The sequence below is a fragment of the Catellatospora sp. NPDC049111 genome, assembly GCF_040648615.1.
GTDB classification, from domain to species: domain Bacteria; phylum Actinomycetota; class Actinomycetes; order Mycobacteriales; family Micromonosporaceae; genus Catellatospora; species Catellatospora aurea.
Window position 1 is genome coordinate 112,399 of record NZ_JBEZEB010000007.1, and the last position, 56,322, is coordinate 168,720.

Annotated in this window: 57 protein-coding genes (2 of these 57 cut by a window edge); 24 read left to right on the top strand and 33 right to left on the bottom strand. The window is 71.7% G+C overall.

The window, feature by feature from the left end; translation table 11 throughout:
* Positions 1-952: the 3' portion of a helix-turn-helix domain-containing protein gene (locus tag AB0B66_RS12885; RefSeq protein ID WP_360527535.1), read on the top strand. Its footprint begins 2 nt before the window's first position; only the last 952 of its 954 coding nucleotides appear in the window; its start codon straddles the left edge of the window (only 1 of its three bases is visible, at position 1); the stop codon is at positions 950-952.
* A gap of 10 nt (positions 953-962) precedes the next feature.
* Here AB0B66_RS12885 and AB0B66_RS12890 read toward each other — a convergent pair whose 3' ends face one another.
* Genes AB0B66_RS12890 through AB0B66_RS12915 form a run of 6 tightly spaced genes read right to left on the bottom strand, consistent with a single transcriptional unit; the run spans position 963 to position 7,658 of the window.
* The gene (locus tag AB0B66_RS12890; RefSeq protein ID WP_360527538.1) at positions 963-2,351 is read right to left on the bottom strand and encodes an FAD-binding oxidoreductase; all 1,389 of its coding nucleotides are present in this window, start codon (positions 2,349-2,351) and stop codon (positions 963-965) included.
* 4 nt (positions 2,352-2,355) lie between these two features.
* Positions 2,356-3,531 carry a hypothetical protein gene (locus AB0B66_RS12895; RefSeq protein ID WP_360527541.1) on the bottom strand — a complete coding sequence of 392 codons (1,176 nt, stop codon included), beginning with the start codon at positions 3,529-3,531 and terminating at the stop codon, positions 2,356-2,358.
* Between the two features lie 32 nt (positions 3,532-3,563).
* Positions 3,564-4,385, bottom strand: coding sequence for an ABC transporter permease (locus AB0B66_RS12900; protein WP_360527544.1), 822 nt, complete (start codon positions 4,383-4,385; stop codon positions 3,564-3,566).
* Complete coding sequence (locus AB0B66_RS12905; protein WP_360527547.1) at positions 4,382-5,149, bottom strand: ABC transporter ATP-binding protein; 768 nt, start codon at positions 5,147-5,149, stop codon at positions 4,382-4,384. The genes AB0B66_RS12900 and AB0B66_RS12905 overlap by 4 nt, the downstream gene beginning before the upstream one ends.
* Positions 5,146-6,420, bottom strand: a complete 1,275-nt coding sequence (locus AB0B66_RS12910) for an amidohydrolase family protein (RefSeq protein ID WP_360527550.1) — start codon at positions 6,418-6,420, stop codon at positions 5,146-5,148. Before AB0B66_RS12910 ends, AB0B66_RS12905 begins: the two co-directional genes overlap by 4 nt.
* A complete protein-coding gene (locus AB0B66_RS12915) occupies positions 6,417-7,658 on the bottom strand; it encodes an ABC transporter substrate-binding protein (RefSeq protein ID WP_360527553.1) in 1,242 nt (413 codons plus the stop codon). The genes AB0B66_RS12910 and AB0B66_RS12915 overlap by 4 nt, the downstream gene beginning before the upstream one ends.
* Before the next feature lie 303 nt (positions 7,659-7,961).
* Between AB0B66_RS12915 and AB0B66_RS12920 the strand changes: the two genes are divergently transcribed.
* Both AB0B66_RS12920 and AB0B66_RS12925 read left to right on the top strand, forming a co-directional pair.
* Complete coding sequence (locus AB0B66_RS12920; protein WP_360527556.1) at positions 7,962-10,376, top strand: nitrate- and nitrite sensing domain-containing protein; 2,415 nt, start codon at positions 7,962-7,964, stop codon at positions 10,374-10,376.
* 23 nt (positions 10,377-10,399) lie between these two features.
* Complete coding sequence (locus tag AB0B66_RS12925; RefSeq protein WP_360528243.1) at positions 10,400-10,828, top strand: roadblock/LC7 domain-containing protein; 429 nt, start codon at positions 10,400-10,402, stop codon at positions 10,826-10,828.
* Here the strand turns inward: AB0B66_RS12925 and AB0B66_RS12930 are convergent.
* Positions 10,825-11,511: a hypothetical protein gene (locus tag AB0B66_RS12930; RefSeq protein WP_360527559.1), complete on the bottom strand. Its 687-nt coding sequence runs from the start codon at positions 11,509-11,511 to the stop codon at positions 10,825-10,827. The two genes, AB0B66_RS12925 and AB0B66_RS12930, sit on opposite strands and share 4 nt — an antisense overlap.
* A 178-nt stretch (positions 11,512-11,689) precedes the next feature.
* Here AB0B66_RS12930 and AB0B66_RS12935 point away from each other — a divergent pair, with 178 nt between their 5' ends.
* A complete protein-coding gene (locus AB0B66_RS12935) occupies positions 11,690-11,884 on the top strand; it encodes a hypothetical protein (RefSeq protein ID WP_360527562.1) in 195 nt (64 codons plus the stop codon).
* 21 nt (positions 11,885-11,905) lie between these two features.
* Entirely contained in the window at positions 11,906-12,211 is a 306-nt protein-coding gene (locus tag AB0B66_RS12940; RefSeq protein WP_360527565.1) for a hypothetical protein, read from the top strand.
* Positions 12,212-12,231: 20 nt separating this feature from the next.
* Here the strand turns inward: AB0B66_RS12940 and AB0B66_RS12945 are convergent, their stop codons facing one another.
* Positions 12,232-13,809 carry a sugar ABC transporter permease gene (locus tag AB0B66_RS12945; protein ID WP_360527568.1) on the bottom strand — a complete coding sequence of 526 codons (1,578 nt, stop codon included), beginning with the start codon at positions 13,807-13,809 and terminating at the stop codon, positions 12,232-12,234.
* 140 nt (positions 13,810-13,949) lie between these two features.
* Here AB0B66_RS12945 and AB0B66_RS12950 point away from each other — a divergent pair, with 140 nt between their 5' ends.
* Positions 13,950-14,492: an SMI1/KNR4 family protein gene (locus AB0B66_RS12950; protein ID WP_360527571.1), complete on the top strand. Its 543-nt coding sequence runs from the start codon at positions 13,950-13,952 to the stop codon at positions 14,490-14,492.
* A gap of 9 nt (positions 14,493-14,501) precedes the next feature.
* Here AB0B66_RS12950 and AB0B66_RS12955 read toward each other — a convergent pair whose 3' ends face one another.
* Entirely contained in the window at positions 14,502-15,605 is a 1,104-nt protein-coding gene (locus AB0B66_RS12955; RefSeq protein WP_360527574.1) for a hypothetical protein, read from the bottom strand.
* 12 nt (positions 15,606-15,617) lie between these two features.
* Positions 15,618-18,464: a hypothetical protein gene (locus tag AB0B66_RS12960; protein ID WP_360527577.1), complete on the bottom strand. Its 2,847-nt coding sequence runs from the start codon at positions 18,462-18,464 to the stop codon at positions 15,618-15,620.
* A 194-nt stretch (positions 18,465-18,658) separates the two neighbouring features.
* On the opposite strand from AB0B66_RS12960, the gene AB0B66_RS12965 reads away from it, so the two are divergent.
* A complete protein-coding gene (locus tag AB0B66_RS12965) occupies positions 18,659-20,596 on the top strand; it encodes a PrsW family glutamic-type intramembrane protease (RefSeq protein ID WP_360527580.1) in 1,938 nt (645 codons plus the stop codon).
* A 98-nt stretch (positions 20,597-20,694) separates the two neighbouring features.
* On the opposite strand, the gene AB0B66_RS12970 is transcribed toward AB0B66_RS12965, so the two are convergent.
* Entirely contained in the window at positions 20,695-22,116 is a 1,422-nt protein-coding gene (locus AB0B66_RS12970) for an aldehyde dehydrogenase family protein (RefSeq protein ID WP_360527583.1), read from the bottom strand.
* 166 nt (positions 22,117-22,282) lie between these two features.
* Between AB0B66_RS12970 and AB0B66_RS12975 the strand changes: the two genes are divergently transcribed.
* Together AB0B66_RS12975 and AB0B66_RS12980 are read left to right on the top strand one after the other, a co-directional pair.
* Positions 22,283-23,116, top strand: coding sequence for a helix-turn-helix transcriptional regulator (locus AB0B66_RS12975; RefSeq protein ID WP_360527586.1), 834 nt, complete (start codon positions 22,283-22,285; stop codon positions 23,114-23,116).
* Between the two features lie 288 nt (positions 23,117-23,404).
* On the top strand, positions 23,405-24,319 hold the full coding sequence (locus tag AB0B66_RS12980) for a helix-turn-helix transcriptional regulator (RefSeq protein WP_360527589.1): 915 nt from the start codon (positions 23,405-23,407) through the stop codon (positions 24,317-24,319).
* A 70-nt stretch (positions 24,320-24,389) separates the two neighbouring features.
* Here AB0B66_RS12980 and AB0B66_RS12985 read toward each other — a convergent pair whose 3' ends face one another.
* The 5 genes from AB0B66_RS12985 to AB0B66_RS13005 are packed head-to-tail and all read right to left on the bottom strand — an operon-like array spanning position 24,390 to position 28,959.
* Positions 24,390-25,265: an alpha/beta fold hydrolase gene (locus tag AB0B66_RS12985; RefSeq protein ID WP_360527592.1), complete on the bottom strand. Its 876-nt coding sequence runs from the start codon at positions 25,263-25,265 to the stop codon at positions 24,390-24,392.
* Between the two features lie 2 nt (positions 25,266-25,267).
* A complete protein-coding gene (locus tag AB0B66_RS12990) occupies positions 25,268-26,488 on the bottom strand; it encodes an acyl-CoA dehydrogenase family protein (RefSeq protein WP_360527595.1) in 1,221 nt (406 codons plus the stop codon).
* Positions 26,489-26,492: 4 nt separating this feature from the next.
* A complete protein-coding gene (locus AB0B66_RS12995) occupies positions 26,493-27,518 on the bottom strand; it encodes a phosphotransferase family protein (protein ID WP_360527597.1) in 1,026 nt (341 codons plus the stop codon).
* Positions 27,515-28,510 carry an NADPH:quinone oxidoreductase family protein gene (locus tag AB0B66_RS13000; protein WP_360527600.1) on the bottom strand — a complete coding sequence of 332 codons (996 nt, stop codon included), beginning with the start codon at positions 28,508-28,510 and terminating at the stop codon, positions 27,515-27,517. Before AB0B66_RS13000 ends, AB0B66_RS12995 begins: the two co-directional genes overlap by 4 nt.
* On the bottom strand, positions 28,510-28,959 hold the full coding sequence (locus AB0B66_RS13005) for a MaoC family dehydratase (protein WP_360527603.1): 450 nt from the start codon (positions 28,957-28,959) through the stop codon (positions 28,510-28,512). Before AB0B66_RS13005 ends, AB0B66_RS13000 begins: the two co-directional genes overlap by 1 nt.
* A gap of 108 nt (positions 28,960-29,067) precedes the next feature.
* Between AB0B66_RS13005 and AB0B66_RS13010 the strand changes: the two genes are divergently transcribed.
* Entirely contained in the window at positions 29,068-29,700 is a 633-nt protein-coding gene (locus AB0B66_RS13010; RefSeq protein WP_360527606.1) for a TetR/AcrR family transcriptional regulator, read from the top strand.
* Positions 29,701-29,808: 108 nt separating this feature from the next.
* Complete coding sequence (locus AB0B66_RS13015; protein WP_360527609.1) at positions 29,809-30,078, top strand: GlsB/YeaQ/YmgE family stress response membrane protein; 270 nt, start codon at positions 29,809-29,811, stop codon at positions 30,076-30,078.
* 86 nt (positions 30,079-30,164) lie between these two features.
* On the opposite strand, the gene AB0B66_RS13020 is transcribed toward AB0B66_RS13015, so the two are convergent.
* From AB0B66_RS13020 to AB0B66_RS13030, 3 genes are all read right to left on the bottom strand, one after another.
* On the bottom strand, positions 30,165-30,362 hold the full coding sequence (locus AB0B66_RS13020; RefSeq protein WP_360527612.1) for a hypothetical protein: 198 nt from the start codon (positions 30,360-30,362) through the stop codon (positions 30,165-30,167).
* A 154-nt stretch (positions 30,363-30,516) separates the two neighbouring features.
* A complete protein-coding gene (locus AB0B66_RS13025; protein WP_360527615.1) occupies positions 30,517-31,035 on the bottom strand; it encodes a GNAT family N-acetyltransferase in 519 nt (172 codons plus the stop codon).
* Between the two features lie 34 nt (positions 31,036-31,069).
* Entirely contained in the window at positions 31,070-31,495 is a 426-nt protein-coding gene (locus tag AB0B66_RS13030; RefSeq protein ID WP_360527617.1) for an MmcQ/YjbR family DNA-binding protein, read from the bottom strand.
* 66 nt (positions 31,496-31,561) lie between these two features.
* On the opposite strand from AB0B66_RS13030, the gene AB0B66_RS13035 reads away from it, so the two are divergent.
* On the top strand, positions 31,562-31,945 hold the full coding sequence (locus AB0B66_RS13035) for a VOC family protein (RefSeq protein WP_360527620.1): 384 nt from the start codon (positions 31,562-31,564) through the stop codon (positions 31,943-31,945).
* 65 nt (positions 31,946-32,010) lie between these two features.
* Here AB0B66_RS13035 and AB0B66_RS13040 read toward each other — a convergent pair whose 3' ends face one another.
* From AB0B66_RS13040 to AB0B66_RS13050, 3 genes are all read right to left on the bottom strand, one after another.
* Positions 32,011-32,583 (bottom strand): hypothetical protein, encoded by a 573-nt coding sequence (locus AB0B66_RS13040; RefSeq protein ID WP_360527623.1) that lies wholly within the window; start codon positions 32,581-32,583, stop codon positions 32,011-32,013.
* Between the two features lie 55 nt (positions 32,584-32,638).
* Positions 32,639-33,391, bottom strand: a complete 753-nt coding sequence (locus tag AB0B66_RS13045) for an NAD(P)H-binding protein (RefSeq protein ID WP_360527626.1) — start codon at positions 33,389-33,391, stop codon at positions 32,639-32,641.
* 150 nt (positions 33,392-33,541) lie between these two features.
* Positions 33,542-35,890 carry a family 20 glycosylhydrolase gene (locus AB0B66_RS13050; protein ID WP_360527629.1) on the bottom strand — a complete coding sequence of 783 codons (2,349 nt, stop codon included), beginning with the start codon at positions 35,888-35,890 and terminating at the stop codon, positions 33,542-33,544.
* Between the two features lie 218 nt (positions 35,891-36,108).
* Here AB0B66_RS13050 and AB0B66_RS13055 point away from each other — a divergent pair, with 218 nt between their 5' ends.
* A complete protein-coding gene (locus AB0B66_RS13055; protein WP_360527632.1) occupies positions 36,109-36,306 on the top strand; it encodes a hypothetical protein in 198 nt (65 codons plus the stop codon).
* Positions 36,307-36,313: 7 nt separating this feature from the next.
* Here AB0B66_RS13055 and AB0B66_RS13060 read toward each other — a convergent pair whose 3' ends face one another.
* Both AB0B66_RS13060 and AB0B66_RS13065 read right to left on the bottom strand, forming a co-directional pair.
* A complete protein-coding gene (locus AB0B66_RS13060) occupies positions 36,314-37,057 on the bottom strand; it encodes an arylmalonate decarboxylase (protein ID WP_360527635.1) in 744 nt (247 codons plus the stop codon).
* The gene (locus AB0B66_RS13065) at positions 37,054-37,599 is read right to left on the bottom strand and encodes a TetR/AcrR family transcriptional regulator (protein WP_360527638.1); all 546 of its coding nucleotides are present in this window, start codon (positions 37,597-37,599) and stop codon (positions 37,054-37,056) included. Before AB0B66_RS13065 ends, AB0B66_RS13060 begins: the two co-directional genes overlap by 4 nt.
* A gap of 80 nt (positions 37,600-37,679) precedes the next feature.
* On the opposite strand from AB0B66_RS13065, the gene AB0B66_RS13070 reads away from it, so the two are divergent.
* The 8 genes from AB0B66_RS13070 (at position 37,680) to AB0B66_RS13105 (ending at position 45,915) form a co-directional block, all read left to right on the top strand.
* Positions 37,680-38,573 carry a DUF4437 domain-containing protein gene (locus AB0B66_RS13070; protein WP_360527641.1) on the top strand — a complete coding sequence of 298 codons (894 nt, stop codon included), beginning with the start codon at positions 37,680-37,682 and terminating at the stop codon, positions 38,571-38,573.
* A 96-nt stretch (positions 38,574-38,669) separates the two neighbouring features.
* Positions 38,670-39,326 carry an HAD family hydrolase gene (locus tag AB0B66_RS13075; protein ID WP_360527644.1) on the top strand — a complete coding sequence of 219 codons (657 nt, stop codon included), beginning with the start codon at positions 38,670-38,672 and terminating at the stop codon, positions 39,324-39,326.
* Between the two features lie 102 nt (positions 39,327-39,428).
* On the top strand, positions 39,429-40,175 hold the full coding sequence (locus AB0B66_RS13080; RefSeq protein WP_360527647.1) for a hypothetical protein: 747 nt from the start codon (positions 39,429-39,431) through the stop codon (positions 40,173-40,175).
* Between the two features lie 85 nt (positions 40,176-40,260).
* Positions 40,261-40,719: a hypothetical protein gene (locus AB0B66_RS13085; protein ID WP_360527650.1), complete on the top strand. Its 459-nt coding sequence runs from the start codon at positions 40,261-40,263 to the stop codon at positions 40,717-40,719.
* Between the two features lie 256 nt (positions 40,720-40,975).
* The gene (locus AB0B66_RS13090; RefSeq protein WP_360527653.1) at positions 40,976-42,328 is read left to right on the top strand and encodes a metallophosphoesterase; all 1,353 of its coding nucleotides are present in this window, start codon (positions 40,976-40,978) and stop codon (positions 42,326-42,328) included.
* Positions 42,329-42,424: 96 nt separating this feature from the next.
* Positions 42,425-43,666 carry a sulfite exporter TauE/SafE family protein gene (locus AB0B66_RS13095; RefSeq protein ID WP_360527656.1) on the top strand — a complete coding sequence of 414 codons (1,242 nt, stop codon included), beginning with the start codon at positions 42,425-42,427 and terminating at the stop codon, positions 43,664-43,666.
* Positions 43,667-43,848: 182 nt separating this feature from the next.
* Positions 43,849-44,310 (top strand): hypothetical protein, encoded by a 462-nt coding sequence (locus AB0B66_RS13100; protein WP_360527659.1) that lies wholly within the window; start codon positions 43,849-43,851, stop codon positions 44,308-44,310.
* Between the two features lie 57 nt (positions 44,311-44,367).
* On the top strand, positions 44,368-45,915 hold the full coding sequence (locus AB0B66_RS13105; RefSeq protein ID WP_360527662.1) for a phosphodiester glycosidase family protein: 1,548 nt from the start codon (positions 44,368-44,370) through the stop codon (positions 45,913-45,915).
* A 9-nt stretch (positions 45,916-45,924) separates the two neighbouring features.
* Here the strand turns inward: AB0B66_RS13105 and AB0B66_RS13110 are convergent, their stop codons facing one another.
* Genes AB0B66_RS13110 through AB0B66_RS13125 form a run of 4 tightly spaced genes read right to left on the bottom strand, consistent with a single transcriptional unit; the run spans position 45,925 to position 48,386 of the window.
* A complete protein-coding gene (locus tag AB0B66_RS13110) occupies positions 45,925-46,260 on the bottom strand; it encodes a hypothetical protein (RefSeq protein WP_360527665.1) in 336 nt (111 codons plus the stop codon).
* A complete protein-coding gene (locus tag AB0B66_RS13115; protein WP_360527668.1) occupies positions 46,257-47,486 on the bottom strand; it encodes a DUF6596 domain-containing protein in 1,230 nt (409 codons plus the stop codon). Before AB0B66_RS13115 ends, AB0B66_RS13110 begins: the two co-directional genes overlap by 4 nt.
* Complete coding sequence (locus tag AB0B66_RS13120; RefSeq protein ID WP_360527671.1) at positions 47,483-47,815, bottom strand: YciI family protein; 333 nt, start codon at positions 47,813-47,815, stop codon at positions 47,483-47,485. The genes AB0B66_RS13115 and AB0B66_RS13120 overlap by 4 nt, the downstream gene beginning before the upstream one ends.
* A 55-nt stretch (positions 47,816-47,870) precedes the next feature.
* Complete coding sequence (locus AB0B66_RS13125) at positions 47,871-48,386, bottom strand: hypothetical protein (protein ID WP_360527674.1); 516 nt, start codon at positions 48,384-48,386, stop codon at positions 47,871-47,873.
* Between the two features lie 134 nt (positions 48,387-48,520).
* On the opposite strand from AB0B66_RS13125, the gene AB0B66_RS13130 reads away from it, so the two are divergent.
* Positions 48,521-48,880 (top strand): hypothetical protein, encoded by a 360-nt coding sequence (locus tag AB0B66_RS13130; protein WP_360527677.1) that lies wholly within the window; start codon positions 48,521-48,523, stop codon positions 48,878-48,880.
* An 11-nt stretch (positions 48,881-48,891) separates the two neighbouring features.
* Here AB0B66_RS13130 and AB0B66_RS13135 read toward each other — a convergent pair whose 3' ends face one another.
* A complete protein-coding gene (locus AB0B66_RS13135; protein ID WP_360527680.1) occupies positions 48,892-49,872 on the bottom strand; it encodes a DUF5937 family protein in 981 nt (326 codons plus the stop codon).
* Positions 49,873-49,937: 65 nt separating this feature from the next.
* Here AB0B66_RS13135 and AB0B66_RS13140 point away from each other — a divergent pair, with 65 nt between their 5' ends.
* Positions 49,938-51,128 (top strand): MFS transporter, encoded by a 1,191-nt coding sequence (locus tag AB0B66_RS13140; RefSeq protein WP_360527683.1) that lies wholly within the window; start codon positions 49,938-49,940, stop codon positions 51,126-51,128.
* A gap of 52 nt (positions 51,129-51,180) precedes the next feature.
* Here the strand turns inward: AB0B66_RS13140 and AB0B66_RS13145 are convergent, their stop codons facing one another.
* From AB0B66_RS13145 to AB0B66_RS13160, 4 genes are all read right to left on the bottom strand, one after another.
* Positions 51,181-51,843: a DUF2306 domain-containing protein gene (locus tag AB0B66_RS13145; protein WP_360527685.1), complete on the bottom strand. Its 663-nt coding sequence runs from the start codon at positions 51,841-51,843 to the stop codon at positions 51,181-51,183.
* Positions 51,844-51,909: 66 nt separating this feature from the next.
* On the bottom strand, positions 51,910-52,578 hold the full coding sequence (locus AB0B66_RS13150; protein ID WP_360527688.1) for a response regulator transcription factor: 669 nt from the start codon (positions 52,576-52,578) through the stop codon (positions 51,910-51,912).
* On the bottom strand, positions 52,575-53,684 hold the full coding sequence (locus AB0B66_RS13155) for a histidine kinase (protein ID WP_360527690.1): 1,110 nt from the start codon (positions 53,682-53,684) through the stop codon (positions 52,575-52,577). Before AB0B66_RS13155 ends, AB0B66_RS13150 begins: the two co-directional genes overlap by 4 nt.
* Before the next feature lie 62 nt (positions 53,685-53,746).
* Positions 53,747-54,961, bottom strand: coding sequence for a calcium-binding protein (locus AB0B66_RS13160; RefSeq protein ID WP_360527693.1), 1,215 nt, complete (start codon positions 54,959-54,961; stop codon positions 53,747-53,749).
* 138 nt (positions 54,962-55,099) lie between these two features.
* Between AB0B66_RS13160 and AB0B66_RS13165 the strand changes: the two genes are divergently transcribed.
* Positions 55,100-56,322, top strand: the 5' portion of a protein-coding gene (locus AB0B66_RS13165) for an acyltransferase (RefSeq protein ID WP_360527696.1). It continues 394 nt past the right edge of the window; 1,223 of the gene's 1,617 nt are visible here — the first part of the coding sequence; its start codon is at positions 55,100-55,102; its stop codon lies off the right edge, out of view.

Below are 56,322 nucleotides of genomic sequence, written 5' to 3' on the forward strand. Positions count from 1 at the left end.
GCACATCGTGGCGGTGCTCGCCCTCGACCAGGTCATCCCGTTCGACCTGGCCACGCCCATTGAGGTGTTCTCCCGGACGCGCCTGCCCGACGGCCGGGTTCCCTACCGGGTGCGGGTCTGCGGCCTGACGCCCACCGTCGACGCGGGCGCGTTCGTCCTGCAGCCGCCGTGGGGGCTCGACGCCCTCGCCACCGCGGACACGATCATCCTGCCGGGCAGCGCGGACCTCGACCGCGTACCCGATGAGGTGCTGGACGCCCTGCGGGCCGCGGCCGCCCGAGGAGCCCGGATCGCCTCGATCTGTTCGGGTGCGTTCATCCTCGCCGCGACCGGGCTGCTCGACGGCCTGCGCGCCACCACCCACTGGGTCGCCGCCGGGCTGCTGGCCCGGCGCCACCCGCAGATCGACGTCGATCCCGACGTGCTCTACGTCGACAACGGGCAGCTGCTCACCTCGGCGGGTGCGGCCGCGGGGCTGGACCTGTGCCTGCACCTGATCCGCCGCGACCACGGCTCCGCGGTGGCCGCGGACGCGGCCCGGCTGTCGGTCATGCCGCTGGAACGCGAGGGCGGCCAGGCGCAGTTCGTCGTCCACGACCAGCCGCCCACACCGCGCGGCTCCCGGTTTGAGCCGGTCCTCACCTGGATGGAGGACAACTGCGCCGACGACCTCAGCCTCGACGACATCGCCGCCCGAGCCGGGATGAGCGCCCGGTCGCTCAACCGCCGCTTCCGCGAGCAGACCGGGACGACGCCGTTGCAGTGGCTGCTGCGTGCCCGCATTCGCCGCGCGCAGCACCTGCTCGAAGCCACCACTGCGCCCGTCGACCGGATCGCGGCCCAGGTCGGCTTCGGATCGTCCACCGCGTTCCGCGACAGGTTCAAACGGATCGTCGGCACCAGCCCGCAGCAGTACCGCAGAACCTTCCGGCACGGTCAGACACCGGTCTGACCGTGCCGGGTCAGGCGTCCTGCTCCAGCGCGAACCTGCCGGGATTGAGCAGGCCCTGCGGATCGTTGACGGCCGCGGCGGCGCGGATGCCGGGCAGGGCAGGGCCCTCCAGCAGCCAGGTGTGCGGGTCGACGACGTGCACACCCAGTTCGCGCAGCCGCTGGACGCCGGCGTACAGCGCCGCCGCGTCGTGGAACGGGGCCAGCAGCAGGCCGCCGAAGCCGCGTCCGCGCGTCGGGTCGTTCGGGTCGAGGAACGGCCGCATGCCGTCCAGGTGCAGCATCGCGCCGGGCAGTGCCGCGCGGACCTTGTCCGGGTCGGTGACCAGCGGTGCGCCGCCGACCTGCAGGTGGCACAGCTCGGGTCGGGCCTTCTTGGCCCGCAGGGTGACGTGGTTGAACGACAGCGTCGACACGTAACCCACCGCGTCGGCATCGACCTTGTCGACCCGCCCGCCGTGTGCGGCGACGAGCGCCGCGACAGCGTCCACGAGCGAGGCGTCCACCACGGACCGCAGGCTGTGCCGCCCCTCGGGCAATGCCGGGTCGGTGGGGTACGTGGCGGTCAGCGCCGGCTCGTCCAGCGACACCATCCGTGGTGCCGGGTCGAGGCGCAGCAGGCCGAGCCCGGCCTGGGTGGCGGCCGCGCCGTCGGGGAACGAGGCGAGCACCGCGGTCCAGTCCCGAGCCGGGGCGAGCTTGACGGTGGCGGTGGCGATGATCCCGGTGACACCGTACGCGTGCAGGTAGGGCAGGCACTGCGCGCCGTACACCCGGCGGGGTTGGTCCTGCGGCGGGCAGTCGACCACCTCCAGGGCCTGCACGAAACCGTCCCAGAGCCAGCCGTGCTCGATCGAGCCGAGCCCGCCCGCGCCGCCGCCGAGGAAACCGCCGATGGTGCTGCCGACGGTGGTCGGCATCATCGCGATCTCCTGACCGGTGCGCCGCGCCGCGGCCTCCAGCGCGACGAACGTCGCCCCGGCCTGGGCCTGGATCCAGCCGTTGCCGGTTTCGAGGACGCGGTCGGCGTCGCTGAGGTCCACGACCAGCCCGCCCGCGAGCGGCACGGCCTGGCCGTAGTTGCCGGTGCCCCGGCCGCGGGGCACGACCGGGATGCCGTGGGCGTGCGCGAGCCGCACCGCGGTCTGGAGCTGCTCGGTGGAGTGCGGGCGCACCACGACATCGGCGAGGCGGTCGGGCAGCACGGCCGACAGCAGCGGCGACAGGTAGGCCCCGTCGCGGGAGGCGGCCTGGCGCGCCGACTCCAGGGTGGAGACGCGGTCGGCCGGCATGGCCGCGGCGAGCGCGTCGAGGAAGGCGGCGAGAGCCGCCGGGCTGGGGGCCCGGCGGCTCGCCCGCTGCGCGACGTGCGCCAGCGGTGGTGGTTCGATGGTGCTCACGAGGTCAGCTCAGCCCGATCGCCGGGTCGATGAACTCGTTGGTCACCAGGTCCTGGGCGGTCAGGCCCGCCTTGACCTCCTTGCGCTGGCCCGCGTAGATCGGGCCGACGATGCCGATGACCTGCTTGACCCGGTCGACGTCGAAGTCGCCCAGGGTGGCGTTGCCGCCGTTGCCGACGATCTTCAGCTTGAGCTGCTGCTCGACGCTGAACGCCGCCTGCTCCTTGCTGTACGGGAAACCCTTGTACGCGTCGTTCAGCTTGATGATCAGGTCGTTGGTGGCGGCGAAGTCCTTCACGTACTCCACCTGCGAGCGCTGGATGATCGGGACCAGGCGCTTGAGGCACGCGGCGTGCTCGGCCTTCTTGTCCGCGCGCACCACGACGGCCTCAGGGTAGATCGGGTAGCCGGTGTCGTGGATGAGCTGGAACTTGACCGGCTTCTTCCACTGCGGAAGGGCCTTCTCGTAGATGAACGGCTCGTTGGTGGCGAAGCCCTGCTGGGCGATCTTGCCCTTCTCCGCGAGGAAGCGGGTCGGGCTGCCGTCGTACGCGCCGTCGACCTGCCCACGGCGCAGGGTGCCCGAGCCGGTCAGGTAGTCCATGTAGGTCGCGCCGTTGAAGAACAGCACCTTGGTGTCGGTCTTGCCGATGTCGACGATCGAGTTGAAGCCCGGGTTCGCCGCGGGGTCCCACATGATCATGTAGGGGGCGATGTCGAACGGGGCGACGACCGCGACGACGGGCTGCTTGGCCGACAGGCCGATGGCGTCGTCGGTGGCCACCTGGCCCAGCATGATCGACGGGTCGGCGTACATCTGTGCGCCGGCGTTCTGGAAACCGATCGCCGGGCCGCCCGCGCGGATCTCGATGTTCACGCCGGTGCTCTGCCCACCCGCCATCAGCGGGCCGGTGACCTTCTTCGCCGCGGCGTCGATGGTCGGCGTGGGGCCGAGCAGATGGTAGAGCGCGCCGTGCTCGGCCTCGGGCGTCCACGCCGCCTGGACCACCACGGTCGCGGGGCACACCGCGGCGAGGTCGGTGGAGCCGCTGCCCGCGCTGGGCGCGGGCGGCGTGGCGGGGTCGGCCGACTGGCAGCCCCCGGCGAGCAGCATCGCGACCAGCGCGGTCGCCGCACCGGCCCGGTGCAGCGGCCTTCGCGAGGCGGGAAGGGCGTTCATATATCTCCTTTGTGGGGGGTGAGGGGAGCGGGTCAGTGGGCCGCGCCGCCGGTGTCGGGCCGGCGCTGCTGCGAGGAGTGCCAGGCGGTGGCCCGGCGGGCCAGCACGCCGAACAGCCAGAAGACGGCGACGCCGAACGCCGAGGCCAGGAACACCGCGGCGAAGAGCATCTCGGACTGCAGCCGCCGCGGGTACACGTAGATGAGCTGGCCGAGGCCGGGTTCGCCCTGCTGGAAGAAGAAGTCGCCGACGACCGCGCCGATCACCGCGGCCCCGGCCGAGATGCGCAGCCCGGTGAGGATCGCGGGCAGTGCCGCGGGAAGCTGCAGCTTGACCAGCCGGGTCAGCCGCCCGGCGCGGTGCAGGGTGAACAGGTCGTGCAGCGCGGGGTCCACCGAGCGCAGGCCGAACAGCGAGTTCGCCACGATCGGGAACAGCGCGATCAGCACACAGGTCAGCACCCGACTCGGGAACCCGAACCCGAACCAGAACCCGAACAGCGGCACCAGGGCCAGGATCGGCACGGTCTGCAGCGCCACCGCGTACGGATACAGCGAGCGCTCCACCCAGCGGGCCTGGCTCATCAGGATCGCCAGCGCCAGGCCGAGCACCGCCGCGCAGATCAGTCCGGTCACCGCGACCTCGGCCGACAGCCGCAGCCCGGCCAGCAGTTCGGCGAGGTTGACGGGGTCCAGGAAGCCGACCTTGACGACCTCGTGCGGTGCGGGCAGCAGGAAGCGCCGGTCGGCGTCGATCAGCACGTAGCTGCCGAAGTACCAGGCGGCCAGCACGATGGCGGCCACCGCCATGGGTGGCACGAGCCGCCGAGACTGCCGGGTCAGAGCACGGGTCATGCGGCGACCTCGATCCGGTCGGCGGCGCCGCCCTGCAGCAGGGCGGTCACCTGCGAGGTCAGCTCGGTGAAGGCGGGGGAGAAGCGCACCTCGGGCAGGCGGGGGTACGGCAGCGGCACCGCCACCTCGCCGACCAGCCGACCCGGGCGGTCGGCCATCACCAGCACCCGCTGCGACAGGTAGACGGCCTCGGCGACGGAGTGGGTGACCAGCAGGCCCGCGAACGCGTCAGCGGCGAACAGCTCCTGCAGGTCGTCGCCGAGCCGGCCGCGGGTGATCTCGTCGACCGAGCCGAACGGCTCGTCGAACAGCATCAGGTCGGGCCGGCCGGTCAGGGTGCGGGCCAGCGAGACCCGCATCCGCATGCCGCCGGACAGGGTGCCGGGCAGCGCTTCGGCGACGTGCGACAGCCCGACTCGGCGCAACGCGTCCTCGGCTCGTTCGCGGCGCTCGCCCGCGGGCACACCGGTCAGTTCACCGGCCAGTTCGACGTTGCGCCGTACGCTGCGCCAGGGCAGCAGGGTCGGGTCCTGGAACACGAAGCCGAGCCGCTCGCTGGCGCGGGCGACCGTGCCCGTGGTCGGTGCGAGTAGCCCGGCGGCCAGCCGCAGCAGGGTGCTCTTGCCGCAGCCGGAGGGCCCGACCACGGCGGTGAACTCGCCGGCGGCCAGGTGCAGGGTCACCCCGTCGAGGGCGAGGGTGCCGCCGGGATATCGCACGCCGACCGCCTCCATCGTCAGGGCGGGGATGCCGTCGTCGGTCACGCGGTACGTCCTATCTGTGCAGGGCTTATCTGTGCCTCGTGGTCGTCCGGGTGGTGCCGGGTGACCGTGGTGCGGGCGACGATCCGCCCGCCGTGGACCACCAGCCGGTGGGCGGTGGTGGTGGCCAGCGCTTCGCGCAGCGAACCCGCGCGGACGGCCAGCAGTTCGGCCGGCGAACCCGGGGCGACGGCGACGGGAGGCAGCCCGGCGGCGCGCCGGGCCTGGGCGCTGACCGCGTCGTACGCGGTCTCGGGGGTGTCGTGGCCGGCCAGCACCAGCAGCGCTGCCGTCTCCAGGGGGTCGCCGCGGCCGAGGATCTGGAACGGGTCCTGCAGGTTGTCGCCGCCCGCGGCGACCGTCACGCCCGCGGCGCGCAGCGTGCGCAGCGCGGTCAGCCCGCGCGGCACGGCCCGGTCGTGGTCGCGTCCCTGCAGGTACAGGTTGGTCTGCGGGAGGCAGGCCACGGCGATCCCGGCGCGGGCGACCTTGTCGGCGAGCGGCCCGGCGCGCTCGGGGTCCATCATGCCGAGGCTGACGCAGTGCCCGGCGAGCACACCGTGTGGGAAACCGGTCGCGATGACCGCGTCGGCCAGCAGTTCCAGCGAGCACGGCTCGGGGTGCAGCCACTCGTCGATGTGCAGGTCCAGCGGGACTCCGTGCCGGGCCGCCAGGTCGAGGCAGATCGCGATGCAGCCGGCCGGGTCGGGGTCGAGCCCCGGGCACGCCCCGACCCCGTCCGCGCCCGCCGCCAGCGCCTCGGCCAGCAGTGCGCGGTTGGCGGCCCCGGCCTCGCCGGTCAGCGGCACGGCCGCGAACGCGGTTACCTGCACGGCGCAGCGCCCGGCGGCCGCGTCCCGCACCGCGAGCACCGCCTGCAGCGCCCGCAGTCCGATTCCTTCGCCGAGGTCGGCGTGGGTGCGCACGGCGGTCGCGCCGTGACCGAGGTAGCAGTCCAGGGCCGCGCGGGACGAGCGCTCGACCTGCTCACGGGTCAGTGACGGCCGGTACGCCAGCCACGCGGTGACCGCGCCGAACAGGTCCCCGGCCGGGTTGGGCACGGCGTCGGTGCTCAGCGCCTTGTCCAGGTGGGCGTGGATCTCCATCGGGGCGGGCAGCAGCAGCTGACCATCCAGCTCGACGACCCGCGCGCCGGCGGTGTCGACGGTCCCGGCGGGCTCGACCCGCTCGATCGTCGCGCCGTGGATCCGCACGTCGACGCGGCGTCCGTCGGCGAGCAACGCGTCCCGCAGCAGCAGGGGCAGGCCGGTCACGGCTTCGGCTCCGGGCTGCTCCACCGGGGCCGGGTCGAGGCCAGCTCGATCGGGTACACCAGCCGGTAGGCGCGGTCCTGCCACTGCTCGACGACGGCGGCGGCGAACTGGTTCTGGCCGTCGTCGCCGAAGCGCACCCCGTCCCACGGCATGATCAGCTGCACGGCGGACAGCGACGTGCGGCGCAGTGCGGTCCGGATCGCGGCCGGGTCGGCCGAACCGGCCGCGTCCACCGCCGAGGCCAGGGCCATCGTCGCGGTGAACGCGTCGGCGGCGACCGCGCTCATGGGTTTGCCGTTACGGCGCTCGTACAGCTCGGCGACGAGCCGGGCGGTCGGGTCGCGCTGGGCGAGGTCGGCCGACCACGGCACCGCCCGCAGCAGCGCGGCTCCGCTGTCGGGCCGTTCCAGGAACCGGAAGCCCTGGCCGAGGCCGACCAGCGTCGGACGCCCCTTGGTCTCGCCGACGGCGTCGGCGACGGCGCGCGCCCCGGCCGCGGTCTGCGTCCACGCGACGACCGTGTTCTCGGGTTTCTCGGCGAGCGGGTCCCGCAGCCGCTCCGCGTCGGTCGCGCCTTCCTTGATCGTCAGCGAAGCGGTGACCGGGACACCCGCGCGGCGGGCCAGCTCCCGCAGGCTCGTCACGGCCGCCGAGGAGCCGCCCCGCCCGGACTCGGTGATCAGGGTGATCCCGCCCGATCCGGCCCCGCGCCGGGCCAGCAGCGCGAACGCGGCCTCGGTGAGCCGGCTGTCACTCGGACCGATCCGGAAGTACCAGTCGATGCCGAGTTCGGTGAGGTAGTCGTCGCTGCTGCGCGCGTCGAGCAGCGGCACCCGCAGGCGCTGCGCCTGGCTGGCCGCGGACTCGGCGATGACGGCGGACTCCGCCAGCACCAGCCCCGCCACGTGTTCCTGCTCGGCGAGCACGGTCATCGCCGCGGACATGGTCTCGGCATGCCCGGCGGTGTCCCGGGCGGCCAGGCTCAGCCGCGCGCCGCGCCGGCCCGGCACGCCGGTGCCCGCCGCCAGCGGCAGTGGCAGGTCGGGGTGGGCGTCGTTGACGATGTCGACGGCCAGCCGCGCCCCGTTCACGGCGTCGACGCCCCAGCCCGCGTCGGGGCCGCTGAGCGGCGCCAGCACGCCGATGGCCAGCGGATGCGGAGTGTCCGGGGTGGACGTGCACCCGGCGATCAGCAGGGCGACCGAGGCCAGGCAGCACGCCAGGCGCAGCGGATTCATGGAAACACGCTCCGATGTGGAAACCAGCCGGTGCCGATGATCGTGGACCGGGGTATCTTTTCGTGCGCGCCTGAGAGTTTCAAGCCCTGGCGTCGTATGTGTTCCGTTAAATAAGTTCATCCCGGATCCTCTTGCTGCGGCGTCACAGCCGACGGTTAGATGTACGCAGCAAGACCTAGATCACTCTGATGTGGACTGAGCAAAGTGTACGGAGGTCGTCCGGTGACGGATCAAGGGCGTCGCAGCGGGCGGGCGACCGGGGCGCATCGCCGCTCATCGCCGCTGCGTACGCGGCTTTGGCGGGTGCCGACCAAGCTCGCCGCGGTGCTCACCGTGCCGCTGCTGGGCTTCCTGGTGGTCGCCGGTGTGCAGATCTCCGACTCCGTACGCACCGCCACGGACCTCGACGCCTTCTCCCGCCAGGTCTCCCTCGGCGACGAGGTCACCACCCTGGTCCACGAGCTGCAGAACGAACGCGACCGCACCGTCGGCATGCTGGTCTCGCTGTCGGCGGGCGGCGCCCCGGCCCGGGACGTCGCCGGGCTGGCCCCCGAGCGCACCGCCGTGGACCGCGCCGCGGCGCGCTGGCGATCGGCTGCCGCGGAACTGGCCGCCGAAGCCGCGCTGGCCGTGCCCTACCGGGCCGCCCAGGACCGGCTCGACGAGGTCGCCCGGCTGCGCGCCGGGGTCGCCGGTGGCTGGCTGCGCGCCCAGGCCGCCTTCGACGCCTACTCCGGCGTCATCGCCTCACTGCACGCGCTGCTGCCGACCCCCGCCGACGTCGGCGGTGACGCCGCGCTGGGCCGCCTGGTGCGCGGCTTCAGCAACCTCGCCCTCGCCAAGGAACTCACCGCGCAGATCCGCGGCCGGTTGTACATGCTCTGCTACGGCGCTGCCTTCGAGTCCGCGCCCGGCACCCGCATCGCGCAGGCCCGCGCCCAGCGGCAGGCCGCGCTGGCGGCCTTCCGCGCCGACGCCGACCCCGCGCAGGTCGCCCGGTTCGAAGACGTCGTCGCCGGCCAGGCCGTGCGCAATGCCAACCGCCTCGCCGAGACGATCGTCGCCGCCGACCCCGAAGCCGGTGTCGACCCGCAGCAGTGGTGGTCGGCCAGCACCACCGAACTCGAACAGCTGCGCACCGTCGAGCAGGACCTGCTGGCCGGCGCGTCAGAAGCGGTCGCCGCGGCCAGCGGCAGCCAGTGGCTGACCACCCTGTTCGGTTCGCTGGTCACCATCGTGCTGCTGCTCGCGGCACTGCTCATGTCCATCGTGATCGGCCGCAACATGGCCTCGACACTGCGCTCGCTGCGGGCCCAGGCCCTGGTCGTCGCCGAGGTCGCGCTGCCCAGCGTCATCGAGCAGCTTCGGCTGGCCCCGACCGCCGCGCCGCCGGTGCACGTCGAGCCGATCGTGGTCGGCTCGCAGGACGAGGTCGCCGAGGTCGCCGAGGCGTTCACCGCCGTACACCTGAGTGCGGTGCGCCTGGCCGCCGAGCAGGCCAGCATGCGGCGCAACGTCAACGAGATCTTCATCAAGCTGTCCCGGCGCAGCCAGACCCTGGTCGAGCGGCAGCTCCAGCTGCTCGACACGATGGAGTCGGCCGAAGTCGACCCGGACAAGCTCGGCAACCTGTTCCGCCTGGACCACCTCGCGGCCCGCCTGCGCCGCAACGACGAGAACCTGCTCGTGCTCGCCGGCGGGGACACCGCCCGGCACTGGAACCGGCCCAAGGACCTCAACACGATCGTGCTCGCGGCGACCGCCGAGGTCGAGCACTACCAGCGGGTCCACCACGACACCCCCGACGGGGTCTTCGTCGTCGGCCACGCCGTCGCCGACGTCGTCAACCTGCTGGCCGAGCTGCTGGAGAACGGCACCGCGTTCTCCCCGCCCGACACCACGGTGCAGGTGCGCGGCCACGCGCTGGATGACGGCTCGGCCGAGCTGGTCGTCGCCGACGACGGCATCGGCATGTCCGCGCAGCTGCTGGCCGAGGCCAACCAGCAGGTCTCCGAACCTGTCAGTATCGACACCTCGGCCGCCGAACGGATGGGCCTGGTCGTGGTCGGACACCTGGCCCGGCGGCACGGCATCACCGTGCAGCTGACCTCCGGCATCCGCGGGGTCACGGTGCGGGTGGTGCTGCCCGAGGCGCTCATCGCGCCCGCGCCCGCCGACGAGCCCGGCATCACTCCGCCGGAGGCCGAGACCGGCGAGGCCGCGCTGTCCAGCCTGCGCCGCCGCGTGCCGACCAGATCGGAGGACGTGCTCGCGCCGGAGCGGCGGACGCCGAGCATCTGGTGGAACCGCGACGCCGACGCGCAGATCGATGCCGCGCCCGCGGCCGAATCCGCGCCGCAGCCGCCCGCGCTGACCAAGGCCGGGTTGCCCGCCCGTACCCGCCGGTCCGTGCCGCAGGCGGCCCAGGCCGTGACCACCCGCTACGAGGCCGACCCGGACGCGCTCGGTGACACGCTGACCAGGCTCTACGCGGGGGTGCGGCGTGCCGAGGCCGAGGACGCCGCCGGCTCGGACCCGGGTCCGTCGGCGGTGCCCGCACCCCGGACGTCACCCGAGGCGGCGCCTGAGCCACCGGCCGCGACCGAGCAACCAGCACCGACCGAGCCGACGGCCCCGACCGGGCCTGAGCCGGAACACGACGACGCCGAGGGGCGGACCGAGGCGGAGCGGCAGCTGACCCAGCCGGCCGGCAAGTGACAGGAGAGTGGACGCAAATGGCGATCAGCGCAGCGGCACGTGACTTCAACTGGCTCATCAACGGATTCGCCGAACGCGTGGCCGGTGTCGTGCACACCGTGGTCGTCTCGTCGGACGGCCTGCTTGTGGCCGCCTCGGACCGGCTGCCGCGCGACAGCGCCGACCAGTTCGCGGCGGTGACGTCGAGCCTGGTCAGCGTGACCAAGAGCGCGGCGGGCCTGTTCGACGGCGACTCGGTGCGCCAGACCGTGGTCGAGATGGGACGCGGTTTCCTGCTGGTGATGCCGATCCGTGACGGCTCGATCCTGGCCTCGCTGACCGCCGCCGGGGCCGACGTGGGCGTGGCCGGCTACGAGATGGCCAAGCTGTGCAAGCAGGCCGGCGAGGTGCTCACCCCGGCGATCCGCGCCGAGCTGCAGCAGTCGCTGCCGCAGGTGCAGCACGTCGGCTAGCTTTCGGCGCACCCGGCGAGTACCCGCCGGAGTTCCACCATCGCGCGATCGGTGCCCCAGCGCGCGAGCTCTGCCCAGCTGTACGCGCGGCGCAGCTGCCCGACGGCCCGGACGCCGACCAGATAGCCGATCCGGTCCGGCAAGTGGTGCCAGCCGTTGAGGTTCAGATAGCGCCGCTGGACGCCGGGTTCCGTCGTGTCCAGGCACGCCAGGATCTCCGCGCGGGCCTCGGGCAGCCGCAGCTGGATGGCGTGCGCCATCTCGTGTGTGGTGAGGATCCGCGCCGCGTCGGCGGCAGGGACCTGCTCGACCGCCAGGAACAGCGTGTGCCGGCCGGCGAGTTCGCTGACCCAGCCGTTCGACCTGGCCAACCCGACCATGCTGACGCACGGCACGGTCAGGTCCTGCGCCTGCAACACCGGGGCCACCAGCCGGGCGGCCTCCTCGATCCAGCCCGTGGCAAGGGGCGCGTTGGCCGTGATCCGGCCGATGAGTTCCGGGTAGCGGGCGAACGCGGGCGCGGGATCCGGTTCGCCTCCGTCGCGGATCACGTCGTGCACGACCTCCGGATGGCAGGTTACGTAGTCCCGCCACAGCGCGAGCTGCCGCTCAGTGGAAGCCTCCGCGGCCTGCTGCCAGAAGTCGAGGAAAGCAGGGACCAGATCGCGTACTTCGACGGGCATCGCGCGATGGTATCTGCGCGCGGCTACATCAATTTTGATGTGACCACATCAAAGAAGTTGTACAGCTCGCTGGACCGACATCAGGGTACCGATGTTGCGGTTCGCCGATGCTGTTTGATCTCAGACGTGCCCGTGCGACGATGAACGCTCGTTCGCTCGTCGACGCGTGGGAGTGGTCATGCGCTGGGTGTGGCTGGTGCTCGGAGTGCTGCTGGTGCTGTCCGGGATCGTCTGGACCCTGCAGGGCCTGGACCTGCTCGGCCAGTCTGGTGGCATGAACGGCCAGAAGATCTGGGCGGTCATCGGCCCGATCACCGCGATCGTCGGCCTGCTGCTGGTCCGGCTCGGGCTGCGGCGTCCGGCTGATCAGTAAGGCGCTCAGCCGGCATCACACATGTCCGCCTCAATCACCCACCGCTACGGACACTCCGAGGACTACTCGCCGGACAAGATCCCGGAGCTGATCGCCGAACTCGATGCGTACGTTGACGACGAGCATCCCGATGTTTGGGTCTCCTGTGGTGGATGGACCCTGTCGGCGTTCCCCAGCGGCCTCGTCATCTGGGAGGACGACGTCGACGAGGCGCCGAGGCATCTGCGCGGAGTGTCGCGCTCGCGCCTCGCCGTGCTGATGGAACTGTGCGCTACCGGACGGTTCCACGAACTTGAGCGCCTTCCGTGGATGGAGGGCTACGGTTGATCGGGCCGTAGCCCTCGACGTCATTGTTCGCCGGTAGCCTTGCTCACGGTCTCGGCAGCGTCGGCGTCAGTGCCCCGGCCGGTGCGCAGCGCGAGCCGGTCCAGCACCAGGACCTGCACCGCGCCGATCACGGCCGCGACGAGCAGGCAGATCGGCAGCGGATACAGCCAGCCGGTCGGGATGCCGCCGTCTTCGCCGGTGTAGCCGAAACTCGTGATCGCCTGCATCACGACGACCTGCATCGGGGCGCTGTCGGGTCGGAAGCCCGCGATGAGCGGCCACAGGGTGTCCTGCGCCTGGACGATCCACGTCACCAGGCCCGCCAGCCCGACTACGGGCAGCGCCAGGTTCCACCGGACTCCCCGGAACAGCAGCGCCGACCCGAACAGCACCGGGATGGTCAGCGAGGCGGGCGGGATCAGGAACAGGAACTCGCTGCCGTCCTCGGTGCGGTGCATCCAGGCGTCCGGAGCGAGCCCGGCGAGCCCCACGAACAGCCAGGGCGCGAACGGCAGCAGCAGCAGTTCGCTGCGGTCGCCGAGCGGCCGCAGCGCACCGATGCCGTAGCCGGCCAGCGCCGCGGCGATCACCCCGACGACGGTCGAGATCAGCGGCGGCAGCCAGGTGTAGGACAGGTGCGTGAAGACGCTTCCGATGACGGCCTCGGTGCCGAAACTCACCGAGTTCAGCAGCCACGGGGTGAGCCCGGCCACGCCGAGCAGCAGCAGGACGCCGGTGACGACGGCGGCGGCCGCGCGCCACCCGGCGTTGCCGGCCGGAGCCGTCTCGTTGGCGGGCTGGTCCACGGTGACCACCCGGGCGCGGGCCAGGACCAGCCACAGCCCGATGCCGATGCCGAGCACGCCCAGCACCAGCCACAGCAGGACCGCGTCGGCCGAGGCGATGCCCACCCGGAAGGTCCGGTACGCGTTGTCGAAGATGAGCACCGACGGCGACGCGTGGCGCGGCCCGTCGGGCAGCCGGCCCAGCAGGTAGGGGAAGCCGAACGCCTGCAGGCCGACCGCCAGCGCCGAGGCGGCGATGACGCCGGTGACCAGCAGCGCGCCGGGCACGGCGTCGCGCGGGCGGGTCGAGCGGCGGAATACCAGCAGGTACGTGGTCGCGCCGAGGCCGACGACGAGCCCGAAGAAGGTGAGGTACTGGGCGAGCAGCGGGTTCAGCCCGTCCGGCTCGTCGAACGTGATCACCCAGGCGAGGGCCGCTCCGGAACTGGCGAGGGCGGCCATCGGCAGCGCGAACGCGATCCGGGCCGTCCACCGGCCGGCCCGGCCCGCGCGTGCGGCGAGGTAGGCCAGCGTGCCGCCCGCGCCGACCGCGGTGAGCGTCACCAGCACGGCGAAAACCAGCGGCCAGACCAGCGAGCCCGCGAAGTCGGAGAACGTGGCCGAGTAGTTGTCGAGCCCGACCGGATCCGAGTCCTCGCGCAGCATGTCCACGTCGGTGAAGCTGGCCAGCACGGTCCGCACGGTCGGCACGACATACCCGCTGATCAGCAGCACGAGCGCCGGAACGACGGCGAGCAGGCCGAGCAGCACGCGAACGGGGGCGGCAGGGGTCTTCGGCGCGGTGTCGGTCACAGCCGCCGATCATAGTGCTCGCCTGCGACATCGCCCTACACATCTGACCGAAGTGGACAGTCGTCCGCAATCGCCCAACCCGGCAGCGCCTCGGGCGTACGGGGGACAGGCAGCTCGGCCCCGAAGTGCTTGAATTCCTCATGCCGTTCTCCTCCACCCTCGCGGCGATCGACGGCTGGCTGGCCGAACACGCGCCGCTGACCCTGCGCGACCTGCCGCCGCCGGCCACCCGCGACCAGCTCGCGGCGGTGCGCGCGCAGCTGGGCGTGGACCTGATCAAAGAGGTAGAGGAACTGCTGGGCTGGCACAACGGCGCGGGCGCGGCCAACCCGGCGTTCTGTCTCGCGCCGGGGTTCGTGTTCCTCGGCGCCGCCGACATGATCGCGGTATCGCGGCGGCGCATCACGGCGGACGCCGACCGGCACTGGCACACCTGGCACCGGCAGTGGCTGCCGGTCGCGTCCGGCTGGCGCGGTTCGTGCCTGGCCGTGGACCACAGCGACCGCGACACCCATGGCCATGTGACGATCATGTCCGCGGAGGAGTCCCGCGATGCCCCGAAGACCTGGCCGGACCTCGGCGCGCTGCTGTCGCGCTCGTACGAGGCGATGCGCTACGGCAGCCCGTTCCTGAAGTCCCGCCGCTCGGTACACAAAGGCCGCCTCGACTGGGAGGAGGCCTGACGTCTCCGGTCAAGGCACGGGCACGGCGAGCCGGCCGCCGAGCACGGTGTACCACTGGTTGGCGGTCTGCATGGTGCTTCGCAGCGCGTCGGCCACGAGCCTGAGCACCTGCGGCGCGATCCGGACGATGCCCGGTCCTTCCGGAGCCACCGTGCAGGCCTGACTCGCCACCTGCAGGAAAGCCATGCCTGCGACCGCTTCGATGGCGAAGATGCCCAGCACGGCCAGCATGCCGACGCCGGACGCGATGGCGAGGGCCTCCATCTGCTGCCGGTCCAGCAGGCGGTTGTTCAGGTACTGCGGAGTGAGCCACGGCGTGAGCGTCTGCCCGTACGGCACCGCCTGGCGCCGGCGTTCGTCGCGCTCCTGCTCGGCGAGTTTGTCCAGCACCGGCTTGGGGATCCGGCTCTCCTCCAGCGGGATGGAGTGGATCTCGTAGAGCAGCAGGCCGAGCGGGTTGCCCTCGATGAAGGTCGGCTGGAAGCAGATCCATTCGACACACCGCTTGCCGTCCTCGCGCGGCCGCAGCGGCAGCACCACGATACGTTTCCAGTACTCGACCGGCCGCCACGGCGACGGCCCGATGGAGAATTCGAGCTTCTGCGCCGAGAGCGTCTGGCGGATCAGGAAGTCGCGGGCGGTGAGGACTTCGCGCAGCTTGCCGAGTTTGTAGAGCACGTCCTCGCGGTGCGTCTTCTGCGCCTGCGTCAGCGTGGTGACCTCCAGGATCTCCACGTCGACCCGGTAGCGGTTGGCGTGCGGGGTGACGGACACGCCGAGGATGTCAGGGCGCAGCAGCCCTCGGGCCTTGTGGTCGCGGCGGAAGTCCTGAGCCAGCTCCCCGAACATGACGTCCACCGCGTCGACGCCGGTGAGCAGGCTGGCGTAGGCGGCCTCGGCGAGCACGAACCCGAACGTCGGGTGGGTACGCAGGAAGTCGGCGTAGTAGTGCGCGAACATGGCGTTCTGTGCCCACTGCCACTCCATGATCCGGCGGCCTTCGGGGCCGACCGGGCCAGGCTGCGGCTTGGGCTCGGTGCCGTACACGACCCCCGCCGGGCGGGTGTCCTTGCCGATGCCGGGGCAGATCAGCACCGGCGTGAGACCAGTCATCGTCGCCGCCCGTCACTCGAACACGGGCAGTTCGGGGCCGGGCTGCAGCCATACCAAGGTGGTGGGCACGGTGTAGTCCCACGGGTCGCCCTCGGGCGTCGCACCGGCGAGGTCGTCGGTCTGGCCTTTGATCTCGTCGACGATGGAGGTGTACATCAGGTCGTCGTAGGGCACCGGCTCGCCGCCGCGCCACACGCGTTTGGCGAGATCCGGCTCCGGCCAGTTGAGCATGAACAGGACCGCGTCGGCGTACGCCATCGGCACCGGCACCAGCACCCGGGCCGCGCCCGCGGTGAGGAACTGGGCGAACACCGGGTTGGTGTCGGACTGGTGCAGCACCTCCACCCAGCGCCGCTTGTCGCCCCAGAAGTACGGGTAGTACAGGTAGGTCATCTGCTCCCACTCGAAGGCCTGCTCCAGGAACTGGATGATCGGGCCGTTGCGCAGCGCCTCGTCGATGCGGACCTCGGGGTGCTGCGCGGGTTTGTCGGGCGGGTCGGTGACCGCGTGGTAGCGGCCGAAGTGCTCACCGGTGAGCAGGGTCAGGCACAGCTTCTTCAGCTCCGTCTGCTGGACCTGCTTGTTGAGCGCGGGGTTCTGCCCGCTGATCACGATCCCGGCGGCAGCCTCGGCCTGTGCGACCTTCTGGTCGTACGCCGCCTGCAGCACCTGGTACGCGTCGTAGATCACCGCGTAGGTGGCTAGCCGCCACTTGTCGAGCGTGCCGGTCAGCCGCCGGCAGTAGCCGTTGAAGTTGGCCGCGTAGCCGAGCACGTCGTAGCCGGTCACGCTGACCGGGACACTGCCGACGAACGAAGTGATCTCCTCGGGTCGCCCGAGCACGTCGCCGTACAGGTACGCCTGCTCGGTGGCGTTGTTGGCGTTGCTGTTGCGCAGCTCGTACCGGTCGCGGCCGACGTGCACGACGAAACCGGGGTTGTTCTTGCCGACGAAGGACACGGCGAGGCTGTAGTACAGCAGCTCGTAGCCCTCGGGGATGACGAACTTCTCGTCGGCGACCCCGATCGCCTTCGCGATCTCGACGCTGTCCTTGGCCAGTGCCAGGTGCGCGTACGTGTACTCGGGCGGCGGCGGGGACACCTTCGCGCCCCAGGTGGCCGCGATGGTCGCGTAGTTGGCCTCGGTGATGTCACGCGGGGTCAGCGGCACGCCGTACAGGTTGACGAACGGCTCCGGCGGCGTGGCGTGCCGCGGGGCGATCGCCGCCGCGGTGCGGGCCGCGCGGTAGAACGCGGCCGGCTCGGGCACCACGAACTCGAACATCAGCCGCCGGCCGTAGTTGTACACCTGGGCCCGATAGCGCTTGTCGACCCACCGGTACACCCCGCTGATGTGCTCGGCGCCGCCGACGTTGTCCAGCCGGTGGTCGTTGATCTCCTCGACCTCGTCGACGGTTTTGACGGTCCGCTCCGTGCGCACCTTCGTCTGCACCTTGCTCACCGACCGGTCGACGATCTCGCGGGCGTAGTTCGCGCTGCTGCGCGTCGACTCCTGCTTGGCCGTCGAATACGCGAACTCCCCGGTGGCGGTGGTGACGACCGGGCCGAACGTGCCGGTCACCGACAGCCCCGCCTTGACGCTCATGTCCTCCTTGACGGTCTGCTCGGCCTCACGCTTCACCTCGAACCGCTCCGTGGACTGGGTGTCGCGTTCGGTGTCGCGGGTCTCCTCCTCGGCGGTGAAGAACGTGTTCTCGGTCCGGTGCAGGGTCCTGAACCGCCGCTCCTTGGCCTCGCCCCGCAGCACCGACTCGATGTGCGCGACCTCGCCGGCCTCGTAGCGCAGCAGCCGCTGCTTGACCACCTTCAGGTCGCCGATGCCGAGCGGATGGATCCGGCCGATCACGTTCTCGTCCATGGCGGTGCCCGGGTCGGGCTTGGCGGCCGGCAGCCTGCGGCGGATGTCGTCCACGCCGTCGTGGGCGGCCAGCGCGGTGGTGAATCGGGAGTCGGTACGCAGCTCCCACGCGCGTGTGTCCAGGCCGGACAGATGCCCGCGCAGCGCGAGCACCGCCTCGGGCACCGACGCCTGCGCGGTGAGGCCGAGCCGGTCGCGCAGCGCCACCTCGGCGTCGTCGGTGAGTTCGGCCAGCGGCCGGGGCATAGTGTCCAGCGCGACCGCGATCCGCTGCCCGGCCGGGCCCTGCTCGAACCGGGCGGCCGCCGGCCGGGCCCGCTGCACCCGGTCCAGCAGGCGCTGGGCGGCGGCCCGATCGTGGATCAGCCGGGTGATCGCCTCGGAGCGGATCGGCGACTCGTCGACGTCGGCGCGGGCGCTGGCGGTCGTCCGGTGCTCGGCCACGGCATCGCGCAGCACCGCCGGCACCAGTGGGGTCGCCTCCAGCAACGCCACGGCCCGCGCCGGTGTGGGCTGCGGCTCGTCCGCCAGCGACGCGACGAAATGCAGCACCCGCAGCGCCTGCACCGGCGCGTCCAACCGCGGCCCCGCCCCGGAGCCCGTCATGTAGGCGGTGTGCACCGCGTCCCAGACCTCGCCGAGCAGCCTCTCCTCGCGATCCAGCGCCGGCTGCGGCACGCCCGCCGCGCGGGCCGCCGCCAGACCGTCACCCGGGTCGCCGCTCGCCGCCCGGTACACGTCGAGCAGCCGTGGCCGGGCCGCCGCCACCTCGTCCACGGCGGACAGGTCCAGCTGCCGCCAGGCCTGCACCGCCTCGGGCTCGACGGCGAGCCGCTGGGCCAGTTCCGTCAGCCGGCCGCGGCCCTCCCGCGACAGCGACCGAGGGTCGCGGATGAACCGGTCGGGCGGTGTCCCGCCCAACGGCCGCTCCGGCGCCCGCAGGGCGAGGAACTTGAAGACCTGTGTCTCGTCGAGTGCCACCGTCACACCGCCTTATGACGACCGGACATCCCTGCGCCCGATGGAGTGCGGCCGAGCGTAGGTCCAGTGGAGTCTGCCGAGCTCGGCTGAGCCGGATTCCCGACCGGGGACACGAACGGGGGATCGGTTCACCGACGACCCCGCTGTTCGGTTCCAGACAGTGGGGGTAGTCGATGTCAGCTACCGTGCGCGGCGTGACGGTCCTGATGATGTTCGCCGCCTGCTACGGCGTATGGCAGCTGACGATGCTCGCCTCCGCGACCCGTACGGTGCGGATGCCGCTGCTGGTCCTCGGCGTCGTCGCCGGGCTCTACGGCGCCGGCATGCTCGCCCTCGGCCTGCAGCTGCTCTACACCCGCGGCATGGCCGCGCTCAGCGGCGACCCCCTGCCCGAGATAGTCCGCACCGCCAGCTACACCGTCGACCCGCTCATCGAGGAGCTGGCCAAGATCGCCCCGTTCGCGCTGCTCGCCCTGCTGCACCGCAAGGTGCGCGCGCAGTGGGGCCTGACCGACTTCCTGCTGCTGGGCGCGGCAGGCGGGGCGGGTTTCGGGCTAGTCGAGCAGTTGCTGCGCCACGCCGACGAGGCGGCGGCGATCACCGGCGGCGGGCCGTTCGAAGGCTGGTCCCGGATGCAGGGGTTCAGCTTCGTGCAGATCTGGGGCCTGCCCGACCTGGTCACCTCCTGGCTGCCGACCCCGGTGTCGTACATCGACGCGTTCTCCACCGACACGCCCAGCCCTGAGGTCAGCCTGCACCTGGTCTGGAGTGCCCTGGCCGGTCTCGGCCTCGGCCTGCTGATCCGCGGCAGCGCCCTGCGGCGCCTGGCCGGTGTCGCGCTGCTGCTGTTCCCGTGGCTCGACCACGCCGCGTACAACCACGAGGTCGCCGACCCCGACGGCGCGGGCGTCATCAACGCGCTCGCCACCCCGCTGGCGTTCCTGCGCCACGCCCTGTGGCTGTACCCGCTGCTCGCGCTGGCCGCCGCGACGTTCCTGGACCGGCGCACCCTGCTCGCGGGCAAACGCGCCTGGCCCGACACGCTGACCGCGTCCGAGCAGGCGGGCCGCCCCGCGATCGCCGCCCTGGGCGGCCACGCCTTCGCGGGCCTGCCCTGGACCCCCTACCTCACCTGGGCGTACGCGCTGACCCGCCGCGCCGCCCTGTTCGGCCACGACCGGGCGGCCCCCGACGACCCGATGCGCCAAGTCGTGGCCCAGGCGACCGCAGCCCTCGACGCCACCGACGCGCAGGCGTGGCGGGGGACCGGCCTGCGCCGCCGCGAGGGCACCACCCCGCCGCGCGGCATCAAACCCTGGCTGCCGCTGCTGGTATGGGCGGCCCTGCTCGTGCCCGCCGTGCTGTACTTCCTGCCCGGCAGCCTGCCCACCTTCTCCGGCGTGCAGGGCCTGCTGGCGAAGCCGTGGGTGTTCCCGCTCGTGCTGGTCTTCTCCGTGGCCGGACTCGGCTGGCTCGGCTGGCAGCTGTACGCCACCGCCCGGCGGCTGCGACCGCTGCTGGCCGCCCCCGCCGCGGACGCCGCCGTACGCGCCGAACTGAGGCTGCTCACCGGCTTCGGCAGCATCGCCGCCGGGATCGGCAGCCTCGTGCTCGGCCTCGCGGCGGGCGGGCCCGACCAGCCGATCCTCACCTCGCACATTCTCGACGCGATCAGCCAGACCCTGTTCCTGGCCTCGCTGCTGCTGGCGATGATGGCCATGATCTGGTTCCCGCCGTTCGGCCTCGCGGCGCTGGCCGGCGGCGGCTTCCAGCTCGTGCTCACCGCCGCAGCGGCCGACTTCCTGGCCACCCTTGCCGGAGCCGGGGCGCTGGCGATCCTCGCCGCGATGATGAGCGGCAACGGCAGCGGCGGCCGTGGTGACGACTACTGGGAGGAGAAGTACGGCCAGGACGACCCGCCGCCGCGCCAGGAGCGCATCAGCGACGCCAACAAGGCCGAGCTGGAGGACTCCGGGTGGCTCAAGAGCAAGCTGAAGGACCCGCAGATGCGGCGCGACTTCATGAAGTGGCTCGAACAGGGCCACAAGCAGGGCGAGGCACACGAACACCTGCGGCCCGGCTCCCCGGAGGCCGAAGCCAAACTCGCCGAGTTCCTCGCCGAGATGCTCTAGGCCTCGCCCCCCAGCCGGTCCCGGACCGCGTGTTGCAGTTTCGGGGAAACTGTCCCTTCGTGCTCGGCGATGGGTGCAGTTTCCCCGAAACTGCAGGATCAGCTCTGGATGGACTTGGTCTCCAGGAATTCCTCCAGTCCGAAGTGGCCGAATTCGCGGCCGTTGCCGGACTGGCGGTAGCCGCCGAACGGGGCGAGCGCGTTCCACGGTGCGCCGTTGATGTCGACCTGACCGGCGCGCAGCCTGCGGGCCACGGCCAGGGCGTGCTCGGGTTCGCCGAAGACGCCGCTGGTCAGGCCGTACATCGTGCTGTTGGCGATGGCCACCGCGTGGTCGTTGTCGGTGTACGGGATGATCGTCAGCACCGGGCCGAAGATCTCCTCCTGGGCGATGGCGGAGTCCGGGTCGACGTTGGCGAAGATCGTCGGCTGGACGTACGCGCCGTCGAGCCCGTCGGGCCGCCCCGGGCCGCCGAACACCAGCGTCGCGCCGTCGGCGATGCCGCGCTCGATGTACCCGTCGACCTTGCGCCGGTGCTCCTCGGAGACCATCGGCCCGAGCCGGGTGGCCTCGTCGGTCGGATCGCCCACGGTGTACTGCGCCGCCGCCGCGATCGCCAGCTCGACGATCTCGTCGTGGCGGGCCGCGGGGACCAGCATCCGCGGCCACGCGCCGCAGACCTGGCCGCTGTTGGTGAACACCATCATCAGGCCCTTGTCGACGGCCTTGGCCAGGTCGGCGTCGTCGAGGATCACGTTCGCGCCCTTGCCGCCGAGTTCGAGCGCGACCCGCTTGACGGTCTGCGCGGCGACGGCCGAGATCCGCCGTCCGGCCCGGGTCGAGCCGGTGAACGAGATCATGTCGATGTCGGGGTGCGCGGAGATCGCCTCGCCGACGACCTCACCGGTGCCGTACACGACGTTGAACACGCCCGTCGGCAGGCCGGCCTCGGCGGTGACCTCGGCGAGGATTCGCGCGGTCAACGGCGCGACCTCCGACGGTTTGAAGACCATCGTGTCCCCGGCGACCAGGGCGGGAGCGAGCTTCGACACGATCTGCTGGAGCGGGAAGTTCCACGGCGTGATCGCGCCGACGACGCCGATCGGCTCACGCACGATCAGGGAGTTGCCGACCTGCTCGGTCCACGCGAAGTCGGCGGCGAGCGCCGCGAACGAGTTCGCCACGGCGACCGGGAAGCCGATCTGGGCGGTACGGGACACGGCGATCGGAGAGCCCATCTCGGCGGTGATCGTGACGGCGATCTCCTCGGCGCGGGCCTGCAGGCCTTCGCCGATGCGCCGCACGGCGGCGGCCCGCTCGGCCGGGTCGGTGGCGGCCCAGCCGGGGAAGGCGGCGCGGGCCGCGGCGACGGCCCGGTCCACGTCCGCGGAGGTGCCGGCGGGCGCTTCGGCGACGATCTCGCCGGTGGCCGGGTTCGTCACGGGGATGGTCTCGCCGGAGCCGGCGACGGTGCGGCCGTCGATCCAGTGGCCGATCGGGGTGTGTGCTGGGTTGTTCATGGGTTCGACTGTGCTGCCGTCGCGAGGCCGTAACCAGGCACAACCTGTCCGTGGCTGAGCACGGCGGCCCCGTACAGGATCGGGTTGCCCGGGTGTGATCCTCGTCGCGACGGAAACAGGGCTGACCTGGGCGTTGTTTGCAAGATCGGAGGAACGGAGCCGCGTCATGCAACGGGAACGACTCGCTGAATTCCTCCGGACGAGGCGCGAGGCGCTGCAGCCGGAGGACGTGGGGCTGCCTCGGGGACGGCGGCGGCGCACCGGCGGGCTGCGCCGCGAGGAGGTGGCGGCGCTCAGCGGCATGTCGGCCGACTACTACAGCCGGATCGAGCAGCAGCGTGGGCCGCATCCGTCGGAGCAGATGCTCGCCGCGATCGCCCGTGGCCTGCGGCTGTCGCTGGAGGAGCGGGACCACCTGTTCCGCCTCGGCGGTCACCCGGTGCCGCAGCGGGTGCAGCGGACCGACCACATCAACCCGGGCATGATGCGCATCTTCGACGGGCTCGGTGACGCGGCCGCGCAGGTGGTGAGCGACCACGGTGAGACGCTCCGGCAGACCCGGCTCGCCGTGGCGCTGCTGGGCGACGAGACCGGCTACACCGGGCTCGCGCGCAGCCTGCACTACCGGTGGTTCACCGACCCGGCGGTGCGCGACCTCTACGACTCGGACGACCACCCGGTGCACAGCCGCCAGCTCACCGCGGACCTGCATCGGGTCTACACCCGCGACGGCGCGCGCTCGCGTGCGGGCACCGTGGCGGACGCCCTGCTGCGCAGCAGTGCGGAGTTCGCGGAACTCTGGCGCGAGCATCCCGTCCCCGGCCCGTACTGCGCTGCGAAGCGGATCCGGCACCCGCAGGTCGGCCTGATCGAGTTGCACTGCCAGACCCTGATCGATCCCGACCAGTCTCAGAAGCTGCTGGTCTACACCGCCGAGCCGGGCAGCGAGAGCTACGAGAAGCTGCAGTTCCTGTCGGTCACCGGCGGACTGCCCGCCTGAACCGCTCGGGAGCCGCGGTCGCCCGCCGCGCCGGGCCTGTTCGACGCTCGCAGGCCCCGACGGTCTTGCCTTCCCCGCGCCGTCGCGATTGGATCTCCATGCCGCGCTGATGGCCGCGTGGCACTGGCGTGAACGGGGGAAGGAACCTTGCCGCAGGCAGCTGTCGTGCCCTCCTTGATGAGGTGGGGGGTCGCACCGCACGCGGATCTCATCTACCGCTTGCTGGTCGCGTTCGGGCCTCGGACCGTGAACTACATAAGCCAGTCCCTGGATCTGAAGGCGCCGCAGGTGCGGGTCGCACTGGACGAACTGGCCGCGCTCGGGGCCGCGTCGCCGGACGGTCCGGCCGGCGGTGACGACCGCACCTGGACCGGCCATGACCCCGCCCAGGTCGTCGCCGTGCTGCGGGATCGGCATCAGCGCAGCACGCTGGCCCAACACCGCCTGCAGTTGCGGCTGACGCGGATCGCCCACCCGCCGGCGGTCGGTGACCTGAGCCGGCTGCCACGTGACGAGGTGCACCGGCTGGACGGGATGGTCCGCACCCGGGCGCGGCTGTCCACGGTGCTGCAGTCGGCGCACCACGAGACCCTGACCATGAATCCCGAGCCGGCGTTCAACACCGCCGAGCTCAAGGAGAGCTCCCAGCAGATGCGCAAGGTGTCAGGCCGGGGCGGTGTCACTCGGCTGATCCTCGGCATCCCGGCCTCGGCCGGGGACGATTCGGCCTGGTACTCGGCCGAGTCGCGGGCCCGCGGCGCCCGCTATCGCGAGTTGCCGACCATGCCGATGAAACTGTTCGTCTTCGACCGCCGGAGCGCCTTCATCGTGGTCGATCCGGCCGACCGCAGCAAGGGCTACTGGGAGATCACGGCGGCTCAGGCGGTGAGCGATCTGATCGCCATGTTCTACCAGCACTGGGAGATGTCCAGGCCGTCCCGAATGTGGATGCCGCCGAAAGGCCTCTCGCCGCGGGAGAGCGCCATCGTGGTGCTGCTGGCCGACGGCCATACCGACGCGGCCATCACCACGAGACTCGACCTGAGCATGCGGACGATCGCCTACACCGTGGCCGGCCTGATGGAGCGGTATCAGGTGACCAACCGCTTCCAGCTCGGGCTGCGGCTGGGCGCCGAAGCGGCACAGCAGGCCGCCGCCGCCTCCGTCTCGCCCCCCGACACCCCCCACCAGCCAACCCGCTGAGCGACGAGCGCACGGGTGTGGAAGGGCACCTTCCACAACGGATAGCGATGTGAAGGTGCCCTTCCTTTGGCTACTTCAGGGTGTGGAGCCAGGGGAGGAGGTGGTCGGAGAGTTCTTGGGGGTGTTCGAGTTGGGGGACGTGGCCGGAGTCGAGTTCGACGTAGGTCCAGTGGGGCAGGCGGGCGGCGACGGCTCGGGCGGAACCGATGGGGACGTGCCGGTCGTGCACGCCGTGGGCGAGCAGGACCGGCATGGGTAGTGACTCCATGGCGCGCCAGTAGGCGTCGGGGCGGGCCAGCAGGCGCAGCAGGGAGCGACTCGCGCCCAGGTAGGCCAGGTCGCGGCGCGGGTTGGCGGCGGTCATCTCCTCGTCGAGCGCGACCGCGTCGACGATGATCTGCTCGGGCACCCGGGACGCGTCGGCGCAGGTGAGGGCGAGGGTCTCCTCGATGCGCCGCCGGGCGGGCACGGTGGCCAGGCGGCGGCGCATGGCCCAGCCGGCGACACCCGGGATGAGGTTGACCAGGAACAGCCGCCGGATCTCCGGATCGATCTTGACTTTCGGGGCGAGCGGCACGCTCGGGTCGACCAGCGCCAGGCCGCGTACCGCGTCCGGGGCGGCCGCCGCGGTCAGCGTGGAGATCATGCCGCCCATCGAGTTGCCGACCAGCACCGCGGGCTCGCCGACGACCTCGGTCAGGTAGCGCCGCAGCAGTTCGGCGTTGGCGGTGACCGTGGTCGGCCCGGCCGCCGCGCCCGTGCGGCCGAACCCCGCCAGATCAAGAGCACTCACCCGGGCGTACGGGGTCAGCAGCGGCGCGAGCCGCGTCCAGTTCAGATGCGAGCCGCCCAACCCGTGCACCAGCACGACGGGCGGCGCGCCGGCAGGCCCGCCGAAGTCGACGTGGTGCACGGGTCCGCCGAGGTCGGCGTACGCACTCTTCAAGGTCAGCTCCGCTCCGCGCTGTACTTGCGCAGTTCCCGCTTGGCCAGCGAGGCCTTGTGCACCTCGTCGGGGCCGTCGGCCAGGCGCAGCGTACGCGCGGCGGCCCACATGTGCGCGAGCGGGAAGTCCTGGCTGACACCGCCGCCACCGTGCACCTGGATCGCCTTGTCGATCACCCAGCCGGCCATCTCCGGCACGACGATCTTGATCGCCTGGATCTCGGTGTGCGCGCCCTTGTTGCCGACGGTGTCCATCAGCCAGGCGGTCTTGAGCACCAGCAGGCGGGCCTGCTCGATGCGGACCCGGGCCTCGGCGATCCACTCGCCGACGACGCCCTGCGCCGACAGCGGCTTGCCGAACGCGACCCGCTCGGTGGCCCGCCGGCACATCAGCTCCAGGGCCCGCTCGGCCATGCCGATCAGCCGCATGCAGTGGTGGATGCGCCCCGGGCCGAGCCGCGCCTGCGCGATCGCGAAGCCTTCGCCCTCGCCCGCGATCAGGTTCGCGGCGGGCACGCGTACGTCGGCGAAGGTGATCTCGGCGTGGCCGCCGTGCCAGCCGTCGTCGTAGCCGAACACGTACATGCCGCGCTTGATCTCGATGCCGGGGGTGTCCCGGGGCACCAGGATCTGGCTCTGCTGGCGGTGCCGGTCGGCCGTCGGGTCGGTCTTGCCCATCACGATGAAGATCTCGCAGCGCGGGTTCATCGCGCCCGACGACCACCACTTGCGCCCGTTGATCACGTACGAGTCGCCGTCGCGCTCGATGCGGGTAGTGATGTTGGTGGCGTCGGAGGAGGCGACCTCGGGCTCGGTCATGCAGAACGCCGAGCGGATCTCCCCGGCGAGCAGCGGCTTGAGCCAGCGGTCCTGCTGCTCGGCGGTGCCGAACATGGTCAGCACCTCCATGTTGCCGGTGTCCGGGGCGTTGCAGTTGATCGACTCCGGGGCCAGATGCGGGCTGCGCCCGGTGATCTCCGCCAGCGGCGCGTACTGCAGGTTGCTCAGCCCCGCCCCGAGCGGGTGGTGCGGCAGGAACAGGTTCCACAGGCCGCGCTTGCGGGCCTCGGTCTTCAGCTCTTCCACGACCGGCGGCGTGGTCCACGGCGCGATCTCGCCGAGCTGGTGCTCGGCGACGGCCTCGGCCGGGTACACGTGCTGCTCCATGAAGTCGAGCAGCTCCGCGCGCAGCTGCTCGGTGCGCTCGTCGTACGAGAATTCCATGGTCTTACGCCTCCTGCAGCGTGCGGTGACCGAGCTTGATCAGATGCGGGACCATCGCGCCGACCCGGTCGAAGCCCTCGCCGACCGTCTGCCCGGCGAGGTACCGGTAGTGGATGCCTTCGAGGATCCCGACGAGCTTGTAGTGCGCGAACGCGACGTACCAGGGCAGCTCCGACAGGTCCGCGCCACGCCGGGCGGCGTAGCGGGCCGCCATCTGCGTCGCGGACGGGAAGACGCCCGTCGGGGGAGCCTCGCCGAACAGGCCGTCCATCACCGGTTCGGTCCACATGCGCCAGTAGCACAGGAACAGGCCCAGGTCGGCCAGCGGGTCGCCGATGGTGGCCATCTCCCAGTCGAGCACCGCGACGATCTGGTCGCCGGGCCCGACGATGCAGTTGTCGAGCCGGTAGTCGCCGTGCAGGATCGACACCTGCGCGGCCTGCGCGGGCATCCGCGCGACCAGGTCGTCGTGCAGCTCGGCCAGGCCGGGCAGCTCGCGGTTGTGCGAGTGCTGCAGCTGGGTGCTCCACCGACGCAGCTGCCGGGCCAGGTATCCCTCCGGCTTGCCGAAGTCGCCGAGCCCGACCGCGGCCGGGTCGACCGCGTGCAGGTCGGCGAGCACGTCCATCAGCGCCAGCGACAGCGAAGCGACGCGCTCGGCCCCCAGGGTCGCGGTCTGCCCCGCGGTACGCCACACCGTCCCGTCCACGTGCTCCATCACGTAGAACGGCGCCCCGATCACCTCGGGGTCCTCGCACAGCGCGACGGTGCCCGGCACCGGCACCCGGGTCCCGCCCAGCGCCGAGATCACCCGGTACTCCCGGGACATGTCGTGGGCGGTGGACAGCACGTGCCCGAGCGGTGGGCGGCGGACCACCCAGCGCTGCGCGTCGTCGGCGACCCGGTAGGTCAGATTGGACTTGCCGCCGGGGATCAGCTCCCCGGTCAGCTCCCCGCTGACCAGCCCGGGACGCACCCGGTCCAGGAAAGACCGCAGCGCCGACAGGTCCAGCCCTTTCGGGTCGGTCACGGTCGCACCACCAGGCGGCCGACGGTCTCGCCCGCGCCGAGGCGGGTCAGGCCGTCCACGGCTTCGTCGAGGCCGAGCACGCCGCCGATCAGCGGCTGCACGATCCCGTCGGCGGCCAGCCCGCACAGCGTCTCGTGCGCCTGCGCGACCAGCGCCGGATCGAGTTGCCGGTACAGGCCCCAGTGCACGCCCACGATCGAGTAGTTCTTCACCAGGGCGTGGTTGAGTCCCGGCGTCGGCACGGTGCCGCCCGCGAAGCCGACGACGAGGATGCGACCCTCGAACGCGACACACTTGGCCGAACCGGTGTACGCGTCGCCGCCCACCGGGTCGAAGACCACGTCCGCGCCACGGCCGCCGGTGGCCGCCTTCACCGCGGCGATGAAGTCCTGCTCGCGGCGGTCGATCACGAGGTCCGCGCCGAGCTTCGCGGCGACCTCGGCCTTGGCGGCCCCGCCGACGACCGCGATCACGGTCGCGCCCGCGGCCTTGCCGAGCTGGATCGCGGCACTGCCGACCCCGCCCGCGCCCGCGTGGATAAGCAGCGTCTCACCCGGCTGCAGCCGCGCCCGGCGGTGCAGGGAGAACCACCCCGTCTGGTACGCGATGTGCATCGCCGAAGCCTGCACGTCGTCCAGCGCGGCCGGGGCGGGGAACGCGTCCGCGGCCTCGACCAGCGCATACTCGGCCAGTGCGCCGAAGGGCAGCGCCGTGGTGCCGATGACCCGGTTGCCCTCGGCGAACCCGGCGACCTCGGCCCCGACCGCGACGACCTCACCGCACAGCTCCACGCCGGGCGTGAACGGCAGCGGCGGGCGCACCTGGTACTGCCCCCGGACCAGCAGCACGTCCGGGAAGTTCAGCGCGGACGCGCGCACGCGTACCAGCAGCTGGTTCGCGCCCGGGGTGGGAACCAGGGTCTCGACCAGGCTCATCACGTCGGCCGGCTCGCCGTTGGCGGCGGCCTGCCAGGCCCGCATCGTCGCGGCCATCAGAGGTACATCCGCGACACGGTCTCGGCGACGCAGACCGGCTTGTCGCCGCCCTCGCGCTCGATGGTCACCTGCGAGGTCAGCTGCACGCCGCCCTCGACGTCGTCGACCGACAGCAGCTTCACCGTCGCCCGCACCCGCGAGCCGACCGGCACCGGAGCGGGGAAGCGCACCTTGTTGGTGCCGTAGTTGACGCCCATCTTCACGCCCGGCACCCGCAGCGCGTCACCGGCCAGGAACGGGATCAGCGACAGCGTCAGGTAGCCGTGCGCGATGGTGGTGCCGAACGGGCCCGCGGCGGCCCGGGCCGGGTCGGTGTGGATCCACTGCAGGTCGCCGGTGGCCTCGGCGAACATGTCGACCCGCTTCTGATCGATCTCCAACCATTCGCTGGTGTTGACGACGGTGCCGACGGCGGCACGCACGTCGTCCAGGGAGGCGAAGGCCATGACATAACCCTTCCACGGTGAAGGCTGGCGAACTAAGTAAGCGCTTGCTTAGGATGCCGGTATGGAAGGGTGCTGTCAACGCTTCACCCCGAGCCGTGGAGGACCCCGATGAACACCGCCGCCGCCGACCTCGACGAGGTCGCGATGCTGGAGCGGGCCTGGCACGACGTCAGCCCGGCACCCGCCCGGCGGCTGCTCATCGCCGCCGTCCAGGCCTTCGCCGAACGCGGCTACCACGCCACCACCACCCGCGACATCGCCACCCGCGTCGGCATGAGCCCCGCCGGGGTGTACGTGCACTACCGCTCCAAGGAGGAGCTGCTGCACCGCATCTGCCTGGTCGGGCACCGGCACTCGCTGGTTGCCCTGCGCGCCGCCGCCGCCCGCAGCGACGACCCCGTGCAGCAGCTACGCGACGTCATCGGCGACTTCGCCGCCTGGCACGCCCTGTTCCACACCCCGGCCCGCGTCATCTCGTACGAGCTCAACGCCCTCGAACCGGGACACCTGACCGAGATCACGGCGCTGCGCCATGAGATGGACCTGGTGGTCCGGGCGACCCTGGAGCATGGGGTCGAGCAGGGCGTCTTCGACGTGCCCGACATCCCCGGCACCGGCCTGGCCCTGCTCTCCCTGACCGTCGACGTGGCCCGCTGGTACCGCACCTCCGGCCGCCGCGCCCCCGAGGACATCGGCGCCCTCTACGCCGACCTCGCCGTACGCATGGTCCAGGCCCGCTGACGCCGGCGGTCCCGTCCTCGCTGCTGCAAATCAGACGGTGGGGTGGTTTGCCGGGCCGAGTGGGCGGGCAGACAGGCGGCAGTGGATGTCATGCGCTAGGGAGGAATCATGACTGTCGCCGGAATCATCTCGGCTCTCATCGTTGGTCTGATCATCGGCGCGCTCGGCCGGCTGGTCGTGCCGGGCCGTCAGAGCCTGCCGATCTGGCTGACGATCGTGGTGGGCATCGTCGCCGCACTGATCGGCACCGCGCTCGCGCAGGCCGTGGGCGTGGCCGTCACCGATGGCGTCGACTGGATCGAGCTGCTCTTCCAGGTGGGTCTGGCCGCGCTGGGTGTCGCGCTGCTCGCCGGTGTCCGCGGTCGCAGCACCGTGTAAGGCACATCTGGGTGGACGCTGGGGCCGGGACGGCGATGTCCCGGCCCCAGCGTCGTGACGACCGAGTGCCGTCGAATCCTGCGGCGTCAGTCGCGGCTGGCGCGGCGGGAGGTGCGCTCGTGGTCGTCGGCGATCAGCACGGTGGCGACCAGGCCTGCGACGACGATGCTCAGGAACCAGGTGTCGTCGTCGGACAGCCACGCGGTGAACGGCGCATACGCTGCCATCAGCAGGAACGCGGCCCACATGCCGCGCCGCTGCGCGCGGCTCAGAAATCCAGTCATCGGAAAAGGGTGCCATCGTCGTATTACGAGCGCGAACACTCTTTCGGCTGATTCTGCCCCCGAACTGGTTTACCGCCCTGGCTCGACGGCAACAGACGGTGGCAACCCGGTCAGGCATCGATGGCCGGAACAGCCCCGGTGAACCCGCGGTGGCTCAGGGGCGCTCGGCGGCGAACACCGCCACGGGCGGCTCGTCGGCGTCGTAGCGGTCCGACAGTCCTTCGAACGTCATGCCGATCTTCTCCGCGACGCGGCGTGAAGCCACATGATCGGGATGTACGAGCGCGACCAGGCGGTGGACGCCGTTGCGCCAGGCGTGGTCCATCGCCCCGAGCGCGACCTCACCGGCGTATCCACGCCCCCAGTACGGCCGGGCGAAATGCCAGCCGATCTCGTGCTCTCCGGCGGCACCGTTCAGCGGGCGTACGTAGACGTCGCCGACGAACACGCCGTCGTGCGTCGTGACGGCCCAGAATCCGCAGCCCGGGCCGCGGTCGGCGACCGCCTGCCAGCGCGGGATGTCACCGACGATGATCGCGATGTCGGTGGGCGGCTCGTCGCCGGTGAAGCGGCAGACCTCAGGGTCGGACCACATGGCGAAGGCGTCGGCGGCGTCGACGGGGTCGAACGGCCGGACCAGAAGCCGCTCGGTGCGCAAGACAGTCGTGGACACCGGGGAAGAGTACGACCACCGCCGCCGGTGAAGTTCAGGCCGGCGGGTTCCCGGCGAGCCAGACCGATGCCCGGCGGGCCGAGGCGCGCGACAGCCACGCGTCCTGGACCAGCTCGGCCAGTTCCCGGCGGCTGATCTCGCCGATCCGGCAGGCCCGCAGCAGCACCGACGGGTGGCCGTTGAAGTGCGCGGTGGTGAAGTACGGCGAGGACTCGTCCTGGACCATCGCCTGCTTGTCGGCGTCCGAGCCGACCCAGAAGACGATCACGTCGGGGTAGCGCTCGCCGGTGTCGGGGTCGACGGCGTCGGGCCGTGGATTGCGGAAGAAGATGAACGACTTGCCGCCCACCTGGTAGACGGGGTTCTCGCCGGTCCCGTACTCGACGGTCACGTGCGGCATGGCCAGGGCCAGCTCGTGCACGTCGTCGACCCGGGCGGGCCGCTCGTCAGCGTCGGACACGCCCCTGAGCATATGCCGCGGCCTGTCGGTTGGACGGGCGCACGACCGCGACGACAGGATGGGAGGATGCGTTCTCGAACTGCCGGCATGTGGTGGGGCACCGCGATCGAAGCTCCCGACCCCGCGGCGCTGGCGCGGTTCTACGCCGGGCTGCTCGGCTGGCCCATCGTCCACGAGGAGCCGGGGACGACGGTGGTCGCGCCGCCACAGGGAGCCGTATATCTGGTGTTCCAGCAGGCCACCGACTACCGGGCACCGGTCTGGCCGCCGATCGAGGGTGCGCAGCGGCCGATGATGCACTTCGACTTCCAGGTCGGCGACCTCGACTCCGCGGTCGCCGACGCGCTCGCGCTGGGCGCCTCGCTCGGCGCGGCGTCGCCGCGGGCGAACCTACGGGTGCTGCTCGACCCGGCCGGGCATCCGTTCTGCCTCTGCCTTGATGAGGACTGACGGCGACAAGGGGGTAGGCGTGCACGGACGTAACGGCGGGGCTGTTGGCGGGTGGTGCGGATGCGTCAGTGGTCGACGTCCCCGTGGGCAGGCTCAGCCACCGCGCGTCGTCGGCGGCGCAGGACGAGCGCCCATCCGGCCGCGGTCAGCAGCAGTGCCGTGCCGAGCTGCCAGGGAAAGCCGACCAGCAGCGTGAGCCAGCTGCTGACCGGGTCCGTGCGCTGCCAGGTCGTCTCGACCGTGTGCCCGCCGCCCGGGCCGCCCGGATACATCGGCGGGGTCATCGGGGTGTAGACCAGGCCCACCGTGTCGCCGCCGAAGCGGTCGCCCAGCTCGCGGAACAGGGCAGCGCTCAACCGGGTGGTCTCGATCTGGACGCGGCCGTCCGCGCCCGTGTAGAGCGCGGTCCACCCACGGTACTCCGTGGCGATCAGTTCGTCCGTGATCGCGTCGAGCGCCGCGACGCGGGTGCCCGACGATGTCGGGCGCGCGTCGAGCAACGGGAGCGCCACCCCTGTCAGCGGCACGCCGGACCAGTGGCGCGGACCGAACCCGGCGGCAGCCGTCGACAGCACCAGCAACGGGGTCAGCACCGCCACACAGAGCGCGGCGAGAACGGCGTCGCGAACGCGAATCATGCACCGTAGACGCGCGCGACGGGGTCGGCGGTTGCCGATACGTGCTCGGGTCCGGTCAGGCCGCGTCGCGTTGCCCCTGCAGCCATTCGTCGAAGGTGGTCGGGGCGATCCGAGCGTTCTCGCCGGGCAGCAGCACCTCCCCGGCCATCTCGACCGTGAGGGCGGTCGACCAGGTGGGTACCAGTTTCACGGTGCGCCCGCGCGCCTCGTTGGTGCGCCGGGCCATGTCCACGAGGTCCTGCGGTTCAGGTCCGGCGACGTCCCGGTGCCGGCCCTGGGGCTCGTCGACGGCGACCTCGGCGAGCACGTCGGCGATGTCGGCGGGGGCGATCGGCTGCATCAGCAGCGGCGGGACCGGCGCGACCCCGTCCTTCTCGGTCCAGCCCACGACCGTCGCGGCGAAGTCGTGGAACTGCGTGGCCGGGACGATCGTCCACGGCACCGGCCCGGCTTCGACGAGGCGTTCCTGCTCGCGTTTGCCGGCGTAGTGCGCGTTGCCCTCGATGCGGCCGACGCCGACGATCGAGAGCAGGACGTGGTGGCGGACCCCGGCGCGCTGCTCGGCCGCGAGCAGGTTGCCGGTGGCCGTGTGGAAGAAGTCCACCGTCTCGGTGCGGTCCCGCGCCGGGCCGTTGGTGGCGTCGATGACGGCCTCGACGCCGGTCAGCGCGTCGTCCAGGCCTTCGCCGGTCGACAGGTCCACACCGAGCGAGCGGCTGATCCGGACCACGTCGTGGCCTGCGCGCTCCAGCGCGGCGGCGGTGAGCGAGCCGATGTTCCCGGTGGCCCCGGCGACGGCGATGCGCATGGCGTCCGGTCCTCACCTCGTCGGAGACCTCATGGACATGGGTCATCGTATGACGGTGCGCTCGCCACGTCCGGGATTCGCCCGCAGCAGCACGCCACCGGTCTGCGGCCCCGGTGACGCGCTGCTGGGGTGGCGAGGTGCTCGGGGGGATCAGGTGAGGGCGAAGCTGTCGATGTCGAAGAGGCTGCCGGTGCCGGTGAAGACGAGGTACAGCGGTCCTGAGCCGGTGCCGATGCTGGTGGTGATGTCGGTGTAGTTGCCCCAGGCGCCGGTGTTGGCGACGGTGGCCGACCCGAGCAGTGGGCCGGTGGCGGAGCCGGTGCGGATCTGGAGGGTGCCGCCGTTTCCGCCGGAGGAGACGCGGGCGGTGAAGCCGGTCTTGCCTGCGGGGTTGACGCCGGAGAACCCGATCCAATCGCCATTCTCGATGTAGCCGACCCGGTTGCCGCCGTGCGCGTTGGCGTCGGCGACGATCTGCACCCCGGACTGCGAGGTGTACGACTCCGCCTCGACGCGCGTCGCCGGCGGCGCGGTGCCGGTCAGTGCGAAGCTGTCGACGTCGAAGAGGCTGCCGGTGCCGGTGAAGACGAGGTACAGCGGTCCTGAGCCGGTGCCGATGCTGGTGGTGATGTCGGTGTAGTTGCCCCAGCCGCCGGTGTTGGCGACGGTGGCCGACCCGAGCAGTGGGCCGGTGGCGGAGCCGGTGCGGATCTGGAGGGTGCCGCCGTTTCCGCCGGAGGAGACGCGGGCGGTGAAGCCGGTCTTGCCTGCGGGGTTGACGCCGGAGAACCCGATCCAGTCGCCGTTCTCGATGTAGCCGACGCGGTTGCCGCCGTGGGCGTTGGCATCGGCGACGATCTGCACCCCCGACTGTGAGGTGTAGGACTCGGCCTCGATGCGGCCGGTCGCGGGCGGGGTCGTCCAGGGGACCTGGGGTGAGCGGTAGAAGTTGATGTTCTGAGCTGTCCAGCGGGGGCCCTGCGCGCCCAGGCGGGTCTTGAAGGTGTCCCAGTTGCGGGCCGACTGCGGCGACCAGGCCAGCTCGGCGAGGGCGGGCAGGCGCGGGAAGGCCATGTATTCGATGTCGGCGAGCTTGGTGATGGTCTCGCTCCACAGCGGCGCTTCCACGCCGAGGACGGCGCCGCCCGGCACGCCGGGCAGCAGCGTGGCGGGGTCCCAGTTGTAGGCGGTCTGCACCTCGATCAGGCCGGCCCAGGTGAGGCCGAGCGGGGTCTGGTTGGTGTACTTCATGTCGAGGTACGCCTTGTTGGCGGGCGACATCACGACCTTGGCGCCCTTGCTCACCGCGGCGCTGAGGTCGGCGTCGGAGGTGCTGGTGCCCCAGTACTGGGCGATCCGGCCGGGGGAGTGGTCGGCCTGGCCCACCTGGTGCCAGCCCATGACGGTCTTGCCGAGGGCGCCGACGTACGGCTGGACGCGGTTCATGAAGGTGCGGTAGTCGGCGTCGGAGGTGCTGTTGGCCTCGTCGCCGCCGAGGTGCAGGTAGGGGCCGGGGGTGAGGGCGGCCAGTTCGGTGAGGACCTGCTGCACGAAGGTGTAGGTGACCTCCTTGCCGACGCACAGCGAGCTGAACCCGACGCTGGTGCCGGTGTACAGCGGCGGGGCGGTGTCGTTGCAGTTGAGTTCGGCGTACGAGGCCTGGGCGGCGTTGACGTGCCCGGGCATGTCGATCTCCGGGACGATGGTGATGTGGCGGGCGGCGGCGTAGTTGACGAGGTCGGTGTACTGCGCCTTGGTGTAGTAGCCGCCCGCGCCGCCGCCGACCTGGGTGCTGCCGCCGACGGTGGCCAGGCGCGGCCAGGCGTCGATGACGATGCGCCAGCCCTGGTCGTCGGACAGGTGCAGGTGCAGCGTATTGATCTTGTATTGGCTGATCTCGTCGAGATACCTCTTGACGACGTCGACGCCGAAGAAGTGCCGTGACACGTCGAGCATCGCTCCGCGGTAGCCGTAGCGCGGGTAGTCGATGATCCTGCCGCCGGCGACCTCCCACGGTCCGGGCTGGACGGTGCGCGCCTCGACGGCGGCGGGCAGCAGCTGCCGCAGCGTCTGCGCGCCGTGGAACAGCCCCGCGCCGGTCTGCGCCCGGATGGTGATCAGCGCCGCGGTCACGTCCAGTTGGTAGCCCTCGCTGCCGACGCTGGGGTCGGCGCCGGTCAGCAGCAGCGCGATGCCGCTGGTGGGGGTGCCGCTGGTGGTGGTGACGGGCAGCGCGTACCCGGTGGAGGGGCGCAGGAGGTCGGCGAGGTGGGTGCCGACGGCGGTGGCGGCCGGCGAGCCCGTCGGGGTCTGGATCGTGGCGGCGGCCGGCAGCGTGTAGGTGACGCCCGTGGCGGGCTGCACCGACACCGGTGCGGGCACGACGCTCTGGAGGCTCAGGGCGGCGGCGTGGGCCGCGGGGGCCTGGATGATGCCGACGAGCCCGGAGGCGGCGGCGACGGCGGAGACGAGCAGGACTTGCCGGACGCGACGATGCACGACACCCTCCAACGGAACGGTAAAGTTACCTTCCAGTTAGACGGCAGGCTATGTCTGGCGGTCGGCGCTGTCAAGCAACGGCTGCGATGTCCGGATCGGCCGGTCGCACCTCGGCGACCTGACCGGACCTACCGGGCGATCGGTGATGTCTGACCGCAGTTCACCGGCTGGGGCCGCCCGGCCTGGCTGATCGAATAGCCTGGTCGTGGGAGGTTCAGATGCGCCGGATCGTGCTGGTGGTGGTCCTGGCGTGGTTGGCCGCCGGGGTGATGGCGGGGGCGCGACGCGACTACTTCACCGGCGGCGCCGCCGACTGCGACCAGGTCTCGACGATCGCGGCCACGATCCTGGCCGGCCCGTTCAACTACACGGGCGCGGATCCGACCGTCAGCTGCCAGGGTGCGGGTGGTGGCTGACGGCCGGTCAATGCTCGCGTAGCAGCCGACCGCACCCGGTGACCTGGTCGGACAGCCCGTGCTCGCGCAGCGCGTGCCACAGCGTGGCCGCGTTGATGGCGATCACGGGTTTGTTCAGCTCGGCTTCGAGCCGGTCGGCCTGGGCGACGAAGGACAGGTTCGTGCCGACCTGGACCACCGCGTCGACGTCGGGCCCGTCGAGCGAGGCCACGACCTCGTCCAGCCGCTGCGCCGGCACTCGGGCGATGTCCATGGCGGTGGGGCAGCGCAGCCCGGTGACCGCGGTGACGTCGAAGCCCGCCTCGGTGAAGAACCGGCCGACCTCCTTGTCGGCGATCGGCTGGTACGGCGAGAAGACCGCGATCCGGCGGCAGCCCAGCTCGGTCAGCGCGGCCCGGCACGAGCTCGCCCCGGTGGTGACCGGCAGCCCGCTGCGCTCCCGCAGGCGCTGCTCGAAGGCGGCGTTTCCGGCCACGCCGCCCCAGAACGTCTCGGCCGACATGCCCATCACGAGCCGGTCGGGTTCGGCGGTGAGCACGTCGCGCACAGCGGTGTCGATCGACGCGCGGATCTGGACCAGCAGCGCCTGGAAGTCCTCGTCGCCGCCCATGACGGGGTTGGGGATGTGCATGGAACCGGCCCGGTAGGCGATCCCGCCGATCCCGGCGGTCCAGTAGTCGTGTTCGACGACGGTGTTGGTGCTCGGCACGATCACCCCGAAGACCGCCCGGGGGCCCACGTTGTTGGTCATGCGCGGGCCAGCCGGGTGGCGAGCTCGTCGACGGTGCGGTGCGCCCGGGTGCGGGCCGTCGGCCGGTCCAGCAGCAAGGCGTCGACCAGCAGTGGGGACACGATCGCGGCGACCGCGTCGTCGCGCTGGGCGGTGGCGACGCCGGCGGCGCGCAGCACGTCGTGGAACGGGGCCAGCAGGTCGCCGACGTAGCGGTGGCGCAGCTCGGCCTCGGCCGCGGCGGTCAGGGCCTGCAGCAGTGCCGCGACGGGCCGGTCGCGCAAGCGGTTGCACAGCAGGTCGACCTCGGCGTGCAGGTCGTGGGCCAGGTCGCCGGTGCGTTCGGCCGGCCCGAGCGGCGCCACGTCGATGAGGGCGGCGAGCACGTCGTGCGGTGTCGGCCAGTGCCGGTAGATGGTCGAGCGGGACACCCCGGTGACCGTGTGCAGCCGCTGCGGGGTCAGCGCGGTGGCTCCTTCGGCCAGCAGCAGTTGGAGCGCCGCGGTCAGCACGACCGTGGCCGTCTCCGTGGCCGGCCCCGCGGGGCGTCCGGTTCGTGTCATGGTCTTAACGATACACCTTGTCTCGGAAACAGGTAACCGCTACATTCCGTACTGGAAACAGTCCGGGAAGGGAGACCACGGTGCGGCCCCACGTAGAACTCATCGACGAACGCGACCTGATCTGGCACATCGCCGAGTTCCAGCACGCGCAGGGCGCTGCCGAGCAGCGCAACCTCAGCTACGACGAGGAGGACGGCTCGGCGTCGCTGAAGGTCAGGTTCACCGGCGACTGGTCCCGGCCGGCCGGGGTGCACCGCGCCGACACCGAGTGGTACGTCCTGTCGGGACAGGTGACCATCGGCGACACCGTGCTCGGGCCCGAGGGTTACTGGACCGCGCCCGCGGGCGTGCTGACCCCGCCGCTGGCCGTCGCCGCGGGCACCGAGATCCTGCTGTTCCGCGAGCACGGCGACTGGAGCTTCGAGCCCGCGGACAGCTCGCTCGACACGGTCCGCGCCGACCAGGAGCTGATCGTCCTGGACACCGCGCAGATGCCGTGGATCGACGTCAAGGACGGCAGCCCGATGCGCTTCGACCTCGGCGGCACGCCCGTGCCCGGCCTCTACATCAAACTCCTGCACCGCGACGCGAAGACCGGCTTCTACACGCGCCTCATCAAGGCCAAGCCCGGCTGGCGCGAGGTGCCGATGGCCCACCACCCGTGCAGCGAGGAGGCGTACTGCCTGGACGGCGGGTTCGACTACAACTACGGCAAGATGTGGCCCGGCGCCTACTTCTGGCGGCCGCCGCTGATCCGCCACGGCGACTTCACCGCCGACGCCGAGACCGGCTGCACGTGGATCGTGCGCTCCGACAGCGACCTCGTCGACTGGTACACCGACAACGCCCGCGTGGTGATGCAGGGCGACGCCACGAACTGGGGTGACGGCTACCCGCACAGCGCCGCACCCCGCTTCGTCGAGCCCGTGCGCTCGCGCTCCATCGGACGGTGGGCCGACCCGAGCTACCAGTGACCGCGGCCGCCGGGTCGCTCCACAGTGATCACGAATGAGGCATTGACGTTTCGTTCTATGATCCACTGTCGGCGCGACCCGGACGGAGGCATGTAGGTGATCGATGCGGTGTTCTTCGACGTCGGCGGAACGATCCTCGACGAGTCATACGAGTTCCACATGTGGGCGGACTGGCTCGGCGTGCCACGGCACACGCTGTCGGCGGTGCTGGGCGCGGTGATCGCCCGAGGGCTGGACTATCAGGAGACGTTCCGGGCCTTCCGGCCCGACTTCGACATCGTGGCCGAACGCGAACTCCGCGCGGCCGCCGGCGTGCCCGAGTCGTTCGGCGAAGAGGACCTCTACCCCGACACGCGGTCGTGCCTGGCCGCATTGAAGGAGCAGGGCCTGCTCGTGGGGCTGGCGGGCAACCAGCCGGCGCACGCCGAGGCCCTCCTGCACGATCTCGGTCTGCCCGTGGACGTGATCGGCACATCGGAGGGCTGGGGTGTGGCGAAACCGTCACCGGCCTTCTTCGAGCACGTCGTACGCGCGGGCGGCGGTGACGCCTCCACGATCCTGTACATCGGCGACCGGCCCGACAACGACGTGCGCCCGGCCCTGGCCGTGGGCCTGAAGACCTGCCTGATCCGGCGCGGCCCGTGGGGGCACATCCTCGACCTGCCGGCCGTGGCCGAGCAGGCCCTGTTCCGCATCGATGCGCTGGACGAGCTTCCGGGCCTGGTCGCGAAGCACAACGCGGCGCACGGATAGGCGGCCGGCGGTGCGCCGAAAGTGGGACCGGCCGGCTGCGCGGTAACCGGGATCGGGGTGCGCTCGTTGCGATCACACGTGACCCCTGAAATCGGACAGCCCTTGAGCGGTCGTTACGCCGTCCCAGCCGTCCCGGCGTACCTCGACGCGTGCGACACGGTCGAGTTGAAGGCGGTGCTGACCGAGGCGGAGGGCCGGGCGGCCGCCCGCTCGCTGGGCTTCGACCTCGCCGACGCGTCGAACAGGCACGTCTACTACCTGGACACGCCCGCTCTGGCGCTGGAGGCGGCCGGGGTGATCGTCCGGATCCGCCGGACGGGTGACGCCGGAGCCGACACGACGGTGCGCATCCGCCCGGCCGATCCGGCCGCGCTCGATCCGGAACTGCGCCGCCGCAAGGGCTTCAACGTGGAGCTCGACATGGCCTCCCACGGATTCGTCTGCTCGGCGTCGCTGAAGACGCGGCTCGCCGGGGCTACCGTCGCCGCTGCCGTGTCGGGGCGTACCCCACCGGGCGGGCTGTTCACGCCCCGGCAGCGGCGGCTGTTCCAGGCGTACGCGCCGTGCGGGGTGAGCCTGGACGGGCTGTCGCTGTTCGGCCCCGTACGCGTGCGGCGGCTGGCCGGCACGGCGCGAGGCTGGCAGCAGCCGCTGGCGCTGCAGCTGTGGGAGTTCCCGGCCGAGCCGGTCCTGGAGCTGTCGAGCAAGGTCGCCGCCTCGGACGCGGCGACGGCGGTGGCGCGCTGGCCGACCTTCCTGGACCTGCACCGGGTGATCCCGAGGCTCTTCCGGCACACGAAGTCGCAGACGGCGCTGCGCGTGTCGGCGTCGCGGCCCGCCTACGGCTGAGCGGCGACGGCCGCGCCGGTGCGGTGTGCATGATCAACCGAAAGTGGGGGAGACGGGCCGACCGGTGACCGGGCAGAATGCGCCGGTGCCCTCCGTCTCCGTACGCCGCTCGAAGCGCCTCACCCCGCTGCCCGCCCTCGGTCCGCTCTACCTCGTCCTGGTCGTGATCTGCGGGGTGCTGGTCGTCGAGGCGCTCGCCGCCGGCCGCTATGCCGAACCGAGGCTGATCCCGCTACTGATCATCTTCGGCGCTGCCTACGCGGGCACGCGCCAGGGCATCTACCTGGTGGGCGACCAGCTGGTGCTGCGGCTCGGGCTGGGCAGTTCGGTCATCGCCCTGAACCGGGTGCGCGAGTTCACCCTGCGCGCGGAGCCCGGCAAGGCCGGTAGGCGGCTGCTCTGGGTGGAGCTGCTGGACGGCACCCAGGTTCCCACCAGCGTCGGCGTCAGCCGCAACCTGTTCAGCCCCGTGGTCAGGATGCCGTTCGAGAAGCTGGTCGCGCTGGTGGAGCAGCTCGACACGCACCGTAGACAGGCGAGCTGAGCAACTGACGTAACCGAACAGGGCCGGACGCGCATCGCGTCCGGCCCTGTTCGCTGCGTCCGGTGGGGAACCGCCCGCCTGCCCGGAAGCAAATCTTAGATGACAATCTATGAAGATATCTTTCCATTGAGTCGCATCATTGGTTGAATAGCTTCGCTCGGCCGCCAGTGGTCGAGTGGGGCACGGCATGTTCCATCGACGTTCGTTCCTGCCGGTGCCTCGGTTCCGCTTCACCGACCGAGGAAGGAAGGAAGGAATGAGGATCACCAAGATCACCCGTGGGCTCGGCGCCACCCTCGCCGCGCTCATGGTCACGGTCTTGCCCGGCCCCGCGGTGCCGGCGCAGGCGCTGGCCGCGGAGACCTTCACCATCGTGATGCTGCCGGACACCCAGTACGCCTCCGAGTACTGGCCGGAGGTGTTCCGGGCGCAGATGCAGTGGGTGGCCGCCCAGCAGACCGCCCGGAACATCAAGTACGTGCTGCACGTCGGCGACGTGATCGACAACTCCGACCAGCTCGCCCAGTGGACCAACAGCAAGAGCGCGATGGGCCTGCCCACCGACGACGTGCCGTACATCATCGGGCCGGGCAACCACGACCTGGACCCGGGCACCGCCTCGACGACCCGCACCACGACCCGGTACAACACCCACTACCCGCGGTCGACCTTCACCCCGCTGCCGTCGTTCGGCGGGACCTACCCCGCCACCGCGAACGACAACACCTACCACACGTTCAGCGCCGGCGGCGTGGACTGGCTGGTCGTGGCGATGAAGTACGCGCCCAGCGCCGCCGAGATCACCTGGGCGAACTCGGTGGTGGCCGCGCACCCGAACCACAACTCCATCCTGGTCACCCACGCCTACCAGAACGGCGTCACCAAGGACAGCAACGGCAACAACCTGTGGACCAACCTGGTCAGCAAGCAGAAGAACTTCCGGTTCACCTTCTCCGGCCACTACGTCAACGCCGGGGTGATCACGCAGGCGGGGGTGAACGGCAACACCGTCCACCAGATCCAGGCCGACTATCAGAACTCCTCGCAGCGCGACCCCAACAGCTTCCTGCGCATCATGACGTTCGATCCGAACAACAAGACCCTGGACGTCAAGACGTACTCGCCGTTCCTCAACACGTACAAGACCGACGCGGCGAACCAGTTCGTGCTCAGCAACATCAACCTGATCCCGCCGGCGTGGAGCACCGTCGTCGACAACACGACCGCGGGCCGGTTCACCGCGAGCGCGAACTGGGGGACGTCGACCTACTCGACGCAGCGGTACGGCGCGGACTACCGCTTCGCTGACCCCCTGTCCGTCAGCGATCCCGCCTGGTACAAGGTGAACATCCCGGAGACGGGCACCTACCAGGTCGCGGTCTGGTACTCGGCGAACTCGGGCTACAACGACGCGGCGCCGTACATCGTCGTGACGCCGAGCGGAAACCAGACCGTCCACGTCAACCAGCGCGCCAACGGCGGCAAATGGGTGTCCCTGGGCAACTTCACCCTGTCCGCCGGTGACGAGAACAAGGTGGGCGTCAGCCGCTGGACGGCGGGGACGGGATACGTCATCGCCGACGCCGTGAAGGTCACCCGCATCAGCTGAGTCAAGCGCAGTTCCGTGTGCGGAGGTGCGGCCGTCGTGCCGTGCCTCCGCACTCCCGCCGACCGCGTGCGCCACCAACCGCCCGGAGTGTGTCTCGTGATCCCCGCTCTCCTGCTCGGCGCGGCCCTCGCCGCCCACCCGCTGACCCCGTTCTCGGTCGACCAGCGCGTCGAGGTGACGCTGCGCCCGGACCGCGTCGACGTCGTCGCCGTTCTCGAGGTCGGCGAGGTGGCGGCCAAGCAGCTCACGCCCGACTGCGCCACCTTCGCCGCCGCCCTCGACGCCCGCGCCGGATCGGCGCCGCTGCCGTGGGCCGTGCAATCCAGCGAGTTGAAGCGGCTGGGCGCGGCAGGCGTCGAAACCATCCGGCTCACCTGCCGGCTCTCGGCCACGACCGAGGTCGGCCCCTCGGCGACCGTCGCGGTGACGAACCGGTACCTGACCGACCGGGTCGGCGCCAACCAGATCGTCATGGCCGGCGACGGCGTCGCCCTGCCGGCCACCCTGCCGCCGTACGAGCGCTCGGCGGAGCTGACCCTGCGGCCCGGAACCGAGGCGAGCCCGTCGGCGGCTGCCGCCGCGCCCCAGAAGGGCTGGCTGGAACGCGGCGAGGCCTGGCTGGCCGGTGTGCTCGGCGACCCGTCCCCGGGCGTGCTGCTGCTGGCCGTGTTGATGGCGGCGCTGCTGGGTGCGGCGCACGCGGCGCTTCCCGGTCACGGCAAGACCGTGATGGCGCTGTACATGGCCGGACGGCAGGGGAGGCGGCGCGACGCGGTCATCGTCGGCGGCACCGTCACGCTCACCCATACCGCCGGTGTACTGGTCCTCGGCATCGCCACCACCGTTTTCGCCGGCCTGGCCGCAGAGTCGGTGCTCCAGTGGCTCGGCGTGGCCAGCGGCATCGTGATCACCGCCGTGGGAGCGGGCATCCTCGTCAACGCTCTGCGCCACCGGCACGCCCATCACCATCACGGGCCGGGCCACCACCACGATCACGAGCACGGCCACAGCCACGGTCACCACCATCATCACCACCACGAGGAACGCCGCGGCAGCCTCGCCGCCCTCGGGATCGCCGGCGGTCTCGTGCCCAGCCCCACGGCACTGGTGGTGCTGCTCGGCGCGGCGGCGCTCGGCCGCCTCTGGCTGGGCATCGTCCTGATCGTCGTCTACGGCCTGGGCATGGCGGGGATGCTGACCGCCGCGGGGCTGTTGCTGCTGCGCGTACGTGATCGCTGGACCTGGCTCGGCCGGCTCACCGTGCCGGCGGAAGCGACGGCCTCAGTGATCATCGTGATGGGGTTCGGCCTGGCCGCCCGCGCCGCGTTCGCCTTCTGAGCATGTCGTGTTCCGACTCGAACCCCGCCCCGCCCGGCTCACCGGGCGGCCAGAAAGGACCTGCCATGCGACCGGTAACGGTACGTCTGCTCGGCATCGCGGCCACGACGATGGCTCTGGTGGGAGTGACTGGCTGCGGCCAGCTGCCACCCGCCGCGGCACCACTGCCGCCGGGCGCGACGGTGTCCGCCGGCACCGCATCGACGGGCCCCGAGCCGTCCACCACAGCGGGAGCCGCCGCCGGGCCCACCGCACCTGCCGGGTCGCCCGCGCCCGCCGGAACGCCCGCCTCGAAAAGCCTCCCGGCCTGCGATGCCGTGCTGAAGGCCCGCCAGACCGCCGTCGCCGCGATCGCTCCCGTGGCAGTGGTCCTCGCTCAGCCCGGACGGCCCCACGAAGTGCTCGCCAAGGCGACGAACGATCTGAACACGGCCTACACCGCCATGCATGTCGGGGTGGCCGGCGCGGCCGAACTCACCGCTGACCCGAAGCTCAAGGCGAAGATCTCCGCGTATCAGCTGGCGGTGGAGCAGGCGATCGTCGCCGTCGAAGGATCCGACGGCGATCAGGCGAAGCTGGCCGCCGTGATCGAGCTGCCCGCGACGCGCAGCGCCGAGAAAGCAGTCGTGGCCGCCTGCGCCTGACCGTCATACCGCGAAATCCCCTGACAGCGAACCACGCCCCTCCGACCGGGAGCCGCCATGCGCCGACCAGCCCTGACCGTCCTGCTGTCCGCACTGCTCGCCCTCACAAGCCTGGGTGCGCCGCCGACCCCCGCCCTCGCCGTCGCCACCGTCGCCGACGCCGGCACCCTGGCCGTCACGTCCCTCGCCCCCGGCCTCACCCTGACGAACACCTCGATCAGCGGACCCAACCAGGTCAACATCCTGACCGCCGATCTCGCCGAACCGACGCTCCAACCCAAATACCTCAGCCCCGGCACCGTCGGCGCGACCGCCGCGCTGACCACCCAGGCCAACCGCGTCGGTGCGATAGCCGCCGTCAACGGCGACTTCTTCGACATCGGCGCGACCGGCGCACCCCGCGGCGTCGGCATCGACGGCGGCTCGCTGCTGCACGGCCCGGCCTCCGGCTGGAACAACGTCGCGGCGCTGTACGCCAACGGGGCGGGCAGCCGCGGCGGCCTGGCCCAGATCTTCCTCGACGCGACGGTCACCCTGCCGGGCGGCACCCGGCTCACCGCCACGAACCTGAACTCGCCGGACATCGCGGCCAACGGCATCGGCGTCTACAACCCGCTCTGGGGCGACGAGCCGCGCAGCCAGGTGCTCGACGGCGCGATCCGTTCGCGCGAGATCGAGGTCACCGCCGGCAAGGTGAGCAAGGTGAGCACCACCCCGGGCGGCAAGGTCGCCAACGGCACCGTGGCCGTGCTCGGCGTCAACACCGGCGCGGACGCCCTGGCCGGGCTCGCGGTCGGCGACACGGTCACGGTGAACTACGCGCCCCGGGGCGGCGACGGGGCCGCGCAGGTCGCCATCGGCGGAAACCTGGTGCTGGTCAAGGACGGCGTGGCCACCACGGTCTCGCATCCGAAGAATCCGCGTACCGCGGTCGGGTTCTCCGCCGACGGACTGAAGATGTGGCTGGTCGTGGTGGACGGCCGGTCCACGGCGAGCGTCGGCATGACCTATGTGGAGCTGGCCGCCTACATGAAGTCGCTGGGGGCCGACGATGCGATCAACCTCGACGGCGGCGGTTCGAGCACCCTGGTGGCCCGCATGCCAGGGGCCACCTCGGTCTCCGTGCGCAACACACCGTCCGACGGCGCGCAGCGTGCGGTGCCCAACGGCATCGGCTTCGTCTCCACCGCGCAGGCGTGGAGCACGACCGTGGACAACACGACCGCGGGCCGGTTCACGGCGAGCGCCAACTGGGGCACCTCGACCTACTCCAGTGAGCGGTTCGGGGCCGACTACCGGTTCGCCGATCCGGTGCTGGCCAGCGACTCCGCCTGGTACAAGGTCAACATCCCGCAGACGGCGGCGTACGAGGTCTCCGTCTGGTACCCGGCCAACGCCGGCTACAACGACTCGACGCCGTACATCGTGGCGACCACCAGCGGCAACCAGACGGTGCGGGTGAACCAGCGCGTCAACGGCGGCCGTTGGGTGTCGCTCGGCGTGTTCAACCTCGCCGCCGGGGATGCCAACGTCGTCGGCGTCAGCCGCTGGACCGCGGGCACCGGCTACGTGATCGCCGACGCGGTACGCATCACCCGCGCCTGACCGGTTCCGTCATCGGAGTTCCGGTCCGCCGATCTGCGGACGGTCACGGCGAAGTGCGGCCATCCTCGGGAAGTGCCGTTCCACGACGCCGTGATCGTCCAGATCGCAGCGCACCCCGGTGAACTCCTCCGGCCCGTCAGGGTAGTAGCCGACCGGCCACGTTCCACCGACGACGATGTGGGCCTCAGTCGTGAACTCCTGGAACCACGGCGCTCGCGCCCTGCCCGCATCCGCGGCGAGGTCGACGAGGTCATCGGAGTCCCGGGCGACCCGGTCGACGCTGCCTCGGCCGTGCGAGAGTCCTCGTCCACGATCGGACCGTAGCAGCCAAAGCGCGCGCGTCATTCAGGCGACGGGCTGCCCAGTTGGTCGCGGCGTCGGGCGAGATACGCCGCCTCGGCGCTGTTGCCGGACAGCTCGATGGCCCGGTCGTACGCCGCGCGGGCCTGCTCGCTGCTGCCGAGGCGGCGCAACAGGTCGGCCCGGGTGGCGTGGAAGACGTGGTAGCCCGCCAGCGGCAGGCGGTCTGTCTCGGCGAGCGCGACCTGCGGGCCGTCGAGTTCAGCGACCGCGATCGCTCGGTTGAGCCGCACGATCGGCGAGGAGTCCAGGCGGACCAGCTGGTCGTAGAGCGCGACGACCTGCGACCAGTCGGTGTCGAGGAAGTCCGGGGCATCGGTGTGGACGGCGTTGATCGCGGCCAGGATCTGGTAACGCCCTGGCGCCTGTCCGGCGGCCAGGCGGGCGCGGACCAGGGCGTGCCCTTCGGCGATCAGCGCGCGATCCCAGGCCCCGCGGTCCTGCTCGCCGAGGGCGACGAGTTCACCGCTGGCCGACATCCGTGCGGCTCGGCGGGCCTCGGTCAGCAGCATCAGCGCCAGGAGTCCGGCGGTTTCGCCGTCGGCCGGGAGCAGGGTGCGGACCAGCCGGGTCAGCCGGATCGCCTCAGTGGTCAGGTCGCCGCGGATCGGCTTCGACCCGGGGTGCGAGGCCAGGTAGCCCTCGTTGAAGATCAGGTAGAGGACGCCGAGGACTCCGCCGACCCGGGCTGGGAGGTCCTCGCGCAGCGGCACACCGTACGGGATGCGCGCGGCCTTGATCTTCGCTTTCGCGCGGGTGATCCGCCGGCCCATGGCGGTCTCCTCGACCAGGAACGCGCGGGCGATCTCGGGCACGGTGAGCCCACCGACCATTCGCAGGGTCAGCGCGACCCGGGCCTCCATCGCCAGCGCCGGGTGGCAGCAGGTGAACACGAGGCGCAGCCGGTCGTCGTCGATGGCGCCGAGCGGCTCAGGCGGGTCGAACAGCATCAGCGCCTCCCGGTGCTTCTCCTCGCGCCTGACCTCGCGCCGGAGCCGGTCGACGGCCCTGCGGTAGGCGGTCGTGGTCAGCCACGCGCCCGGATTCGGCGGCACGCCCTCGACCGGCCACCGTTCGACGGCCGTCGCGAACGCCTCGGCGGCCGTCTCCTCGGCGACATCGAGGTCCCCGAGACGCCTGGCCAGGGTCGCGACCAGCCGGGCCCACTCCTCGCGATGGACCCGGCCGATCACCTCGTCGAGGTCGGTCATTCGCCCAGGAACGGCCGGAGTTCGACCTTGCGGTTGCAGCTCTTCGACCCCTGGGCGGCGAGCCGCAGCGCCACGTCGAGGTGCGGCGCTTCGACGATCCAGAAGCCGATGATGTGCTCCTTCGACTCCAGGTAGGGCCCGTCGGTGAACACCGGCTCCCCGTCCCGGCCGTCGACCACGGTGGCCGCGCTTGGCGACGCGAGGCCGCCGGCGAACACCCAGTGGCCGTCGGCCTGCAGCTTCTCGTTGAAGACGTCGATCGCGGCCATCTCCTCCGCGGTGGCGAGGCCGCCCTTCTCATCAAGTACGGACATCAGGTACTGCGCCATCGGGACCATCTCCTGTCGTGGTGTGGCCGCTCCCGCGAGCGGCCTCTCACCCCTGCTACGAACGAGACTGCTCGGGTCCGACACGCTTCTTGAGATTTTTCTTCGAGAAGTTTCGGCCGTCTCGGACTCTGGCGCGAACGTCCAGCACCCGGTAGCACAGCACACTCAATCCGTACGTGATCCACTGCAGCGGATTCAGCAGGGGAAGCATCGACTGTCGAAAGCTGTCCACGCTCTCAAGGTATGCCTCCTGGTCCTCGACGGTCGCGATCTTGCGAGGCGGCGCATAGCCGAAGATGTCGACCAGTTCCCAGGGCATGGCGGCCCGCCACCTGTGGTGCTGGTACACGACGACGGCTCCGAGCGTGCTGCCGTAGAAGCCCGATGGTCTCGCGTTCCTCCTGGCACCGTTGCAGCAGAGCAGGATGCCGCTCGGCTCGGTCTGCCGCCGGATCTGTTTAAGGCAGTCATACAGATCCACACCGGTGGCATCGAATTTGACCCCATCGGGACCGACGAGAGACAGCCACCAGGGCGCGTCGGAGTCCTGCTCGACGAGAGCGTGCTCCACCCGCCACATGGCGGACTTTCCGTCGGCTGTCCGGATGCGGAGCGGACTGCACTCGATCATTGGCGAGCCTCCGGCTTCACTCGAACCCTCGGCAGCCGTGTGCAGGCCACGCGGACCTCGTACAGGATGGCGACGTGGCCGACAGGAGCGAGTATCCGCAGTTCATCTTCAACCCCGATGCCGATGTGCGAAAGCTTGCCTGGGAGAACCATGTCGTCCTGGTCGCCGTGCAGGCGTCGCTTGGCAACGTGGGTCCTGACGTGCGCGGCATAGCCGTCGAGGCGGGTGCGGACCGGGTGACGTTCCACGTCGCGCTCGGTCAGCGAAGTCCGCGAAGCGACGAGGACATCGACGACATGCTAGTCGAATTCGATGCCGGGACGGCAGGCTGCGTGCAAGGGGACTTCACGCTCGGCACCGTCGTCACGGTCGGCGACGCGGGACCTGGGTGGAGCGGCTATCCGTGGCGGAGGATCTTCCTGGCGCATGGCTGAAAGCGGCGAGGTCAGACGGAGGCGGTGGCGGTCAGGGCGTCGCCGAGTGGGGTGCGCCGGTAGAGCACGGATCGGCCGGAGCGGGCGCGGTCGACCAGGCCCGCGCGTAGCAGCACGCCCAGGTGGTCGCCGACCGCGCCCGGCGCGAAGCCGAGCGAGCGCGCGAGCTGCGTGGTGCTCCCAGGCTCGGACAGCGCCTCCAGCAGGCGCGCCCGAGCCTTGCCGACCAGCGCGGCGAGGGCCTCGGCCGGTGGCGGATCGGGTTCCCACAGCGCGGCCACGCCGCGGGCGGCGTAGATGATCGAGGGGTGCCAGGGCTGCTCGCTGTGGGCGGCCACGGCCGGCCAGATGAACACCGAGGGCACCAGCAGCAGGCCCCGGCCCGCCACGTCGACGCGGGCGTCGAGCAGTCGCGGGATCTCGATGCCGCCGTCGCGCCAGCGTACGCGGGGCAGCCCGTCGAACGCGGCCGCCCAGCCGGAGCGGCCGAGGTCGGCGGAGCGGTGGAGCACATCGCGTTCGCAGATCACCCGCAGCCGGAGCCAGTCGGCGGCCAGCAGGTCGTGCCAGGCCCGTTCGAGCACGTCGGCGAGCAGGTCGGCGACGGCGGGGTCGTGCAGCACCGCCAGTGCGCCGGGATCCCGGCAGTCCCGCCGGGCGAGGCAGTCCCGGATGTCCCGGCGGGCCAGGGCGAGCGGGGTGGCGCGGACGGCGGCGAGGTCGTCGTCGATGGTCTGGGCCAGGCCCGCCGGAGGTGGGGCCAGGAAGCCCGGTCCGCGGCGGGGGGAGTGCAGCGCCACCACGGCCCGCATCGCCGGGTCCGCGGCCAGCCGCTCGTACGCGGGCCGCAGCCGCGCCGCCCAGCCGGGTGGGAGCCGCTGCTCGCGGGACAGCCCGGCCAGGATGCGGATCAGGCTGTCCAGCTCGAACAGCGGGGAGATCGCGAACCGGCTGTGCAGCAGGTCGTCAGCGGTGACCTCGAACCTGAGCATGGTCCGACCTTACGTCGCTGGACGAAACATTCGCCGGTCGGCTGCCGGTCCGCGACGCTCAGCGCGTGATCGAGACGAAGCAGGCGACCTACCGGGACGTGCTGTCCGAGCCGGTGTTCCGCACCCTGTTCCTGACCCGGACGCTGTCCATCGCGGCGGGTTCGCTGCGCATCCTGGCCCTGTCCGTGCTCGTCTTCGACCGCACCGGGTCGCCCGTGCTGACCGCGCTGACGTTCGCGATCGGCTTCGTGCCGCAGGTCGTCGGCGGGACGCTGCTCGCGGCGCTGGCCGACCGGCTGCGGCCCCGGCCGCTGATCGTGACCGGGTTCCTCCTGGACGCGGCGGCCGCGGCGACGCTGGCGCTGCTGCCGCTGCCGGTCGGCGCGAGCCTGGGCCTGCTCGCGGCGGTGGCCGTGTTCGGCCCGGTGTTCAACGGGGCGTCCAACCGGTTGATCGCCGAGCAGCTGGCCGGCGACGCCTACGTGCTGGGCCGCGCCCTGTCCAGCGTGGCCGCCGGTGGTGCCCAGCTGCTCGGGCTCGCGTTCGGGGGCGCGGTCGTCGCCGCGCTGTCGCCCGGCTGGGCGCTGCACGCGGCGGCCGCGGGCGGCCTGGTCTCGGCGATCTGGGTGCGGCTGCGGCTGCCCGACTTCGCGGCTCCGCCCGCCGCGGACGGCTCGGCGGTGGGGCGCAGTTGGCAGGTCACCGCCCTGCTGCTGCGGGACCGTCCGGTGCGCCGCCTGCTGCTGGTGCAGTGGCTGCCGCCGGCGTTCATCGTGGGCGCGGAGGCGCTGGTGGTGCCGTACGCGGCCGAGCGGGGCCACGGTTCCGGCGCGGCAGGCCTGATCCTGGCGTGCGCGCCGCTCGGCATGGTCGTCGGCAACCTGGTCTACAGCCGCCTGCTCCGGCCGGTGACGAGGGAACGGCTTGTCGCCGCAGTGATCAGCGGGCTGGGCGGGCCGCTGGTGCTGCTGGCCCTGCCGGTGCCGATCTCGGTCGCGATGGCCGTCATGTTCCTGGCCGGGGCGGCGTTCTGCTACTCGCTGGGTGTGCAGCGCCCGTTCCTGGACACGCTGTCCCCGGAGGTTCGGGGGCAGGCGTTCGCGTTGCAGTTCACCGGCCTGATGACGATGCAGGGCGTCGGGCCGGTGCTGCTCGGCGTGCTCGCCGAGCGCACCTCGACCGGCCTGGCGATGGTCGTCGCCGGGGCCGGCGCGGCGGCGGTCGGCTGCTGGTGGTGGTTCCGTTCCGAGCGATGACGGTATGGCGACCGGTGTGGAAGCCGGCGAGCGGCCGGCTTCCACACGGCGGTCAGCCCACGGGCACGGGTGTCGGTGCGGCGGTGCCCGTGCGTGCGGGGCGGCGGGAGCGGCGGATGAACCACTCCGCCACCGCCAGGTTGATCAGCCAGCCGGCGGCCATCGCGGCGAACCTGCCCAGCATGTCCGGGGTGTTCCCGGTCAGCAGCCAGGGCACGTGGGTGAACGCCTGGGTGCCGGCGGCCAGCCCGATCGCGTATCCGCGCATCATCCAGGCCCGGTGAGCGGTGAAGTCGCGCCGCCGTACGGCGAGAAAGCCGAGCACGATCGACAGGGCCATGGCACTGCCGAACACCAGCCGCAGCAGCATCACACCCAGGCCGTCGATCGGCGGCACGTCGTAGGCGACCGCCATCCAGACCCCGGACAGCGCGGCGACCAGGCCGCAGGGGACAAGCACCCGCCCGGCGATCCGGTGCCAGCCCGGCCGTCGCCGGCGCAGCACCGCGTCGAACTGGAACGCGCCGACCAGGCAGTACACCGTGGCGCCGACGATGTGCAGCACCACCGGCACGGGGTCGGCGAAGAACCGGGCGTTGCCGTCGTCGATCGGGGCTCCGGCGGCGAGTTCGGTCACCCGGAACGCCCCGGCCACGACCGGGATCAGGCTCAGGGCGATCAGGGAGTACGGGACGAGGCGGGCGCGAATGGTCACGGGTCGATGGTGCGGCCGCGCCGGGCACGGATCATCGCCCTTCAGGCTCGCGAAGGGAGGCTCGGCTCATCCTTTGGTACTAGGACCCGCCCGGCCCGTCTCGTATGCCCAGATCGCCGCTTCCACCCGGTTGCGCACCCCGAGCTTGGTCATCAGGCTGCCGACGTGTGTCTTCACCGTGCTGAGGCTGATGAACAGGTCGGCGGCGATCTCGGTGTTGGTGCGCCCGGCGGCCAGCTCCCGCAGCACCTGCTCCTCCCGGTCGGTCAGCGGCTCCAGCGGCTGGCGGCGTGGCGCGGCGGGGTCGTGCCGGGCGAACGCGCTCAGCAGCCGGGTGGTGACACTCGGGGCGATCAGCGCGTCGCCCCGGGCGGCGGCGTGCACCGCCTGGCTGAGCAGCGCCGGCCCGGCGTCCTTGAGCAGGAAGCCGCGGGCGCCCGCGCGCAGCGCGCCGTAGACGTACTCGTCGAGGTCGAAGGTGGTGATGACGACGACCGCCGTCGGCTGGGCGACCCCGGGTCCGGCGAGCCGCCGGGTCGCGGCGATCCCGTCGAGCACCGGCATGCGCACGTCGAGCAGGCACACGTCGGGGCGCAGCCGCTCGGCCAGCCGCACCGCCTCCAGCCCGTCGGCGGCGGTGGCGACCACGTCGATGTCCGGTTGCGCGTCGAGGATCATCGCCAGTCCGGTGCGCACCAGCTCCTGGTCGTCGGCGACCAGCACCCGGACGCTCATCGGGCCAGCGGCAGTTCGACCGCCACGGTCCAGCCGCCGGCCGGATCGGGCCCGGCCCGCAGCACCCCGTCCAGCAGCCGCGCCCGCTCGTCCATGCCCGTCAACCCGTACCCCCTGCCGGTGTCCCTGGCCGGTGCGCCGTCGTCGCCGACCCGCAACCGCACCACGTTTTCGTCCACACTGACCCGCACCTCGACCCGGGTCGCCTGCCGCGCGTGCCGCTGCGCGTTGGTCACCGACTCCTGCGCCATCCGGAACAGCGCGCCGCCCAGCGCGGTGGGCAGCGCCGACAGATCGCCGTCCACCCGCACCTCGACAGGCAGGCCCGCACCGGCCGGACGGGCCAGCCCGTGCAGATCACCGGCGCCCTGGTCCGGCGTGTACTCGGCCGGTTCGCCTTCGCGCAGCACACGGACCATGGTGCGCATCTCCGCCAGCGCCCGCGACGCCTCCGCCTCGATCACCCGCAGCGCCTCGATCGCCGCTTCGGGCCTGGTCGGCGCGATCGCCAGCCCGGCCTGGGCGCGGATCGCCATCGCCGACACGTGGTGCGCGACCGTGTCGTGCAGGTCGCGGGCCAGGCGTTCCCGCTCCAGCAGCCGCGCCTGGTCCAGCTCACGCGCGCGGGCCCGCACCCGGTAGCGCCGTGCCAGACCGGCCGCGGCCACCGCCGACACGACGGCCAGGCCGCCGAGCGAGTCGGCGGCGCCGGTGCTCCCGGTCAGCGCCGACAGCCCCAGGAAGCCGAGCACCGCGACCGCGGCGAGCACGATCTCGCGGCCCGAACCCCACCTGGCCACCGAGTACGGCAGCAGCAGCAGGTAGATCATCGTGTACGTCTCGGGCACGGAGTCCCGGGTGAGCAGCGGGACGAGCGCGCCCACGCCGAACGACAGCAGCACCATCGCCAGGGGCCACCGGCGACGCCACACCAGGGTCGCCGTGAAACCGGCGCTGAGCATCAGTGAAGCGATCGGAAGCGCAGGGCGGAGCAGGCCTTCGACCGCGGTGAGCACGACCAGCGCGGCGGCGAGCAGGTAGTCGCGACGGCCGTGGCGCGGCACGGGCGCGGGACGCGGCTCGCGCCAGAAGGACAGTCCGAGCACGACCCGATGTTACGGGTCGTCCGTGCGAACGGATGTGGCGGAAGGAACGCCCTCGCCGGTGCTCACAGCTCGCAGTGGTACTTGACGCGGCCGTCGAAGCCCAGGTCGCACCAGTCGAAGCCCGCGCCGCCGAACAGGTCGTCGGCGCCGTTGCCGCCGTTCAGGACATCGCTGTCCGCGCCGCCGTGCAGCACGTCGTCGCCCTCGTTCCCGTTGAGCGTGTTGACACCGTTGTTGCCGATGATGAGGTCGTCGCCGCGGCCGCCGGAGATGATATTGGAAGTGGCGTTGCCGATCAGCACGTCGTTGAACTCGGTTCCGACGAGATTCTCGGCGCCGACGATCGAGTCGCCCTCGCCGCTCGCGCCGTCGTCACCCACCACGTCGTCCAGATCGGCCCACACGCGAGCGCCGTGGCCGAAGTAGTCGACCGTGTCGAGGCCTGCGCCACCGTCGATGTGGTCCGCGCTCCGTGTCCCGAGGGTGGAGCAGCTGCCCGGTTCGGCGGCCAGGAAGGTGTCGTTGCCGCTGCCGCCGAAGATCCGGTCGGCGCCCTGGCAGCCCTGGATCCTGTTCGGCAGGGAGTTGCCGACCAGTACATCGCCGTACGGGGTTCCGCGAAGGTTCTCGACGTCGCCACCGATGGTGTCGCCTTCACCCAGCGGGCCGTCGTCGCCCACGATGCCGTCCGCGCTGGCGCGTACCCCGTCCGTGAGGCTCGATACCGCGTAATCCACCAGGTCCACGCCGGGCCCGCCGGCCATCAGGTCGGGTCCGACGCTGTAGGCGAAATTGTCGTCGCCGCCCCGCCCGAACATCTCGTCGGCACCCGACCCGCCGAACATGGTGTCGGATCCGTCACCGCCGATGAGCACGTCGTCGCCGTCACCGCCGAGCAGCGTCGAGTGGCTGACGGGGCCGGGGAAACCCAGGTTCAGCTCGACATGGTCGTCGCCGCCGTCGGCTGACACGAACAGGGCAAGCGAGCCGGAGCCGATGTCATGCAGGCAGTGTGCCACCGTCGGGTCGGCCACGTCCGGGCGCCGGCATCCGTGGCCCGGCACTATGGTGCTGTCGGCGTCGAACACGATCGTCGAACCCGAACTGGACACCGTGAGCCTCAGGTCGTGCACGCCTTCGGCGTCTTCGAAGTTGTACGTCCCACCGCTGTCGAACACGGTGGCGCTCGTGTCGGCCGACGCCGGCGTGCCGGTGCCGGCGGTCGCGGCGACCAGCACACAGGTCACGAGGCCGAGGCGGGCGGTGAGTCGGGCCATACGACGCTCCTCATCAGACTTGCCGGGGATCCCATCACATCTGAGGCCGCCGTGCCGGCACGCGATGTGTCGGATGAGAGCCGCATCGTGCATCCGACAGGGTGGGCGGCAGCCGCCGGATGCGAGATGATCTCCGCCATGAGTGAGTTCGACTTCTGCCCGTGGCTGTTCGCCGACAACGCCACCCAGGACGAACGCGAGGCGCAACTAACCTTCCAACGCGGGCTGGCCGGGTTGCGGACCGCGGGCGACAGGGCGTTCGTGTCGCCGCTCGCCGCCATCCATCAGGCCGATCTCACGGTCGGCGCGGACTCCTACCTCGCCGCGCACGTCTACCTCACCGGCGAGGTCGAGCTCGGTGACAACACCAGCCTCAACCCGTACGCGGTCGTACGCGGCCCGGTGCGCCTCGGCTCCGGGGTGCGCGTCGGCGCGCACGCCTCGCTGGTCGGCTTCAACCACTCCACCGAACCCGGGACGCCGATTCATCAGCAGCCCATCGTGGCCAAGGGGATCGTCGTCGGCGACGACGTGTGGATCGGCTCGAACGCGATCGTCCTCGACGGCGTCACCATCGGCGCGCACAGCATCATCGGCGCGGGCGCCGTCGTCACCAAGGACGTTCCCGCCTGGTCGGTGATGGTCGGCAACCCGGCCCGCCGCATCCGCGACCGCCGCGACCAGTCCCGCCCCTTCGGTCTGCCGGCGAAGCTGGCCGGCTTCGCGGCACAGGCCCGTGATCAGGCTGAGCGGCTGCTCGACCGGTGCTGGACGGGTGAGACGTTCACCGATCAGCCTTCGGCCGCGCCCACCGTGCGCGCCGTGTGCGACGCGGTCGAGATCGCGGACCTGCTGCTGGACGCGCCCCCACCGCAGCTCGGCCGGGAAGAGCTGGTCCGCCGGCTCGCCGCGCTCCAGGATCCGGCCACCGGACTCATTCCCGAGCTGGGCGAGGCCGGGCGGCCAAGGCTCGACAGCGGCTCGGCATACCACGTGCTGTCGGTCGGGTATGCCCTGGACCTGCTCGGCGCGCGACTGCCGCACCCGGTCGCAGCCGTGCGGCTGGACCCGGCCCGGCTCGTGGCGGAGCTGGACGGCCTGCCGTGGGCGCGGCAGGCCTGGAGCGCGGGGGACTGGGTCGACATCCTGGCCACCGGGCTGCACTGGAACCGTCGGCTGTTCGACCCGGACGAACCGGTGGAGACGCTGTTCGGCTGGCTGCTGACGCGGCAGGACGCCTTTTCCGGGCTGTGGGGCGGCCCGAGTGCGGCGCAGGGCTGGCGGCAGCCGGTCAACGGCTACTACCGGCTCACCCGGGGCACGTTCGCGCAGTTCGGGCTGCCGGTGCCGCGTCCGGAGCA

Coding starts and splice junctions, on each gene's coding strand:
- AB0B66_RS12895 (WP_360527541.1), bottom strand. CDS start 3,531: ATGAACGCCCTTCCCGCCTCGCGAAGGCCGCTGCACCGGGCCGGTGCG.
- AB0B66_RS12900 (WP_360527544.1), bottom strand. CDS start 4,385: ATGACCCGTGCTCTGACCCGGCAGTCTCGGCGGCTCGTGCCACCCATG.
- AB0B66_RS12915 (WP_360527553.1), bottom strand. CDS start 7,658: ATGAATCCGCTGCGCCTGGCGTGCTGCCTGGCCTCGGTCGCCCTGCTG.
- AB0B66_RS12930 (WP_360527559.1), bottom strand. CDS start 11,511: ATGCCCGTCGAAGTACGCGATCTGGTCCCTGCTTTCCTCGACTTCTGG.
- AB0B66_RS12935 (WP_360527562.1), top strand. CDS start 11,690: ATGCGCTGGGTGTGGCTGGTGCTCGGAGTGCTGCTGGTGCTGTCCGGG.
- AB0B66_RS12940 (WP_360527565.1), top strand. CDS start 11,906: ATGTCCGCCTCAATCACCCACCGCTACGGACACTCCGAGGACTACTCG.
- AB0B66_RS12950 (WP_360527571.1), top strand. CDS start 13,950: ATGCCGTTCTCCTCCACCCTCGCGGCGATCGACGGCTGGCTGGCCGAA.
- AB0B66_RS12955 (WP_360527574.1), bottom strand. CDS start 15,605: ATGACTGGTCTCACGCCGGTGCTGATCTGCCCCGGCATCGGCAAGGAC.
- AB0B66_RS12970 (WP_360527583.1), bottom strand. CDS start 22,116: ATGAACAACCCAGCACACACCCCGATCGGCCACTGGATCGACGGCCGC.
- AB0B66_RS12975 (WP_360527586.1), top strand. CDS start 22,283: ATGCAACGGGAACGACTCGCTGAATTCCTCCGGACGAGGCGCGAGGCG.
- AB0B66_RS12990 (WP_360527595.1), bottom strand. CDS start 26,488: ATGGAATTCTCGTACGACGAGCGCACCGAGCAGCTGCGCGCGGAGCTG.
- AB0B66_RS13000 (WP_360527600.1), bottom strand. CDS start 28,510: ATGGCCGCGACGATGCGGGCCTGGCAGGCCGCCGCCAACGGCGAGCCG.
- AB0B66_RS13005 (WP_360527603.1), bottom strand. CDS start 28,959: ATGGCCTTCGCCTCCCTGGACGACGTGCGTGCCGCCGTCGGCACCGTC.
- AB0B66_RS13010 (WP_360527606.1), top strand. CDS start 29,068: ATGAACACCGCCGCCGCCGACCTCGACGAGGTCGCGATGCTGGAGCGG.
- AB0B66_RS13015 (WP_360527609.1), top strand. CDS start 29,809: ATGACTGTCGCCGGAATCATCTCGGCTCTCATCGTTGGTCTGATCATC.
- AB0B66_RS13020 (WP_360527612.1), bottom strand. CDS start 30,362: ATGACTGGATTTCTGAGCCGCGCGCAGCGGCGCGGCATGTGGGCCGCG.
- AB0B66_RS13035 (WP_360527620.1), top strand. CDS start 31,562: ATGCGTTCTCGAACTGCCGGCATGTGGTGGGGCACCGCGATCGAAGCT.
- AB0B66_RS13040 (WP_360527623.1), bottom strand. CDS start 32,583: ATGATTCGCGTTCGCGACGCCGTTCTCGCCGCGCTCTGTGTGGCGGTG.
- AB0B66_RS13045 (WP_360527626.1), bottom strand. CDS start 33,391: ATGCGCATCGCCGTCGCCGGGGCCACCGGGAACATCGGCTCGCTCACC.
- AB0B66_RS13055 (WP_360527632.1), top strand. CDS start 36,109: ATGCGCCGGATCGTGCTGGTGGTGGTCCTGGCGTGGTTGGCCGCCGGG.
- AB0B66_RS13060 (WP_360527635.1), bottom strand. CDS start 37,057: ATGACCAACAACGTGGGCCCCCGGGCGGTCTTCGGGGTGATCGTGCCG.
- AB0B66_RS13065 (WP_360527638.1), bottom strand. CDS start 37,599: ATGACACGAACCGGACGCCCCGCGGGGCCGGCCACGGAGACGGCCACG.
- AB0B66_RS13090 (WP_360527653.1), top strand. CDS start 40,976: ATGAGGATCACCAAGATCACCCGTGGGCTCGGCGCCACCCTCGCCGCG.
- AB0B66_RS13105 (WP_360527662.1), top strand. CDS start 44,368: ATGCGCCGACCAGCCCTGACCGTCCTGCTGTCCGCACTGCTCGCCCTC.
- AB0B66_RS13110 (WP_360527665.1), bottom strand. CDS start 46,260: ATGACGCGCGCGCTTTGGCTGCTACGGTCCGATCGTGGACGAGGACTC.
- AB0B66_RS13115 (WP_360527668.1), bottom strand. CDS start 47,486: ATGACCGACCTCGACGAGGTGATCGGCCGGGTCCATCGCGAGGAGTGG.
- AB0B66_RS13120 (WP_360527671.1), bottom strand. CDS start 47,815: ATGGCGCAGTACCTGATGTCCGTACTTGATGAGAAGGGCGGCCTCGCC.
- AB0B66_RS13135 (WP_360527680.1), bottom strand. CDS start 49,872: ATGCTCAGGTTCGAGGTCACCGCTGACGACCTGCTGCACAGCCGGTTC.
- AB0B66_RS13150 (WP_360527688.1), bottom strand. CDS start 52,578: ATGAGCGTCCGGGTGCTGGTCGCCGACGACCAGGAGCTGGTGCGCACC.
- AB0B66_RS13160 (WP_360527693.1), bottom strand. CDS start 54,961: ATGGCCCGACTCACCGCCCGCCTCGGCCTCGTGACCTGTGTGCTGGTC.